Origin of the sequence: Pseudomonas sp. S30, assembly GCF_016518545.1 — a bacterium.
In the GTDB taxonomy this organism is placed as follows: domain Bacteria; phylum Pseudomonadota; class Gammaproteobacteria; order Pseudomonadales; family Pseudomonadaceae; genus Aquipseudomonas.
Genome location: NZ_JACVTO010000007.1, coordinates 169,111 through 225,425, shown reverse-complemented (window position 1 = coordinate 225,425; position 56,315 = coordinate 169,111). Strand labels below are relative to the sequence as shown.

The 56,315-nt window shown below is 65.0% G+C and carries 51 protein-coding genes (2 of these 51 only partly in view); 25 read left to right on the top strand and 26 right to left on the bottom strand.

Annotated elements, in window-relative coordinates:
• The 4 genes in view from IAE34_RS10755 to fni are tightly spaced (each overlapping or abutting the next) and all read right to left on the bottom strand, a layout consistent with a single transcriptional unit that may run on beyond the window.
• Positions 1-65: the 5' portion of a phytoene desaturase gene (locus tag IAE34_RS10755; RefSeq protein WP_200138924.1), read on the bottom strand. Its footprint begins 1,426 nt before the window's first position; 65 of the gene's 1,491 nt are visible here — the first part of the coding sequence; the start codon lies at positions 63-65; the stop codon falls past the left edge of the window.
• A complete protein-coding gene (gene crtY, locus IAE34_RS10750; protein WP_200138923.1) occupies positions 62-1,228 on the bottom strand; it encodes a lycopene beta-cyclase CrtY in 1,167 nt (388 codons plus the stop codon). The genes IAE34_RS10755 and crtY overlap by 4 nt, the downstream gene beginning before the upstream one ends.
• The gene (locus IAE34_RS10745) at positions 1,213-2,499 is read right to left on the bottom strand and encodes a glycosyltransferase (protein WP_200138922.1); all 1,287 of its coding nucleotides are present in this window, start codon (positions 2,497-2,499) and stop codon (positions 1,213-1,215) included. The genes crtY and IAE34_RS10745 overlap by 16 nt, the downstream gene beginning before the upstream one ends.
• A complete protein-coding gene (gene fni / locus IAE34_RS10740; RefSeq protein ID WP_200138921.1) occupies positions 2,496-3,539 on the bottom strand; it encodes a type 2 isopentenyl-diphosphate Delta-isomerase in 1,044 nt (347 codons plus the stop codon). The genes IAE34_RS10745 and fni overlap by 4 nt, the downstream gene beginning before the upstream one ends.
• Positions 3,540-3,715: 176 nt before the next feature.
• Here fni and IAE34_RS10735 point away from each other — a divergent pair, with 176 nt between their 5' ends.
• A complete protein-coding gene (locus tag IAE34_RS10735) occupies positions 3,716-4,681 on the top strand; it encodes a polyprenyl synthetase family protein (RefSeq protein WP_233631068.1) in 966 nt (321 codons plus the stop codon).
• Positions 4,678-4,905: a hypothetical protein gene (locus IAE34_RS10730; protein ID WP_200138920.1), complete on the top strand. Its 228-nt coding sequence runs from the start codon at positions 4,678-4,680 to the stop codon at positions 4,903-4,905. The genes IAE34_RS10735 and IAE34_RS10730 overlap by 4 nt, the downstream gene beginning before the upstream one ends.
• 45 nt (positions 4,906-4,950) lie before the next feature.
• Here IAE34_RS10730 and IAE34_RS10725 read toward each other — a convergent pair whose 3' ends face one another.
• From IAE34_RS10725 to ligD, 5 genes are read right to left on the bottom strand one after another with little or no spacing between them, the layout of a single operon-like run.
• The gene (locus tag IAE34_RS10725; RefSeq protein WP_200138919.1) at positions 4,951-5,607 is read right to left on the bottom strand and encodes a glycosyltransferase; all 657 of its coding nucleotides are present in this window, start codon (positions 5,605-5,607) and stop codon (positions 4,951-4,953) included.
• Positions 5,604-6,203: a class I SAM-dependent methyltransferase gene (locus tag IAE34_RS10720; protein ID WP_200138918.1), complete on the bottom strand. Its 600-nt coding sequence runs from the start codon at positions 6,201-6,203 to the stop codon at positions 5,604-5,606. The genes IAE34_RS10725 and IAE34_RS10720 overlap by 4 nt, the downstream gene beginning before the upstream one ends.
• A 13-nt stretch (positions 6,204-6,216) precedes the next feature.
• Positions 6,217-6,972, bottom strand: coding sequence for a PIG-L deacetylase family protein (locus tag IAE34_RS10715; RefSeq protein WP_200138917.1), 756 nt, complete (start codon positions 6,970-6,972; stop codon positions 6,217-6,219).
• On the bottom strand, positions 6,969-8,003 hold the full coding sequence (locus IAE34_RS10710; RefSeq protein ID WP_200138916.1) for an acyl-CoA dehydrogenase: 1,035 nt from the start codon (positions 8,001-8,003) through the stop codon (positions 6,969-6,971). Before IAE34_RS10710 ends, IAE34_RS10715 begins: the two co-directional genes overlap by 4 nt.
• Positions 8,000-10,510: a DNA ligase D gene (ligD, locus tag IAE34_RS10705; RefSeq protein ID WP_200138915.1), complete on the bottom strand. Its 2,511-nt coding sequence runs from the start codon at positions 10,508-10,510 to the stop codon at positions 8,000-8,002. Before ligD ends, IAE34_RS10710 begins: the two co-directional genes overlap by 4 nt.
• Positions 10,511-10,678: 168 nt before the next feature.
• On the opposite strand from ligD, the gene IAE34_RS10700 reads away from it, so the two are divergent.
• Both IAE34_RS10700 and IAE34_RS10695 read left to right on the top strand, forming a co-directional pair.
• Positions 10,679-11,146: a phosphotransferase system, HPr-related protein gene (locus tag IAE34_RS10700; protein WP_200138914.1), complete on the top strand. Its 468-nt coding sequence runs from the start codon at positions 10,679-10,681 to the stop codon at positions 11,144-11,146.
• Positions 11,139-11,369 (top strand): metallothionein, encoded by a 231-nt coding sequence (locus IAE34_RS10695; RefSeq protein WP_200138913.1) that lies wholly within the window; start codon positions 11,139-11,141, stop codon positions 11,367-11,369. Before IAE34_RS10700 ends, IAE34_RS10695 begins: the two co-directional genes overlap by 8 nt.
• Before the next feature lie 45 nt (positions 11,370-11,414).
• Here the strand turns inward: IAE34_RS10695 and IAE34_RS10690 are convergent, their stop codons facing one another.
• The 4 genes from IAE34_RS10690 to IAE34_RS10675 form a co-directional block, all read right to left on the bottom strand.
• Positions 11,415-12,377, bottom strand: a complete 963-nt coding sequence (locus IAE34_RS10690) for a lysylphosphatidylglycerol synthase domain-containing protein (protein ID WP_200138912.1) — start codon at positions 12,375-12,377, stop codon at positions 11,415-11,417.
• Positions 12,377-13,582, bottom strand: a complete 1,206-nt coding sequence (gene clsB, locus IAE34_RS10685; RefSeq protein WP_200138911.1) for a cardiolipin synthase ClsB — start codon at positions 13,580-13,582, stop codon at positions 12,377-12,379. Before clsB ends, IAE34_RS10690 begins: the two co-directional genes overlap by 1 nt.
• Positions 13,579-14,295, bottom strand: a complete 717-nt coding sequence (locus tag IAE34_RS10680; protein ID WP_200138947.1) for an endonuclease/exonuclease/phosphatase family protein — start codon at positions 14,293-14,295, stop codon at positions 13,579-13,581. Before IAE34_RS10680 ends, clsB begins: the two co-directional genes overlap by 4 nt.
• Positions 14,296-14,360: 65 nt before the next feature.
• The gene (locus IAE34_RS10675; protein WP_200138910.1) at positions 14,361-15,278 is read right to left on the bottom strand and encodes a DUF72 domain-containing protein; all 918 of its coding nucleotides are present in this window, start codon (positions 15,276-15,278) and stop codon (positions 14,361-14,363) included.
• Positions 15,279-15,469: 191 nt separating this feature from the next.
• Here IAE34_RS10675 and IAE34_RS10670 point away from each other — a divergent pair, with 191 nt between their 5' ends.
• Positions 15,470-16,021, top strand: coding sequence for an ATP-dependent Clp protease proteolytic subunit (locus IAE34_RS10670; RefSeq protein ID WP_200138909.1), 552 nt, complete (start codon positions 15,470-15,472; stop codon positions 16,019-16,021).
• An 8-nt stretch (positions 16,022-16,029) separates the two neighbouring features.
• Here the strand turns inward: IAE34_RS10670 and IAE34_RS10665 are convergent, their stop codons facing one another.
• Positions 16,030-20,172: a CheR family methyltransferase gene (locus IAE34_RS10665; protein ID WP_200138908.1), complete on the bottom strand. Its 4,143-nt coding sequence runs from the start codon at positions 20,170-20,172 to the stop codon at positions 16,030-16,032.
• A gap of 349 nt (positions 20,173-20,521) precedes the next feature.
• Here IAE34_RS10665 and IAE34_RS10660 point away from each other — a divergent pair, with 349 nt between their 5' ends.
• The 3 genes from IAE34_RS10660 (at position 20,522) to IAE34_RS10650 (ending at position 22,441) form a co-directional block, all read left to right on the top strand.
• Positions 20,522-20,731 carry a general stress protein gene (locus tag IAE34_RS10660; RefSeq protein WP_200138907.1) on the top strand — a complete coding sequence of 70 codons (210 nt, stop codon included), beginning with the start codon at positions 20,522-20,524 and terminating at the stop codon, positions 20,729-20,731.
• An 86-nt stretch (positions 20,732-20,817) separates the two neighbouring features.
• A complete protein-coding gene (locus IAE34_RS10655; RefSeq protein ID WP_200138906.1) occupies positions 20,818-22,035 on the top strand; it encodes a zinc-dependent alcohol dehydrogenase in 1,218 nt (405 codons plus the stop codon).
• Between the two features lie 100 nt (positions 22,036-22,135).
• Complete coding sequence (locus IAE34_RS10650) at positions 22,136-22,441, top strand: DUF6555 family protein (RefSeq protein ID WP_233631067.1); 306 nt, start codon at positions 22,136-22,138, stop codon at positions 22,439-22,441.
• A 23-nt stretch (positions 22,442-22,464) separates the two neighbouring features.
• Here IAE34_RS10650 and IAE34_RS10645 read toward each other — a convergent pair whose 3' ends face one another.
• The gene (locus IAE34_RS10645) at positions 22,465-23,472 is read right to left on the bottom strand and encodes an aldo/keto reductase (protein ID WP_200138905.1); all 1,008 of its coding nucleotides are present in this window, start codon (positions 23,470-23,472) and stop codon (positions 22,465-22,467) included.
• A gap of 165 nt (positions 23,473-23,637) precedes the next feature.
• Here IAE34_RS10645 and IAE34_RS10640 point away from each other — a divergent pair, with 165 nt between their 5' ends.
• Complete coding sequence (locus IAE34_RS10640; protein ID WP_200138904.1) at positions 23,638-24,111, top strand: YbjN domain-containing protein; 474 nt, start codon at positions 23,638-23,640, stop codon at positions 24,109-24,111.
• A gap of 14 nt (positions 24,112-24,125) precedes the next feature.
• On the opposite strand, the gene alkB is transcribed toward IAE34_RS10640, so the two are convergent.
• Positions 24,126-24,770 carry a DNA oxidative demethylase AlkB gene (gene alkB / locus IAE34_RS10635; RefSeq protein WP_200138903.1) on the bottom strand — a complete coding sequence of 215 codons (645 nt, stop codon included), beginning with the start codon at positions 24,768-24,770 and terminating at the stop codon, positions 24,126-24,128.
• A gap of 273 nt (positions 24,771-25,043) precedes the next feature.
• On the opposite strand from alkB, the gene IAE34_RS10630 reads away from it, so the two are divergent.
• Positions 25,044-25,652 (top strand): SCO family protein, encoded by a 609-nt coding sequence (locus tag IAE34_RS10630; RefSeq protein ID WP_200138902.1) that lies wholly within the window; start codon positions 25,044-25,046, stop codon positions 25,650-25,652.
• Complete coding sequence (locus IAE34_RS10625) at positions 25,653-26,135, top strand: copper chaperone PCu(A)C (protein WP_200138901.1); 483 nt, start codon at positions 25,653-25,655, stop codon at positions 26,133-26,135.
• 54 nt (positions 26,136-26,189) lie between these two features.
• On the opposite strand, the gene IAE34_RS10620 is transcribed toward IAE34_RS10625, so the two are convergent.
• The 4 genes from IAE34_RS10620 to IAE34_RS10605 all read right to left on the bottom strand — a co-directional run bounded on the left by IAE34_RS10620 (position 26,190) and on the right by IAE34_RS10605 (position 28,322).
• Complete coding sequence (locus IAE34_RS10620; protein ID WP_200138900.1) at positions 26,190-26,417, bottom strand: hypothetical protein; 228 nt, start codon at positions 26,415-26,417, stop codon at positions 26,190-26,192.
• Between the two features lie 62 nt (positions 26,418-26,479).
• Entirely contained in the window at positions 26,480-27,313 is an 834-nt protein-coding gene (locus tag IAE34_RS10615) for an AraC family transcriptional regulator (RefSeq protein ID WP_200138899.1), read from the bottom strand.
• Positions 27,310-27,624, bottom strand: coding sequence for an AzlD domain-containing protein (locus tag IAE34_RS10610; RefSeq protein ID WP_200138898.1), 315 nt, complete (start codon positions 27,622-27,624; stop codon positions 27,310-27,312). Before IAE34_RS10610 ends, IAE34_RS10615 begins: the two co-directional genes overlap by 4 nt.
• Positions 27,621-28,322 (bottom strand): AzlC family ABC transporter permease, encoded by a 702-nt coding sequence (locus IAE34_RS10605; RefSeq protein WP_233631066.1) that lies wholly within the window; start codon positions 28,320-28,322, stop codon positions 27,621-27,623. Before IAE34_RS10605 ends, IAE34_RS10610 begins: the two co-directional genes overlap by 4 nt.
• 154 nt (positions 28,323-28,476) lie before the next feature.
• On the opposite strand from IAE34_RS10605, the gene IAE34_RS10600 reads away from it, so the two are divergent.
• The 3 genes from IAE34_RS10600 to IAE34_RS10590 all read left to right on the top strand — a co-directional run bounded on the left by IAE34_RS10600 (position 28,477) and on the right by IAE34_RS10590 (position 31,510).
• Positions 28,477-29,340: an SMP-30/gluconolactonase/LRE family protein gene (locus tag IAE34_RS10600; protein WP_200138896.1), complete on the top strand. Its 864-nt coding sequence runs from the start codon at positions 28,477-28,479 to the stop codon at positions 29,338-29,340.
• Between the two features lie 121 nt (positions 29,341-29,461).
• Positions 29,462-30,214 (top strand): class I SAM-dependent methyltransferase, encoded by a 753-nt coding sequence (locus IAE34_RS10595; RefSeq protein WP_200138895.1) that lies wholly within the window; start codon positions 29,462-29,464, stop codon positions 30,212-30,214.
• A gap of 81 nt (positions 30,215-30,295) precedes the next feature.
• Positions 30,296-31,510, top strand: coding sequence for a YeeE/YedE family protein (locus IAE34_RS10590; RefSeq protein ID WP_200138894.1), 1,215 nt, complete (start codon positions 30,296-30,298; stop codon positions 31,508-31,510).
• Positions 31,511-31,649: 139 nt separating this feature from the next.
• Here IAE34_RS10590 and IAE34_RS10585 read toward each other — a convergent pair whose 3' ends face one another.
• Positions 31,650-31,979, bottom strand: coding sequence for a hypothetical protein (locus tag IAE34_RS10585; protein WP_200138893.1), 330 nt, complete (start codon positions 31,977-31,979; stop codon positions 31,650-31,652).
• A 236-nt stretch (positions 31,980-32,215) separates the two neighbouring features.
• Between IAE34_RS10585 and IAE34_RS10580 the strand changes: the two genes are divergently transcribed.
• Complete coding sequence (locus IAE34_RS10580; protein WP_200138892.1) at positions 32,216-32,968, top strand: FadR/GntR family transcriptional regulator; 753 nt, start codon at positions 32,216-32,218, stop codon at positions 32,966-32,968.
• A gap of 127 nt (positions 32,969-33,095) precedes the next feature.
• Entirely contained in the window at positions 33,096-34,049 is a 954-nt protein-coding gene (locus tag IAE34_RS10575; RefSeq protein WP_200138891.1) for a pyridoxamine 5'-phosphate oxidase family protein, read from the top strand.
• A gap of 22 nt (positions 34,050-34,071) precedes the next feature.
• Here IAE34_RS10575 and IAE34_RS10570 read toward each other — a convergent pair whose 3' ends face one another.
• From IAE34_RS10570 to IAE34_RS10550, 5 genes are all read right to left on the bottom strand, one after another.
• On the bottom strand, positions 34,072-35,652 hold the full coding sequence (locus IAE34_RS10570; protein ID WP_200138890.1) for an aldehyde dehydrogenase (NADP(+)): 1,581 nt from the start codon (positions 35,650-35,652) through the stop codon (positions 34,072-34,074).
• A 45-nt stretch (positions 35,653-35,697) separates the two neighbouring features.
• Entirely contained in the window at positions 35,698-37,251 is a 1,554-nt protein-coding gene (gene garD, locus IAE34_RS10565) for a galactarate dehydratase (RefSeq protein ID WP_200138889.1), read from the bottom strand.
• 76 nt (positions 37,252-37,327) lie between these two features.
• A complete protein-coding gene (locus IAE34_RS10560; protein WP_200138888.1) occupies positions 37,328-38,683 on the bottom strand; it encodes an MFS transporter in 1,356 nt (451 codons plus the stop codon).
• A gap of 95 nt (positions 38,684-38,778) precedes the next feature.
• Positions 38,779-39,696 (bottom strand): 5-dehydro-4-deoxyglucarate dehydratase, encoded by a 918-nt coding sequence (gene kdgD, locus IAE34_RS10555; protein WP_200138887.1) that lies wholly within the window; start codon positions 39,694-39,696, stop codon positions 38,779-38,781.
• Positions 39,697-40,042: 346 nt separating this feature from the next.
• A complete protein-coding gene (locus tag IAE34_RS10550) occupies positions 40,043-40,852 on the bottom strand; it encodes a gamma-glutamyl-gamma-aminobutyrate hydrolase family protein (protein WP_200138886.1) in 810 nt (269 codons plus the stop codon).
• A 408-nt stretch (positions 40,853-41,260) separates the two neighbouring features.
• On the opposite strand from IAE34_RS10550, the gene IAE34_RS10545 reads away from it, so the two are divergent.
• From IAE34_RS10545 to IAE34_RS10505, 9 genes are all read left to right on the top strand, one after another.
• Positions 41,261-42,286: an Ldh family oxidoreductase gene (locus tag IAE34_RS10545; protein WP_200138885.1), complete on the top strand. Its 1,026-nt coding sequence runs from the start codon at positions 41,261-41,263 to the stop codon at positions 42,284-42,286.
• A 167-nt stretch (positions 42,287-42,453) separates the two neighbouring features.
• Complete coding sequence (locus IAE34_RS10540) at positions 42,454-43,647, top strand: amino acid aminotransferase (RefSeq protein ID WP_200138884.1); 1,194 nt, start codon at positions 42,454-42,456, stop codon at positions 43,645-43,647.
• Between the two features lie 207 nt (positions 43,648-43,854).
• Positions 43,855-45,135, top strand: coding sequence for a serine/threonine transporter (locus IAE34_RS10535; RefSeq protein WP_200138883.1), 1,281 nt, complete (start codon positions 43,855-43,857; stop codon positions 45,133-45,135).
• Between the two features lie 105 nt (positions 45,136-45,240).
• Complete coding sequence (gene tpx, locus IAE34_RS10530; protein WP_200138882.1) at positions 45,241-45,741, top strand: thiol peroxidase; 501 nt, start codon at positions 45,241-45,243, stop codon at positions 45,739-45,741.
• Between the two features lie 223 nt (positions 45,742-45,964).
• Positions 45,965-47,236 carry an MdtA/MuxA family multidrug efflux RND transporter periplasmic adaptor subunit gene (locus IAE34_RS10525; RefSeq protein ID WP_200138881.1) on the top strand — a complete coding sequence of 424 codons (1,272 nt, stop codon included), beginning with the start codon at positions 45,965-45,967 and terminating at the stop codon, positions 47,234-47,236.
• A complete protein-coding gene (locus IAE34_RS10520) occupies positions 47,233-50,328 on the top strand; it encodes an MdtB/MuxB family multidrug efflux RND transporter permease subunit (RefSeq protein WP_200138880.1) in 3,096 nt (1,031 codons plus the stop codon). Before IAE34_RS10525 ends, IAE34_RS10520 begins: the two co-directional genes overlap by 4 nt.
• A gap of 67 nt (positions 50,329-50,395) precedes the next feature.
• Positions 50,396-53,506: an efflux RND transporter permease subunit gene (locus tag IAE34_RS10515; protein WP_200138879.1), complete on the top strand. Its 3,111-nt coding sequence runs from the start codon at positions 50,396-50,398 to the stop codon at positions 53,504-53,506.
• The gene (locus tag IAE34_RS10510) at positions 53,503-54,993 is read left to right on the top strand and encodes an efflux transporter outer membrane subunit (RefSeq protein ID WP_200138878.1); all 1,491 of its coding nucleotides are present in this window, start codon (positions 53,503-53,505) and stop codon (positions 54,991-54,993) included. The genes IAE34_RS10515 and IAE34_RS10510 overlap by 4 nt, the downstream gene beginning before the upstream one ends.
• A gap of 150 nt (positions 54,994-55,143) precedes the next feature.
• A protein-coding gene (locus IAE34_RS10505; protein WP_200138877.1) for an NEL-type E3 ubiquitin ligase domain-containing protein crosses the window boundary here: on the top strand, positions 55,144-56,315 show its 5' end (the start). Its footprint extends 3,607 nt past the window's final position; 1,172 of the gene's 4,779 nt are visible here — the first part of the coding sequence; it begins with the start codon at positions 55,144-55,146; its stop codon lies off the right edge, out of view.

Sequence of the window (56,315 nt, the reverse complement as noted above, 5' to 3'; positions counted from 1 at the left end):
CGGATCGCCAGGGCCAGGCCGCCGAGGCCTGCGCCAATTACCACTGCCGATTTACCTGGGGTCATGGATTGTCCTTGAAATGCCGGGGAGAATGGCGCAATGCGGCCCTGATGGCTGCGGCGACCGGAACGGGTGGTTTGCCACTGAGAATGCGTAGTTGATCGCGCCAGGTGCTGCGGCCTGCGTAGAACCGCGCGATCAAGGGTTCGGACAGGCCGTGGAAGCGTTGCAGCACCCCCCAGCGATCCTGCGCACGGCCAGCCAGGAACAGCATGCGATTGAGCAGCCGGTAGAATCTTTGTCGTCGCCCGTGGGCGCGCAGGTAGGCGCCGAGGGCTTTGGCCAGTTGCTCGCTGTTTTCCAGCGGCTGGGTCGCCAGCCAGTAGGCCAGGCGCACGGCGTCCGGTAGCGAATAGCCCGTGGTGCTGTGGAACAGGCCGGCGCGCAGGCCGGCACAGGGCTGCCCGTTGGCCTCGCGCAATACCCCCTCGACGTCTTCGGCCAGGGTGATGGGCAGTACGCCCTGTTCCTCGCGCAGGCATGCGGCGATCGACCAACCCTGTGCGCGCACGTACTCGGCGATGTGGCCACGCAGGGTGTCGGCATCCGGCGGTGCGCCGTCGACGTAGTGGGTGTCTTCGATCAGTACCGTGTCGTCGCTGAAGGGGAGCAGATAGACGAAGCGGTAGCCTTCACCCTGAATGACCCGCGCGTCCATCAGCACGGGCAGCTGCAAGCCGTGGGGATGCTGCAGGCGCAGCACCTGGCCGAGAAACGCCTGGTGTCCGAGCACCCGGTGAGCGCTGGGTCTGGCACCGCGTCCGTCGATGACCACCCGGCCTTGCAGGCGCTCACCACTGGCCAGTTGCACGTGATCCGGGTGAACGCTGGCCACCTCGCAGGCCGTACGCAATCGCGCGCCGAGCGCCGGCGCGATGACCTCGGCGAAGCGGTCGCTGTCCAGGCTCGCATAACCACAGGCGAACGTGCGCGAAAGCGCTGGGAAATGCACGCGGTAGGCGGGCCAGCGCTTGACCACCAAGGGTTCGATCCAGCGCTGCTGGGCCAGGCTGAGGTCGGCATCGTGGAACGACCAGGTATGGTTGCCCCCCAGCCGGTCGGCCTGTTCCAGGCAAAGGATGTTCAATTCCGGACGCACCTGGCTCAATCGCCAGGCGATCAGCCCATTGGCCAGGCCGCCGCCGGCCAGGATCAGGTCGTAGTGCATGGGGCTGCTCCAGAAACGGTCGGCAGGTGGCCTGCCAGGGCTTGATCGATCAGCTGGGCGCCGCGCTGGGCGCCATCCACCCCGTCCAGGCTCTCGGCCAGTCGCGCGAAGCGGCCCGGCGCGGGTTGAAGCAACTGGGCCAGTGCTGCGCCGATGCGTCGAGCGCTGGCGCGCTTGGGCAGGGTCAGGCCCAGTCGGTGGTGTTCCACCCGAGCGGCGATGCCTGGCTGGTCGAAGGCGATCGGCAGGACCAGTTGCGCAGTGCCGGCCATGGCCGCATCGAGCACGGTATTCAGGCCGCCATGACTGATCACCACATCGGCCCGCTGGACGGCCCAGCGCTGTGGCGCGAAGGCCGTGACGAAGGTGGCGCCGCAGGCACGCAGCCGCGCTTGCTGCCTGGCATCCAGGCCCCCGCAGTGGGCCAGCAGCAGTTGCACGTCCAGCGCCCGACAGGCCTTGGCAATACGCTGGAAAAGGCCGAAGCGGTGGCCCTGCAAGGTGCCGAGGCTGGCGAACACCAATGGACGTGCATCGGTGATCGGCCAGTCACCGGGCGGCTGCGTGCCGGGCTCGCGCAGTGGCCCCAGCGCATGGAAGTGCAGCGGCAGATGTCGGCGCGCAAAGTCCAGGCCAGGCGGAGTCTGGCTCAGTTGCAGCAGGGGCGAGAGAAACTCATGCAGCCGGCTGCGCGGCAGCAGGCCGTGGCGGGTGCAGGCCTGGGTCAATACCTGGGCCAGAGGCCGCATCAGCCAGTCGTGCACCTTTTCGCTGCCCGCCTGCACGCGCAGGCTGCGTGCATCCAGGCCGGGCGCGAAGGGGAGCACCGGCAGTGGCAGCCCCACCTCGCGGTTGACCGGCAGCGCGCAGGCCACGGAAATGAACGGCAGACCCAGCGCCTCGGCGATCAGCCCACCGGCGGGCGACATCTGATCGCAGATCACCGCGTCGATGCGCTGCTCGCGCAGGGCCGCAGGCAGCGTCTGGCAAAGCAACGCGGTATTGTCGGCCAGCTGGCGGATCAGTCGATACAGGTGCCAGGGATTGCCGGTACGGCCGGCCAGGCGCAAGGCCTCGCGCACATCCCGCTCACCTTCCGGCAGCGCACCGAGGGCGACGAAGCCCAGGCGCGCATCGTCGAGCCAGTGCACCGCGCCGTGCTGTTGCATGAACGTGACCCGATGGCCCCGTTCGATCAAGGCCCCCGCCAGCGCTTGCAGGGCACTGAAGTGGCTGGGGTAGGTGGGGGCGATGACGGCGAAATGGCTCATGCCGGCACTGGCGCCTGGCCCAGCAGGCGGGCACTGCGCAACTGTGCGAGGTTGGCCGAGCCGGTGCAGAAGCAGGCAATGCGCAGTTGGCGAATCAGCACCTCGAAATGCTCGATCACGGCCTCGGTCGATCGGGTGGCCGCCTCCAGCACACCGGCGGCTTGTCCCACCAGGTCGGCGCCAAGACGAAGCGCCTTGGCGGCATCGACACCATCACGAATGCCCCCTGAAGCGATCAGCCCCACCCTTGGCAACGCCCGTCGCACGCTGAGCACCGCCTGGGCGGTAGGCGTACCCCATTCGGCGAACGCCAGGGCCACGGCACGGTCGGCCGCGGTGGCGGCCCGTGCCCCCTCCACGGCGGCCCAACTGGTGCCGCCAGCACCGGCGACATCGATCATTCGCACCCCAGCCTCCACCAGCTGGCGCGCCACTGTGGGTGAGATACCGCTGCCGACCTCTTTGGCGATCAGGGGTACCGGTAGCACGCCGGCGAGCGCTTCGATTCGCCCCAGCACCCCGCGCCAGTTCCGGTCGCCTTCGGCCTGCACGGCCTCCTGCAAGGGGTTCAGATGCACGATCAAGGCGTCGGCCTCCAGTGTGTCCACAGCGCGTCGAGCCAGTTCCAGCCCGTCCGCCTCGCGCAGTTGCGCTGCGCCCAGGTTCGCCAGCAGGGCGATATCCGGCGCCAGCCGACGCAGCTCGGCGGTCAGGCCCTGATCGCTGGCGCTGCGCAGGCTCACGCGCTGGGAGCCGACGCCCATGGCGATGCCCAGTGCTTGCGCGGCTTGCGCCAGATGCCGGTTGATCGCTTCGGCGCGGGCGGCGCCGCCTGTCATGGAACTGATCAGCAGGGGGGCCTGCAGGCGCTTGCCCAGCAGCTGGCTGCCCAGGTCGATGGTGTCCAGGTCCAGTTCGGGCAACGCACAGTGCTCGAAGCGCACTGCCGACCAACCGCCGCCGTCACCGGTGACCGGTGCCGAGGCGAGGACGATGTCCAGATGGTCGTTCTTGCGTTGACTGAGCATGTTTTCGGTCATGCCGGCTCCCTAGCATGGAATCATCTGTGCACACGTGAGGTCTGTGCTGATGCGAGCTATACAACACAGAGGGCTTTGTACAGCTAAGCTGAAAAACAGCACAGCATCAGGCAACGGCACCTGCCAGTCGTTCCTTTTCACTGCGGCCTGCGCGCCGCCTGCACCCAGAGGCCGGAATGACGACCATGACCTGCGCGGCGGCGCTGACCGACACCGATTTCGCCGAGCACCTCGCGCAGCTGCGCGGCGCGCTCGAAACGCGTCTGGAGCAACTGCTGCCGGGGCTCGGCCAGGAGCGCGACCTGCTGACCCAGGGCATGCGTCACTGCACCCTGGCGCCCGGCAAGCGCTTGCGCCCGCTGTTGCTCATCCTGCTCGCCGAAGACCTTGGCGCTTGTGCTCAGGCGGCCCTGCAAGCCGGCTGTGCAATCGAGATGGTGCATGCGGCCTCGCTGGTGCTCGATGATCTGCCTTGCATGGACGACGCTGCACAGAGACGCGGCCGGCCTGCCTTGCATCGAGCCTTCGGTGAGGACGTCGCGATTCTCGCCGCGATCGCCTTGCTGTCGCGCGCCTTCGGCCTGTTGTCGACGCTGGAAACTCTCTCACCAAGAACCCGCAACGCGCTGGTGGCCACGCTGTCGGAAACCATCGGCGTGCAGGGGCTGGTCAAGGGCCAGTTGCAGGACTTGCGTGAAGGAACGGCTGCGCGAAGCGCCGAACAGATTGCCCAGACCAATCAGCTCAAGACAGGTGTGCTGTTCGGCGCCATCGTCGAGATGGCCTGCCGCATGGCGGTAGCGCCCCCCGAGGTGAGCCGCGCCCTGCATGTGTTCGCCGAGGAACTCGGGCAGGCCTTCCAGTTGCTGGACGACCTCAAGGATGGTGACCTCGACACTGGCAAGGACAGCCACAAGGACCAGGGTAAATCCACGCTCTATGCGCTGTGCGGCGAGAAGGGCGCGCGCCAGCGTCTGGAGGCCCACCTGGCCAGCGCTCATCAGTGTCTGGTTCAGGCGGGAGTCGGCGAGGGGCGCATCGCCTCGCTGCTGCACGCCTTCTTTCGCGAAAGCCGGTCGAACCTTGCAGGCGCAGCGGGTTCTGTTGAACATCAGTCTATGAACTCTGGAGGCATGCAATGAACACCCAGGATCCCCGTCAGGCTCAGGACAAGGTGCCAGACCCCGTTTCTTCCGAACGCGCCCAGAAAGGCGAGCGCAACGAAGGCCCCACGCTGGAGCGTCCCGAGCGCGCCACCGAGGCCGTCGACAAGGTGATCACGCCGACCGAGGTCAAGGAATTGGAGAACGACACTCGGCAAATCAACGAGCGCCTGCGTACCGTCGAGAACAAGTTGCACCGCTGAAGCCTTGCACGGGCCTGGCGCACAGGCCCGTGCTCAGGCGATATGTCACGACGCCGCCAATTGCGCGAGGTAGTCACCGAAGCCCTCGCGCGCCCGGCTGTCCCGGCGGCTGCTGGTCGCCACGCTGTTGCGCGCTGTCCAGGCGATGTGCGCGCCACTGGCTTGCAGCGCATTCACCAACTGGACATCTTCGTGGGCAGGCAATGGCTGGAATCCTCCGACCTGGCGGTAAGCCTGCGCGCAGATGCCAAGATTGGCGCCATGGATGTGCCGATGGCCTTCGCGGGCGTCGTACCGGCTGCGGTAGAGGCGCCGCAGGGCGGCGTCTTGCCACGGCTCCCACCGGTCCACATGCACGGTGCCGCAAACGGCATCGGCGCCACACTGCAGCTGCCACAACAGCCAGTGCACCGGCACGCGGCTGTCGGCATCGGTGCACGCCAACCAATCGGCGCCAAGGGCGAGCATGGCTTCGGCGCCGGCGCGCCTTGCGCTGCCTACGTTGCCGGCGTCCAGGCTGAGGGTGGCCACGCCATGGCGTGCGGCGATCCGGGCGCTGCTGTCGGCGCAACGGTCCAGCACCACCAGAATCTGCACCTCCTGCCCGGTGGCACGCGCAGCATCGGCCGCGGCCCTCACCGACTTCAGGCAGCGGCCCAGCCGCCGCGCCTCATTGTGTGCAGGAATGACGATGGCGATCATACGCACCTCTCGTCGAGATCCACCACGCTGGGTTGGCATGACCAGTACTCAAGCAGAAAATCCGCCTCTTCGTGGCGGAACACTGGATACAGCGGCAGATGGTCGGCGAGTAGCGCATGCACCTCGCGGCCATCCTGGGGGCAGCCGGCGATAGGATGGCGCCAGTGGCAGGCAAGCAGCCCCCCGTCATAGGTCAGGCTGGCCACCGCCCGATCCAGCACTTGCCGCCAATCCTCGGCGTCCAGGTAATAACCCACCTCGCTGAGCACGATCAGGTCGAAGCTACCGCCGGGCCAATCTCCGGGCAGGCGTGCCTGATCGACACTGGCATGGGGCGAATCGCTCAGACGCGCCCTGGTCAGCTCGACGGCAGTGCGGTCGACGTCCTGGCACAGCAGGGCCGCACAGCGCTCGGCGAGCAGGACACTGAGCTCGCCATTGGCACAGGCCGGCTCGAATACCCGTTCGTAGCACTGGCGCGGCAGGCTGGCCATGACCAGGTCGCGTTTGCGTTTCTCGTACCAGCGGGTTCGAAAGGCCCACGGATCGTCGTTGTGGGCGTACAGGTCGGCGAAATATTGCGCATCGAGGCTCATGTCGATTCCTTTCTTATAGAAATAGCAGTTCGAACGGTTGCAACAGACATTCGAGAAACTGGGCAGACAGCACCGGCGCCCGCCCGGCATCGGCCTCCAGCTGGCTGGTGTGGGTGGCGATGGCCTGACGCTTGCGGGCCAGGCTGCTGTCGTCCAGTTGCAGGCGCCGTGCGCGCTGCCACGGCACCCGGGCATCATCGATCGCGGCCCAGTGCCAGGCCCATATCGGCACTTCGGCCAGATCCGCCCCCCTTGCCTGCGCTGCCTGGGCACAGGCGCGGCCCACTGCTTCGTGATCGCAATGGCCATCGTGGCGCCATGGGCACATCAGCAGGTCACCGGGCTGCAACAACTGGCTGAGGTGATTGACCAGAAACGGCTCGTCCCGGGGCAATGCGCCGTCCTTGAGGTTCAGCCGACGCCAATCCAGCTCGCGCAGGTTCAGGTCGAGCTGCTGCAGCGCGTGCTGACTCTCCAGCGGACGCTGATGGCGCAGTCGGCGTTCGCTCCACTGATCGGAGCCCGGATGGCTGCCTTCGCCGTCGGTGGCGGAGATCAGCACCAGGTCCTGCTCTCGGCCCCTGAACTGGCTGAGCAGGCCCCCTGCCATGAGAATCTCGTCGTCCGGGTGCGGCGCCACCAACACCAGGCGTCGTCCGGGCGGGCATAACTGCCCGGGCGTGATCCAGGGTGCACGGGCCAGATGGGCCGACTTCTGCCACTCGCTCCAGGGCGTGCCCTGGCTGGCCCGAATAAGGTCTTCGCTCATAACTGCCAGTCTCCTGCCGGGCTGCGCGCCCGCTGTTGTCCTAGGGCCGCCAGGTCACGCTCCGCGTGGCTCTGGCGCAGATACACCGGAAGATCGGCGCTTAGCCGGGCGAAGTGGCCCGTGCGGCAGAAGGGCGTGGCGCCCAGCGCTCGGCCGACCTGCCGCAGTACGTGCTCCGCCGCGTGTTCAACCTGGGCGCGGGCGCGCCGCACCGCGAAGCTCGCATCGGCCTGGGGATGCTGGTCGATCCAGGCGGCGCACTCGCGCAGTGCCGCGCGTGCGCCGATCAGCGCGGCATCGACGCTGCCCAGGTGAGCATCGGCATGAGGGTCGTCGCGGGGTGTACCACAATGGCGGTGCAGATAGTCGGCCAGGGCCTGCGCGGCGCCGTACCAGCAGGCGGCGATGCCGCCGCCGCCCTGCCAGAAGCCGGGGCGAGCCAGATATTGGTCAGGCTCGCCAACTGCGATGCCGGGACAGTCATCGAATGCCAGGGTGATGCTGGCCGTGGAGGCCATCCCGACCGCCTGCCAGTCGGTATCGATGACGCGCTGGCGAGAGTGACCCAGCTCGATGGCGACCAGTTGCCCCCGTCCATCCTCACGCCACGCTGTGATCAGCGCCCGATCGATCTGCAATGCCCCCGAGCACCAGGCCTTGAGGCCTTGCAGGCGAACTGTCCGGCCCTCCTGGGCGGTGATCCGCGCCCGCGCGGCGGGCGGTTCGGCAGCCCACACACCCCACAGACCCTCTGCCCCAAGAGCGGCGGCGTCACACTCGGCCAGGATGGCCAGCGCATCCGTATGGCCTTCGTACAGCTTGGCCAAGGCCAGGTCGCAGCCCGCCACCTGCGCCAGCGCCCGCCAGCGCTGCAGGGTCTGGCCCTGGCCTGGCAGGGGAAGACCATCATGACCGCCGGCCTGGAGCGCACGCAGCGTATATTCCAAGGCATGGTCGATATTTCTTGCCTGACTGCGGTCGCTGAAGGCCCGCAACAGAGGGCCGATGTCCGGTGAAGTCGACGCGTTCATCCCGAGGTCTCCAGACCGAGCTGCCGCCGCATGCGTGCCGTGATCGACTGCCGAGTCCTGGACATCGTGGCCCATGGGTCCTCCAGGTCGGCTAGGCGGCGGGGCAGGGTGTCGATGGTCCATTGGTCGGCGCCCTTGATCTGGGTGAGTTCCTCGCGCCAGATCGGTACCGACACCGGCAGGCCGGGGCGTGCGCGCAGCGTATAGGCGGCTGCCGTGGTCGCCCCCTGCGCATTGCGCAGGTAGTCGATGAAGATGCGGCCCACTCGATTTTTCGGCCCCGAGACCGCAGACAAGCGATCGGGAAACAGGTCCGCCATGTGTTGCACGAGCGCCTGAGTGAAGGCCTTCACCTCGTCCCAACCGGCCCGACGCACGAGGGGCACCACCAGGTGGATGCCTTTGCCACCGCTGGTCTTGAGAAACACCTTCAGACCCAACTCGTCGAGCAGGGTCAAGGTGAGCTGGGTGGCCTCCACCATGGCTTTCCAGGGCAATGCCGGATCAGGGTCCAGGTCGAGCACGAAGCGGTCGGGCCGCTCGAAGTCGACGCTGGTCGCGTTCCAGGTGTGCAGTTCGAGGGTGTTCATCTGCACCGCGCCGAGCAGGCTGTCGGCGCGATCGAGCACCATGGCGGCCTGGCCTGCCTGCGCCTTGTCGAAGGTTCGCACGTGGGGCAGGTGCAACTGCCCGGCGTGCTTCTGGAAGAACAGCTCGCCTGCCAGGCCTTCGGGTGCCCGCACCAAAGCGACTGGGCGGTGCTTGAGCTGCGGCAACAGCCAAGAGGACACCTGGGCGTAGTACTCCACCACCTGGCGCTTGGTGGCGCCGCTCGTAGCGTCTATGACACGATCAGGATGGGTCACGCGCAGCTCACCGAGGTCTTCGGGATCGGCATGGCGCCGCTTGGTTGCAGACGTGGGCATGGGCTGCTCCAGGTTGATGGCACTGGCAGGCTTGTCGTCACGCAATCCGTGGAACACGGCGTGACGCACGATACCGTCGCGGGTCATCTGGGCGTAGGCGATTTCTGCCAGTAGTTGGGGTGCCAGCCAGTGCACGCCGCGCGCCTCGGCACCGGTGGGAGGATGGGGCAGGGCAGAGGTCTTCCTCGCCAGGGGCCGCATACGTGCATGCAGACTGTTCAAAGTGCTGGCGGTGAATCCCGTACCCACCTTTCCGGCATAGCGCAATTGACCACCGTCGACATCGTGCAGGGCCAGCAGGAGCGCACCGAAACCACTGCGCGTGCCTTTCGGATCGGTATAGCCGACCACCACGAATTCCTGGCGCCGTGTGCACCTGAGCTTGATCCAGTCATCACTGCGCCGCCCACTGTAGGTACTGTCTACACGTTTGCCGATCAAGCCCTCCATGCCCAGGCGACAGGCGCTGTCGAGCAGGTCCTGGGGCGACTGGTCGAAATCGGCGGAGTAGCGTAACAAGGGGGATTGGCCATGATCGAGCAACTTGCGCAGCGTCTCGCGGCGCTGATGCAGGGGGCGCTGGCGCAGGTCCTGGCCCCCGAGAAAGGGCAGGTCGAACAGGTAATAAACAATAGCTCGATCGTCCTCGCTCTCGAACGCGTTCTGCAAAGCCTGAAAATCCGCGATGTCGTGCTCGCCGTTGACCACCACTTCGCCATCGAGCCAGGCGCTGTCGAGCTTCAGGGCGCGCAGGGCCTCGACCAGGCGTGGCATCTTGGCGCTCCAGTCATGGCCATTGCGGGTGAACAGACGCACCTGCTTGCCTTGAATGCGTCCCAGGATGCGATAGCCGTCGAACTTGACCTCGTAGCACCATTGTCCGGCGGGTGGGGTATCTACCAGCGTGGCCAGCTGCGGTTGGAGGGTGGGCGGAAGTGCTGAGCGCTTGGCCCGCGATGGCTTGGCAGCCTTGGTCGGGTGCGATTCGACATCCTCACTGGCGGCACTGGCCTGCCGATTCAGAGTACGTTCGCTCAGCACGCTGTCGGGCCGGGCCTGCACGATGCTGTATTCGCCCTCATCACGGGCCTGATCGTCCTTGGACTTGACGAGCATCCATTGCTCCTTCTTGCCCGCCAAGTGCGTGCGGAACAGGTTCCATACACCGTCGAGCTTCTCGCCTTGCAAGCGGAACCGCAGCTTGCCTTGCTCGTAGCCGGCACGCGCATCGCCTTCAGGCTCCCAGAGGCCACGGTCCCAGACGATCACCTCGCCCGCACCGTAATGACCCTCGGGGATATGGCCCTCGAAGTCGGCATAGTCCAGGGGATGATCCTCCACATGTACGGCCAGGCGCTTCACCCGGGGATCCAGAGATGGCCCTTTGGGAATCGCCCAGCTCTTGAGCGTGCCGTCGAGCTCCAGACGGAAGTCGTAGTGCAGGTGACTGGCATCATGTTTCTGGATGCAGAAGCGCAGACCCTGACCTGCACGGCCACGTCCGTGTGTGCCCTGAGGCTCGGGAGTGCCATGGAAATCACGCTTGCGCTGATACTCCTGCAACGGCTTGGATCTAGCCATGGCGAGCTCCGGAAGATTCGCGGGTCAGTCCTAGGTGGAGGCACTGGGCCCCCGCGGAGTTCAATAAACCCTTTGCCTGGCGGTGCGTGCAGCAGGCTCGATGAAAATCTGAATTTTCCCCGATCCGGCACAGTCGACCAGATGAACGCACCGCATTGGAGAGCCGCTATGGCCCGAGCAGATGACGAGAAGTACTGGCCTCAGGAAATCGATGACACCGAGGACCGCATGGGCAGCATCCGTGAGCTGGATTTCAGCGAGCGGCTGGATGAGCGCCGTGACCGTGTAGGCGACGAACGCCCGGAGGCCGAGGCCGAGCAGGAGTTCCCAGCCGAGCGTGTGGCCGAGGGCGGCATGACCGGCGGCGAAGCGCTCACCGAGAGCCTGCACGAAGACAACGTGACCCTCGACGATCTGAGCCCCGATACCCTCTTCGACCAGACCGGCGCCCGCGACCCTCACGAACCCGGAGGCGACGGAGGGCCGGCGGACATGGCGCTGCGAGAGGTGGACGAGGACGAAATCTGCGGCGGCAATGGCCTTGACGAAGCTGAACTGGCCCGGTCGGCACCCCTGGATGGCCAGCCCTGGACCGATGATGTCGTCCCTGACGATGGAGAATCACGCCATGAATGAACAACGTTGCGCCTGTAATCACTGCTCCTGCACGGTCGACGCCAGCGCGTTTTCCCATAACGGCAAGGCGTATTGCAGCGAAGCGTGCGCCAGTGGCCATCCCCACGGCGAGCACTGCCGGATGAGCGACTGCCAGTGCGGCGAGGCGACCCAGCCCAACGAGAAAAGTGTGGATAACGCGCTGGACGAAACCTATCCGGCAAGCGATCCCATTTCACCGTGATCGCTTGGTCTTATCGTATCAGGGGCCGCGACGCGGCCCTTTTCATTACCCGGCGTTACTAGGCGCTGCAGAGGTTTTTGCACGCAGAGCCTTGGCGCGCTTCTCCAGCACGAGGTAGACGACGATCGCCACGACCAGCGGGATCAAGTAGTACAGGGTACGATAGCCCAACAAGGCCGCCACCAGGGTACCCTGGCTCAACTGTCCCTGCAGCAGGGCCAGGAACACGGTTTCCAGCACGCCTAGCCCGGCCGGAATGTGCGCGACGACCCCAGCGATGCAACTGATGAGCAATACCCCCAGGATCGAGGGGTAGAACAGGTCGTGGGGCAGCAGCAGATAGATGAGCGCCGCCATCAGTGCCCAATTGCTCGCGCCGAGCACCAGCTGACAGACGGCCAGACGCCAGCTGGGCAAGGTGATCTCATGGCCGCGAATCTGCCAGGTGCGACGCTTGGCGAACGCGCAGGCCAGCAGATAGAGCAGGGCCACCGCCACCATCGCCACGCCGATCGATTGCAAGCCACTGGCGCCTACCGTCCAGCTCTCGGGCAGCTTGACCAGGCCCAGGGCGAACACGCTGCCGGCCAGCAGCAGATACCCCATCCAGTTGGTCAGCAGACCCAGCGTGAGGATGCGGGTGATCGTCGCCGTGTCCAGGCCCAGGCGCCCGTACAGCCGGTAGCGCAACGCCACGCCACCCACCCAGGTGGTGAAGTTGAGGTTGAAGGCGTAGCAGACGAATGCCACCGGCAGCACCTGCCGCACAGGCAGTCGATGCCCGGTATAGGCGCGGCCGAGCAGATCGTAGCTGGCGAAGACCAGGTAGCTGGCGAGGGCGATCAGCATGCCCAGGGCCAGGGTCCCGGGGGTGTAGGCCAGCAGGGACTGGCGTACTTCCTGCCAGTCCAGGTTGCGCGCCAGGGTGTACAGCAGTACGGGGATGAGAATGACGAAGGCCAGGGTCAGCAGCCGTTTGCCCCAAACCTTCCAGGACGAGTTGGCCATCAGGCACTCCCCTCGCGCAAATCGCCCTGTTCCTGCATGGCCGGCTGCAACGACTTCAGACGTTGACGATGCGCCGGCAGCAGCCCGGCGATGCGCGGGAACCAGCGGGTCAGGTGAAAGCCCAGGAAGATCAATGGCGCGCGCCACCAGTAACCCCGAATCATCCGCTGCAAGGTCACCGCCTTGCACTGCTCACCCGCCAGAGTGCTCAGGTGCTGGTGCAAGTGCTGGTTGAACGCCCGGTCGCGAATCATCAGGTTGGCTTCCAGGTTCAGCGACAGGCTCAACGGGTCCAGATTGCTGGACCCTACCGTCGACCAGTCGTCGTCCACCAGCGCCACCTTTCCGTGTAACGGGCGACGGCAGTATTCATGGATGCGCACATCGTCGCGCAGCAGATAGTTGTACAGCAGGCGCGACGCCGCACGGACCCAGCGCATGTCGGGCTCGCCCTGGAGTATCAGGGTCACCTCGACGCCGCGCCGGGCGGCGTTGCGCAATTCGCGCAACAGGCGATAGCCCGGGAAGAAATAGGCGTTGGCCACCACGATGCGGTGCTGCGCCTTTCTAAACATCTGCAGGTACTGCTCTTCGATGTCGGTCCGGTGGCGGATATTGTCCCGCTCCACCAGCATGGCCTGGGCCGCACCGGTGGGCGTGGTCACGGGTGCGAGGGTGTCGGCACGGTCGAGCACAGGGGCCATCAGTCGGCGGCTGGATCGGTGCACCTGGGCGACCACCGGGCCGGTGACTTCTACGGCATAGTCCTGCTTGGCCATCGGTCCGAAATCGCCCAGGTGGTCGGCGCTGTAGTTGATGCCCCCGATGAACGCGCGCTCTGCGTCGACCACCACGATCTTGCGGTGCAGCCGGCGGAACAGGTTGGTGCGCATGCCCACCAGCATGGGCTTGGGATCGAAAGCATGAAAATGCACCCCGGCATCGACCATCGACGACACGAAGTCCCGCGGCAGTTCGCCTGCACCATAGCCATCGGCCACTACTTCGACCCGCACCCCGCGCTGGGCGGCGTCGATCAGGACCTGGCGCAGCTGCTGACCGACCTTGTCGTCATAGATGATGAAGGTCTCCAGAAGAATCTCCGTACGCGCCGCCGCCATGGCTTCGAACACGCGCGGGTAGTACTGCTCGCCGTTGATCAGCAGCTCGACGTGGTTGCCGTCGACCCAGGATGGTTGTTTCACAGGTTCACCTCCGCTGCGAGCGGTGCGTGGTCGGAGAGGTGCGACCAGGGATAATTGGAAAGAACTTGCGCCTGACTGGGCATGGCGTTACGCAGGTAGATGCGGTCCAGGCGCACCAGCGGCCAGCGCGCCGGGAAGCTGCGCGCCGGGGTGCCGAAGCGCTCGGCGAAGGCTTCGACCAGGTGCTCGCCGAGCACGGCATCGGCCTTCAGCCGCCAGTCGTTGAAGTCGCCCGCCACGATGACGGGGGCCGATGATGGCAGGCTGTCGAGTAGCTCCAGCAACAGCGCCACCTGTCGTTGGCGATGCACCTCCCGCAGCCCCAGGTGCACGCAGATCGCATGCACCTGGTCGTGGCCAGGCACGTCGAGACAGCAGTGCAGCAGCCCGCGCTCCTCGGTGCCGCGAATCGACACATCGAGGTTGCGGTGATCGACGATCGGGAATTTCGACAGCAGGGCATTGCCATGGTCGCCATGGGGATAAACCGCATTGCGCCCGTAGGCGAACTGCGGCCACATGCTGTCGGCCAGAAACTCGTATTGCGGTGAAGTCGGCCAACCTGGGTGCTGCTGGGCATGGGCCTGGTGACTGCCATGCACCTCCTGGAGAAACACCAGGTCGGCGCCGGCGGCGCGCACCGCTTCACGCAGCTCCGGCAGAATGAACCGCCGATTGAACGGAGTGAAGCCCTTGTGCACGTTCAGCGTCATCACCTTCAGGCGATGAACGGCGGGCAGTGACTCGCCCGCCAGGCGGGGCTTCGTCAGGGGGCCGTTCACAGGCGCTCCTCCGGTTCCACGCCGGGCTCGGTGACCAGATCGCCGTCCAGCCCCAGCTTGCTCAGCATGCGCCGGGCATCGAAAGGCGCATGGACCTTTTGGTCGTTGTCGAAATAGCAGTACACATCGCGACTGGCGCGCTTTGGCGGCGACGAGCGCAGTACCCGGCAGGCGTCTTCGGGCTGGCTGCCAGCGCTCCACGCCTGGATACGCAGACGCCAGTGACGCAATGCCTTGGCGGTGTAGCCACTGCTGTAGAGCTCTATGTCGCCATGCAGGCGCATGTAGACGAAATCGGCGGTCAGTTCCTCGACACAGGGCCACTTGCCAGCGCTGTCGGCCACTACCAAGGCGACCTTGTGCTTGCGCAGCAACTTGATGAAGCTCTCGCACAGAAAGCTTTCGTGGCGGATCTCCACGGCATGGCGCAGCGCGACGTTGCCTTTGATCGCGGTGCCGCCATTGTCCTGGTAGCGCTCGCTGCAGCCTCGGGCGCAGTCGCGCGCTGCCTTGCGGTCGCGTGGCAGGGACTGGAGAAAATGGCTGAAGCGCGCTTCGTCGAACTTGAGCGAGGGTGGGAACTGCCAGAGAAAAGGCCCGAGCTTGTCGCCCAGCAACAGGGGCCCGGAGGCGAAGAAGTTGGCCAATGCCTCATCGATGTCCTTGAGCCGGCGGACATGGGTGATGTAGCGCGGCGCCTTGACCGAGAACACGAATCCTTCAGGGGTCTGCTCGCGCCATTGCAGGTAGCGCTCCGGCGTTTGCAAGGCATAGAACGAGCCGTTGATTTCGATCGTGTTCACGGCCCGCGCGGCGAACGCCAGCTCATCGTCCTGCCGCAGGCCGCTGGGGTAGAAGTCCTTGCGCCACGGAGCGTAGCGCCAGCCGGAAATGCCGATGCGGATATCGCTCACGAGCTCTCCTTGGAATCGATCGGTACCCCAATCCGACTGGGCGTGGGGGCTCAGGGTTCCGAACGGATGACTCAGCCCCGAGCCATCGCTTCATGCACCTTGGCAGAGTCTGTCGAGGGGAACTTTGCCCGGTCGAGCGATTCCACCAGAGACCGGACGTCCAGCCCGTCTGGCTCACTCTGGAGGTGTTCATGGCCCGTCACATCATTCACTTCACCGGCCCGATCAATTCCTCGACCTGCGGCAACCTCATCAATACCTGTTCCAAGGCCGTCCAGCAGGGCGCCGAAACCTTGCAGATCAACGTCGCGACCATGGGCGGGGAGTGCAGCTACGGCTTCACCCTGTACAATTTCCTGCTGGCGCAACCGGTGCCGGTGCACACTCACAATCTGGGCACGGTCGAGTCCATGGGCAACATCCTGTTCCTGGCAGGCGAGCATCGAACGGCCTGCCGCTACAGCAAGTTTCTGTTCCACCCGTTTCACTGGACCTTGCACGGCTCGGTGGACCACGCGCGGATGGCCGAGTATGCCATGAGCCTGGACTACGACCTGCGGCTATACGCCGAGATCGTCGCCGAGCGCACCCACGGCGCTGCGGAGCGACTGGACATCAGCCGCTACCTGATGGCCTATCCACGGATCCTCGGCCCGAACGAGGCGCTGGCCAGCGGCATGGTCCATGCCATCGATGAGTCGCCGCTTGCAGGCGACGTGGTGCAATGGAGCGTGCATGCCTGAGATGGCCCTCAGTAGGGTACCGAGCCGCTCAGGGATTCGATGGCCTCGATCAGCTCGTCATAGCCCACCGGCTTGTTCAGGTGCCGGTCGAAGCCCGACTGCCGCGACTTGTGCTGGTCGGCGCTGGCGCCATAGCCGGTGAGTGCGATGGCCGGGGTACTGCGCAGGTGCTCCAGATTGCGCAGGGCCTTGATCAGGGCGTGGCCGTCCATACCCGGCATGCCGATATCGGACAGCACGATGTCATAGCGACCCTCGCCAGCGGCCTCCAGCGCCTGGCGCGGATCGCTGTAGGCATGCACCACGGCGCTTTCCATCTCCAGCAACTGCTGCATCACTTCCAGTACTTCCGGCGAGTCGTCCACCAGCAGCACACAGATGCCGCTCAGGCGTCCGTCGAGCTCTCGCGGTGCGTCGTCCGTGTCGTCGCGCTGGGGTACGGCACCCAGTGGCAGGCGTACGGTGAACACGCAGCCCATGCCCAGGCCCGGCGATCCGGCACGCACGCTGCCGCCATGGGCTTCGACCAGTTGACGCACCAGCGAAAGGCCGATACCCAGCCCCTCGCGGCCATGGTTGGCCACCTGCGGAGCCGCCTGGCTGAACAGGTCGAAGATCTTCTCCAGGCTGTCTTCGCGCAACCCGACGCCTTGGTCGATGACCTGCAACTGCGCCTGATCGCCCTCGCGACTGAGCACCAGGCGGATCTCGCTGCCGTTGGGGCTGAATTTCAGTGCATTGTTCAGCAGGTTCCAGATGATCTGTTCCAGGCGCGTGGTATCGCCCTCGATGTACAGTGGCTGGCCATCGGCAGGCACGCTCAGGTGGACGTTGCTGCTGTACTGCTCGCTGAGCACCACGGCATGGATGCCCAGCAGCAGGGCGGTGAGATCGACCGACTCGGTGCGCAGCTTGAGCTTGCCGGTGCGAATGCGCGCGACGTCCAGCAGGTCGTCGATGATCCGTGCCTGGCTGGACACCGCCTCGCAGATGGTCGCCACGGCCTTGCTCGCCGTGCCGAGGTTGCGCACCGTCGGCAGGCGCCGCAGGATCTCGGCATTGAGCTGGATGAGATTGAGCGGGTGCTTGAGCTCGTGGGACATGACGGCGAAGAACTCGTCCTTCATGTGACTGGAAGTCTGCGACTCGGCCAGTTGCTTGCTCTGTTCATCGTGCAGGCGCTTGTGGCCGGTGAGGTCGCGGGCGATCTTGACATAGCCGCGCAGGCTGCTGCCCTTGAGCAGCGAAACCTCGCCGCTGCAATAGAAGCGGCTGCCGTCCTTGCGCACATGCCAGCGCTCGTCCTGCCCGCGCCCGTTGACCCGAGCACCGCGCAGCTCGCGATCGGGAACGCCGCCCTGACGATCTTCCTCGGTGAAGATCAGGTCGTAGTGACGGCCCAGCACCTCGTCCTTGGCGTAGCCGAAGATCAGCGCCGCCCCGGTGTTCCAGTCGCTGATCAGGCCATGCTCGTCGAGCAGGATGATGGCGAAGTCATGGGTGCTTTCGGCCACCAGGCGCATGCGTTCCTCGCCCAGGCGCAGGCGCTCTTCGGTGGCGCGGCTCTTGCTGATGTCGATGAAGGTCAGCACCGCGCCGTCGATCTTCTGTTCGCTTGAGCGGTAGGCCAGCAGGCGGGTGAAGTACCAGTGCTGGTCCTGACCACTGATCTCGCGCTCGATGCTGGCCCCACCCAGTGCGACGGTGCGCGCGTCATCGGCCAGTTCCGGGTAGTTGAGGCGGTGGGTGATGTCCAGCAGCGAGCGCCCGGTGTCCACCGGCAGCATGTTGAAGATGTCGGTGGCACGCGGCGTGAACCAGCGAATGTGCAGGTTGGGGTCGACGAACACCGTGGCGATGTCGGTGGAGGCGATCAGGTTGCTCAGGTAGTCGTTGACCTTGTCGGTCTCCTCGACCTTGTTCTTGAGCTCGTAGTTGACCGTCAGCAGCTCTTCGTTGATCGACTGCAACTCCTCCTTGCTGGTTTCCAGCTCCTCGCTGGCCGAGCGCAACTCCTCGTTGATCGCCTGCATTTCCTCGTTCGAGGCGGTCAGTTCCTCGCTGGAGATTTCCGACTGTTCGATGGTTTCCTGCAATTGCAGGCGCGTGCGCTGCAGTTCGCGCTCCAGGTTGGTCAGCACCATGCTCTCGGTCTGGCGGATACCGCCACCCAGGGGCAGGGACGGATCCGGCCGGCGTTCCTCGAACACCACCAGCAGGCACTCGCTGGCACTGGGCTCGTCCTTGTGCGGATGGACCATGATCTCCACTTGCAGCTGCTGCTCGCCTTCGCCCACTTCCACCGGCCGCGACGTCACCGCCTGGGAGCCCTGGCGCGCCTGGAACAGGGTACTGCGCAGGGCCAGGCGCAGGCTCGGCAGCACCAGATTGATCAGGTTGCGACTCGGCTCGCCGCCGGCCAGTTGCAGGAAACGCCCGGCGCCATCGCTCATGTGCAGGATGTTGCCATCTCCGTCGACGATCAGGCTGGGCGGTGAGCAGCGAGCGAGGGCGCGGTGGTGCACCTCGGCGTAGGACGGCTTGCGGCCGGTGTGGGTCTTGCTAGGCGCGCCAGGAGTGGCGGGCGGCAGGTCGGCTCCGGTGAGCTGACGGCCGGACCGGCGCAGACCGGTGGCGACCTCGCGGGCACGGAAGATGCGATTGCGCTTGTCGACGGGCGCGAACAGATCCCCAGCCAGGTCTGCCGATTCGGAGGAGCCCAGGAACAGGTAGCCACCCGGACGCAAGGCGAAATGGAACATTTGCAGGATGTCGCGCTGCACTTCCCGATCCAGATAAATCAGCAGGTTGCGGCACACCACCAGGTCGATCTGCGAAAACGGGGGATCGGACAGCAGGTTGTGCCGGGCGAACAGCACTTGCTCGCGCACTTCCTTGCGCACCCGGTAGTGCTGGTCTTCCTTGGTGAAGAACTGGCGCAACCGCGCTGGCGGGACGTCGGTGACGATCGCCTCGCAGTAGTTGCCTGCGCGGGCGTGAACGATGGCTCGCGAATCCAGGTCGGTGGCGAACACCTGAACCTTGGCGCTGCGCTTTTCAAGCGCCAGTTGTTCGCTCACCAGCATGGCCAGGCTGTAGGCTTCCTCGCCCGTGGAGCAGCCTGCCGACCACACGCGGATCTCGGCCGGTCCGTCGCCGCTCTCGCCGTCGCTGACCAATTCGGGCAGCACGTGGCGCTCGAGCGCCTCGAAGGCTTCACGGTCGCGGAAGAAGTTGGTCACGCCGATCAGCATGTCCGCCAGCAGTTCATTGGACTCCTCCGGGTGCTGCTCCAGGTAGCGGTAGTAACCGGGCAGGTCGGTCTGCGCGGTGACATGCAGACGCCGCTCGATGCGGCGCAGCACGGTGGCGCGCTTGTAGTGCTGGAAATCATGGCCGGTGTTGCTGCGCAGCAGCAGCAGGATTTCCTCGAGCAGCGGTTCGGCGCGCTGGGCGCTGCCCTCGCGCGTGCCCAGCGGCGGCGGCATGTTCTGCTCGTCGACTTCAGGCAGGCGGACCTGCCTGGCCTGCAACCAGATCTCCATCAGTTTTTGCGCCATGTCCGCTGCCGGCATGACGAAGTCCACCAGGCCGGTAGCGATGGCGGCACGGGGCATGCCATCGTGCAGTGCGTCGTCGGGCGTCTGCACCAGGGTCACACCGCCCTGTTCCTTGATCCGCGATAGACCCACTGCGCCGTCGGCACCGGTGCCGGACAGCACGACGCAGAATGCATGGTCCTTGTGCACATCGGCCAGGTCGCGGAAGAACAGGTCGATGGCCACGTGGTCACCGCGGCGGCGGTTGGCCGGGCTGACCCGCAGGTAGCCATCGTTGGTGGACAGGCGGTTGGCCGGGGAAATCACGTAGACATGATTGCGCTCTATGGGCACCGGCGCGGTCACCTGCTGCACGGGCATGCGCGTCACGCCCTGGATGATATGGTCGGCGACGCTCTGGTGATCGGGCGATAGGTGCAGCACCACCACGAAGGCCATGCCGCAATCGGCCGGCATCTGCTCGAAGAAGGTACAAATGGCCTCGATGCCGCCTGCCGAAGCGCCGATCCCCACCACGGGGAAATCCAGATGGCTGGGTGTCAGGTCGGGATTCACCGGTGCGGCGGTGGGCTCTTGAGAGGACGACTTCATGTCACGACCTTGTGCGGGGCGAGAGGACCGGCCTGTGGATGCGCCAGTGGGCTGGGGTGGGCCAGTATAAGCCTGTGAGCCGGGGGTAGCGAGGGGAGATGGACTGTGCCGCCGTCGTCAAGGCTTGGCGTTGGACCTGCCAGCAAGTGTTAAGTGCGGGACCTGGCGAAACTATAGGCAGGCGGGCGGATATTGGCGCACAAGCCTCCAGTTCGGGTGCCTTTGGCGCCGCCGGTCGGGCATGCGCCGACCTCGGGGAGCACGTGAGATTCACTGGGTTCAAACACAAGGCCTGCGGCGCATTGCCATGGGCGAACCCAGCCACAGGATCCCTAACAGGAGCAATGACATGGCCAGCGAACAGGACCGTCCCAGCAAGCGCGGCGGCACCAAGGAAACCAATTCCGGCAACTTCGCCAACGACCCCGAGCGCGCCTCACGGGCAGGGCAGAAGGGCGGACAGAATTCCGGCGGCAACTTCGCCAACGACCCTGGTCGCGCCTCCGAGGCCGGCCGGCGCGGCGGGCAGAACAGCCGAGGCGGCGGACGCACCGCGTGACGGCTAGGCTGTAACGAAGGCCCGGCCGCAGGCGGTCGGGCTCTGGTGCGGTGCAGCGGGCACTGCGCAGCCCTGGAGACACGATCATGCGTGCACTGACCTATCATGGCGCCGGTGATGTGCGAGTGGATACGGTAGCCGAACCTATTCTGCGTGACAGCGACGACATTCTCTTGCGCGTGACCGCCACCGCCATCTGCGGCTCGGACCTGCACCTTTACCGCGGCAAGATTCCCATGGTTGACAGCGGCGACATTCTCGGCCACGAGTTCATGGGCATCGTCGAAGAAGTCGGGTCTGAGGTGACTGCCGTGAAACCGGGCGACAGGGTAGTGATTCCCTTCGTGATTGCCTGCGGCGGTTGCTTCTTCTGCCAGCATGCGCTGTTCGCCGCGTGCGAGACCACCAACTCCGGCCGTGGTACGATTTTGAACAAGAAAGCCATACCTCCTGGAGCAGCGCTGTTCGGCTACAGCCATTTGTATGGCGGGATTGCGGGTGGGCAGGCCGAGTACGTGCGGGTACCCAAGGGTAACGTCGGTCCGTTCAAGGTGCCCGGTCATCTCAGCGATGACAAGGTGCTCTTTCTCTCCGACATTCTGCCAACCGCCTGGCAGGCAGTGGTCAACGCCGATGTGGGTCAAGGCGATTCCCTGGCCATCTATGGCGCAGGGCCGGTGGGTCTGCTCTGCGCGGCCTGCGCGCGCATGCGTGGCGTGGAAACGATCTTCATGGTGGATAACTGCGCCTACCGCCTGGACTACGCCCGCGGCGCGTATGGCGTTGTTCCCATCGACTTCTCCCAGGACGACGACCCGGCCGACAGCATCATTCGCCAGACTCGCGGCATGCGCGGCGTGGATGCAGTGATCGATGCGGTCGGCTTCGAGGCCAAGGGCAGCACCACCGAGTCGGTGCTCACGGCTCTGAAAATCGAGGGCAGCAGCGGCAAGGCCCTGCGCCAGAGCATCGCTGCGGTGCGTCGCGGCGGGGTGGTGAGCGTGCCCGGCGTGTATGCTGGCTTCGTCCACGGTTTTCTGTTCGGTGACGCGTTCGACAAGGGCTTGACCTTCAAGATGGGTCAGACCCACGTCCATCGCTACCTGCCCGAGTTGCTCGAGCATATCGAGGCCGGGCGGCTGAATCCCGAGGCCATCGTCACCCATCGCCTGGCACTGGAAGAGGCCGCTCGCGGCTATGAACTGTTCGACGAGATGCAGGAACGCTGCCGCAAGGTGATTCTGCTGCCTGGTGCGATGTCCGAGCCAGCCACTGAATCGGCGCGACCTGGTCTGCTCAGGTAGCTTCCACAGGCTGTTCATCAACTTGTTCGACAATCTTTTGAATCTTCGTGGAGTGCCCGGATCAATCAAGAGTCATCCATGGAAAGAAGGAGGCCCAGAAATGCCAGCTCCACAGTTGTACATCATCGAATACAAGCAGCATGGCCAGCTGCGCAGCTTCATCATTCGATCGGAGCGGATGGACAATGCCGAGGCCTGGCATTGGGCCAGTTGCGATGCCGGTGTCGGCATCATCCCGAAGTTCGGGCGCGAAAAGATCAAGAAGGTCAGCCGTCCCATGGCAGAGCGCTACGGGATCACCGAGGTGAACTGGCGCCTTTCCGGCAGCGGCGCGGGCCGTGGCCCCGTCGCCAGCCAACCACGCACCGAGTCTTCCACTGGAGACGAGATGCGTGTGTTGGTGTGAGCTGCTGCAAGGGTCGCCCCGCCTCAGCGGGGGTGGCGCCCGCTGACGAAATGCGCCATGTCGTTGAATCCTGGAGTCGAAGCATGCCCCGGGGTGACCAGTGAGTCGATGAACGCCTCGTCCTCCTGGGTGATCTGCACCTCCAGAGCTCCTACGTAGGTCTGCCACTGTGCCTCGGTACGCGGGCCCACGATGGCGGAGCTGATCAGCTGGTTGTTGAGTACCCAGGCGATGGCGAACTCTACCATGCCAACGCCTTTATCCTTGGCATGGGCCTGGATTTTCTGGGCGATGTCCAGTGATTCCTGGCGCCATTCCACCTCCATGATCCGTTTGTCCTGGCGAGCCGCGCGGCTGCCTTGCTCAGGTGCGGCGCCAGGTGCGTATTTGCCACTGAGTACACCACGCGCCAACGGGCTGAAGGGCACCACCCCCAGTCCGTGATAGGCCGCTGCGGTGAGCTGCTCGGGCTCGGCCTGGCGATTGACGATGTTGTACAACGGCTGGCTGACCACCGGAGGTGCCACCCCGAGGCGCTGTGCCACGTTGCAGATTTCGGCGATGCGCCAGCCGCGGAAATTGGAAACGCCCCAGTAGCGGATCTTGCCCTGGGCGATCATCTCGCCAAGTGCACGTACCGTTTCTTCCAGCGGCACCTGGTGGTCTTCGCGGTGCAGGTAGTAAATGTCCAGGTAATCGGTGTCGAGCCGGGTCAGACTCGCATGCAGGGCATTGAACAAGTGCTTGCGTGACAGGCCGCTACGGTTGGGCAGGCCATCTGCCGGTCCGTATCCGCCCTTGGAGGCCACCACCCAGGCCTGTCGGTGACGGGCGACGGCACCGCCGACGATTTCCTCGGAGCGGCCGGCGTTATAGACATCGGCGGTGTCGATGAAATTGATGCCCTGGTCCCACGCCTGGTCGATGATTCGACGCGCAGTCTGGGCATCGGTCTGTTCGCCGAACATCATGCTGCCCAGGGTCAGGGCGGATACGTTCAGGCCACAGCGGCCAAGAGGGCGATAGCGCATGGTGAGAGCTCCTTGCATCGGGAATGGATCGTTCCGTTTTACACAGAACTCGTCGGCTTTTAAAGGCCGAGCCAGCGGCCGTGGGTGGGGTGCGGCTCTGGCCATTCGAGCCGCGTGTGCTACTACTTGATAGCGACCCGTGGCTGATTACAAGGAAGGCTGTGCATGACTGATGTTCCCCTGATCGACACCGTGAGCGCCGACTCGCTGACCGACTTGCTGCAGGATGCCGGTTGCCGGGTCAACCGCAGCGAGCAGAATGGCGTGGTGCAGTTGCTCAGTGCCAGCCAGGGCGTGGGCTACGGCGTGCGGTTCGGCAATCGCGCGCCGGGCAAAGACGGCGAGTTCCTCGACTTCACCTTCAGCTGCGCCCTGCGCATCCAGGGCGAGTTGCCGCTCGGATTGGCCGAGCGCTGGAACGCCACCCGGCGTTTCGCTCGCCTGTCGGTGCAGGGAGAGTACCTGGTGATGGAAATGGACGTGGTGGTCGCCGACGGGGTCAGCCAGAAACACCTGCTGGGCAGCTTGCTGTTGTGGGACCGTGTGCTGCAGGAATTCATCGTCTACCTGCGCGACTACAGTCGCCACAATGCTGAGCAACCTTCACAGGCGCCGGTCGAGGGCGCGACGGCCTCCTGAACGTGCCCGCGCAATCAGCCTGCCTTGCGCAGGGTAAGGTTGATCCGCCGCTCGCCCAGCCGCGAGTGGCTGCCGGGCTTGATCGGCAATACGCCATGGAACCGCAGCCGATCTTCACCGCCCCATACCAGTACGTCGCCATGGACCAGCGGCACATGGAGCGGGCGCTCGCTGCGCTGCTGCCCGCCGAACAGGAAAATGGCCGGCAGACCCAGGGAAATGGACACGATCGGTTGCGCGAAATCCCGCTCGTCGCGGTCCTGATGCAGTGTCAGTCGGGTACCCGGCAGGTAGTGGTTGATCAGGCAGGCGTCGGCGCAGAAACCGTCGAACCCGGCGGCGGTGGCCGCAGTCGATGCCAGCTCGGACAAGACCTGTGGCAGCGCCGGCCAGGGCTGGCCATTGAGCGGATCGACCGGCGTATAGCGATAGCCGCGTGCATCGCTGATCCAGCCCAAGGCGCCACAGTTGCTCAGCGCCACGGCCATGGGCAGTCCGCCGGGTGTCTGCATGTGCCGAAACGGTGAGGCACGCAGCACCGGGCGCAGGGCATCGAGCAAGGGCTCGACCTGACTCAGCGCGAAGCCGGGCAGCAGCACCGTGTGGGTCGCCAGACGTTGCGGCTGCGGGCCGAAAAGATCGAGGTCGGATTGAATCATGCTGCTCGCACCAGAGAGACGGCGGTCAGTGTACCCCGCTGTCGAGATTCGCCCCAGGCCGCCCGGCGGATGAATCCGCCTGCTCTCAGAGGCTCTAGCAACAAAGTGTTACTCTTTCAAGCCCTGCGACAACAGGCCGCAGCCCGGAAACCGGGGGTTGCAGGCCGATCGCGCCGACCTCGGCTGGTGGCGCATCGGGGGTCGTGCCAGAATGCCGCGGTTTTCGACCGGCCCTGCCCGAGGGCCGGCACCTTCCCTGTAAAGGATGGTTTCATGACTGATCTGCTGACTCGGCGCGCTGTCGTCGCCGGGATGGGTGTACTGGGTCTGGGCCTGCTGGCCGGTTGCAGTCCGGCCCGAGGCCTGGACTTCAAGTACGGAAAGAACATGAGCAACGAAATCCTTGGGCGCAAGTTCAAGCTCAAGGATACCCAGGGCAATGAGCGCACGCTGTCGAGCTTCTACGGCTCGATGCCGATGATCTTCTTCGGTTTTACCCAGTGCCCGGCAGTGTGCCCGACTGCGCTGGCCCGCGCGGCGCAGATCCGCCAGCTCCTCAAGGGGCGCGATCGCGACCTGTTCCAGGTGGTGTTCATCACGCTGGACCCCGAGCGCGATACTCCCCAGGTGCTCGATGCCTACACCAAGGCATTCGATCCTTCGTTCATCGCCCTCACCGGGACTCCCGAAGAAATCGACGACGTCGCCCGGGAATTCAAAGTGTTCTACGAGAAGATTCCTACCGGCGATACCTACACCATTTCTCACTCGTCCACCAGCTACGTCTACGACACCCGTGGCACCTTGCGCCTGAGCCTTGGCCACTCCCTGAATGCCCAGGAATGCGCCGAAGACCTGCGCACCTTGATGGAGATCTGCTGAATGTCTATGCGAACCCTCTGCCGCGGCCTGGCCGCGCTCGCTGTGATGGGCATGACCCTGCCTGCCTTGGCACAGACCACCGTAAGTGACGCCTGGGTGCGCGCCAGTGTGCCTCATCAGCAGTCCACTGGTGCCTTCATGACCCTGACCGCCACCACCGATAGCACGCTGATCGGCGTGGCGTCCCCGGTGGCAGGCCTGGTGCAGGTGCACGAGATGACCACGAACGGCGACGTGATGGGCATGCGCGAAGTCAAGTCCGTGGCCTTGCCTGCTAACAAACCGGTGACCCTGGACCCCAACGGCTATCACGTGATGCTCATGGGCCTCAAGGAACAGGTGAAGGAAGGGCAGCAGGTACCGCTGACCCTCACCGTCGAAGACGCCCAAGGCCAACGCCAGACGCTCCAGGTCCAGGCCCCGGTGAAGGCGCTGACCGCCGACATGAGCGGCGGTCACGAGCACATGCACATGACCCACTGACCGCGCCCCACCCAGCCAGTCGCGGGGAGCGCGGCGTGCCGTGCCAGGCAGGCTTCAGCTGCGAAAGCGTGGCAGCGGTCGGTCGACCTTCAGTGACGTCAGCGTACGTCGCACTTGGGCCTCATCAGCCTCCAGGGCCTTGAGGCTCGCGCGGATCTTGCCGGCCGCAGGCACGTCGCCTTGGCGATCGATCCAGTCGGCGATCTGCTTGCAGGCACTGCTCAGGCAGGCCTGACGCTGATTCATCAGGGTGATGAGGGTGGTGAGTTCGCGTTCAGACATGACAGCATCCTCCTTTCGGCCCATTGAGTGTAGCAAGGCTGCCAGCGGATGCTCGGGTGCGATCAGCAAGGCACGCACGCCAGGCGGTAGGCGCCGGGCGTCACTCCGTAGGCCTGCTTGAATTGCCGGTTCAAATGGCTCTGGTCGGCAAAGCCCAGGGTCGATGCCACCTGCAGCGGGGCCAGCCCGGTACGCAGCAGCTCACGCGCACGCACCAACCGGCGCTGCTTGAGCCAGGCGTGGGGCGGCAGGCCGGTCGCCTGTCGGAAGACTCGGGCGAAATGAAAAGGCGACAGATTGACGGCTGCTGCCAGCACTTCGAGCGAGGGCGGCTCGGCCAGGCGACTCTGCAGCAGCTCGCGCGCGCGGGCCACTGCCAGCGGCTCGTGCCCGGGCGCGGCGGGCTCGGCACCGCGACCGTGGCGCTGGACCAGCCCCAGCACCGTTTCGCGCCAGGCGGTCTGCTGTTCCAAGGCACTGGCCCGTGCCTCGGACAGCCGATGCAGGCGACTCAAGGCAGCCGCCAGCAGTGGATCCTGAACCACGCTCTGGGCAAAGCGCGGCATGCCACTGCGCCCGAGCTCCAGCTCATCGAGCACGCCCGCGACCCGGCTCGAGTCTGGATAGAACGCGCGATAGCGCCAGCCCGCCTCGTGCGCCTTGGCGCCGGTGTGCAGCTCGTCGGGGTTGATCAGCACCACGCTGCCCACCGGTGCCAGGTGGTCGCTGCCACGGTGCCAGAAGCACTGGGCACCGGACTCGATCACGGTGAACACGTAGCCTTCATGCACATGGGGAGCGAAACGCTGCTGCACGTAGCGCGCATGCAACATTTCGACATCGCCCAGCGCCGGTGCCTGCCACAGGTGGATCTGTTCGAGCAGTGGCCTGGTCATGTCAGCCAACTGCGCAGGAGGAAGAAGATCAGCATGCTTGCCAGCATGCTCGGCAGCACACGGCCGGTCAACAGTACCAGCGCGATGGCCGACAGTGCGCCCAGCAGGTAGGGATTGAGCGGATGCAGGTCCAGGTGCTGGTCCGGCAGGAAGACGATCGGCCCGCAGATCGCGGTGAGCATTCCCGGCACGGCGAAACCCAGGAACTGCCGGAGGTTGGCGCCCAGGCGCAGCGGCAGGCGTGGCTCCAGAAACACATAGCGGTTGAGGAAGACCAGCAGCCCCATGGCGACGATCAACCACCAGATCATGACCGACCCCCCCATAGCTTCTGGCAGACGGACCCGGCCGCCATGCCCAGCACGCCGGCCAGCACCAGTGCCGCTTCCCAGTGCCAGGCGCTGAACAGCACCGAGCACGACAACGAAACGGCTACGCAGACCAGGGTCGGCCAGTCACGTACCCGTGGCGCGATCAGCGCCACGAACGTGGCGACGATGGAGAAGTCCAGACCGAGCCGGTCCAGGTGCGGGATGCTCTTGCCCAGCACGATCCCCAGCAGGGTGAACAGGTTCCAGGCCACGTAGAACGTCAACCCCACGCCCAGGGCGTACCAGCGGTCGAACTGCTGGCGGTCGTGATGGCTCACCAACGCAAAAAGCTCGTCGGTCAGCAGAAAGCCCAGGCCCAGCCGCCAGCGTGCCGGCAGCCCCGACACCAGCGGACGCAGTGACAGCCCGTACAGCAGATGCTGGGAGGTGAGCAGCAGGGTGGTCAGCAGGATCGACAGCAACCCGGCGCCGCTCTTGAGCATGCCGATCGCTACCAGTTGTGCGGCGCCCGCGAAGACGATGGCCGACAGGCCCTGGCCCTGCCAGCCGCTGAGATCGGCCTCGATGGCCATGGAGCCGGCCAGCAGGCCCCAGGGCGCCACGGCCAGCGACAAGGGCAGGATGGCAAGGCCGCCCTGGATGAAGGCGTGACGAGCGGGTGAGGGCGGACTGGACATGACGACTCGAACCTGGGCTTGGAGAGCCAGCATGCCAGAGCGGGTACTCGCAAGGCTTGAACGATCTTGCTGGTTCAGGGGTACAGCGGGTGCGTGACGACATTTTTTTCACATCGCCTTGCTAGGATCGCCCGCCAGCCTACAGGAGCGATCCATGATCCACGTGTTCCGCCACCGCGCAGTAAAGCTTTCCCTGACGGCAGCCGCAGCTGTCGTCGTGAGCGCCCTGGGTTTCTTCGCCTGGCAGAGCTTCTACCCCGTGCAGGCCGCAGCCGGTTGGCAGGTGCAGGTGCTACATGGCGATATTCCCAAGGCCGCTTCGCTGTTGCCGCTGGCCGACGGCAGCCTGGTGGTGAGCAGCGAGCTGGACGACGGCCTGGGCAGTATCCTGAAGATCAGCCCGCAGGGTTCGCGCGAGGTGCTCATCGACGGCCTGTCCAAGCCTGATGGCATTGCGGCCGTGGACGGCGGCTGGGTGTTCAGCCAGGAGGGCGGCGTGGCGCCTGTCATGTTGTCACGCGATGGTCAGACCACCTCATTGTTCGAAGGCGAGAGCGTGCAGGGCCTGTGGAACGAGGGCGATCACCTGTACGCCATCGAGGACCGCAAGGGTGAGGGTCGCCTGATGCGCTACGATTGGAAGAGCGGTCAGGTGCAGGTGCTGCGCTCGGCGCTCGACGAAAGCGAAGGCCTGACCCGCTGCGCCGGTGGGCGGCTGCTGTACACCGAGAAGGCGACGGGGCGCATCCGCGCATTGAGCGAAAACGGCGAAGATCCAGTGGTGTACGACGACCTTCGCCACCCCACGTTCCTGTTCTGCGACCAGCGCGGCTTGTGGATCAGCGAAGACTCCACGCACCGTGCCCGTCTGGTCCGAATCGACACGGATGGCCAGCGTCACACGGTGCTGTCATTCCTCAAGGCGCCGCAGTCGATCGTGCCAGACGGCAAGGGCGGATATCTGCTGGCCGAGGGTGGCCGCAACCGGGTCCTGCGTTTGTCGCCATCCGGTCTCTGAGCTTTCGGCCAGCGCCTCGAACGGTCCTGCCGCGTGGCCCCGTGGCAGCGCCCTCAGGCCTCGGCGCTTGTGCATCGCACCCAAGCCCCGCCACACTAGGCGCCCGGATCAGGAGCAGGGCATGGCACTTTCCACCACGGACTTCACTGCGCGACTGCTGCTCGATGCCGGCCTGGGGCCTGGCATGCGGGTCCTGGAGGTGGGGTGCGGCACAGGTGAGGTGAGTGCGCTGCTGGCCGAATTGGTCGAGCATGATGGCGCGGTTGTGGCGGTCGACCAGTCGCCGTCGGCGTTGACGCAGGCTCGCCTGCGCCCCAGCGATCCGAACTGCGCCAGGATCGATTTCGTGGAGGGCGACCTGCACCGTCTGCCCGCTTCGCTCGGGCTTTTCGATGCCATCGTCGGTCGCCGTGTACTGATGTATCAGCCCGATCCGGTGCGGGTTCTGCGCGGGTTGGCCAAGCTGTTACTGCCGGGCGGCGTCCTGGTGTTCCAGGAGCATGACAGCAGCCTCACGCCCGCCAGCCTCGAGCCCTTTGCATTGCATCGCCGCGCCCAGCGCTGGCTGCAACGCTTGCTCGCGCATGAAGGGGCGGACCTGCACATCGGTTTCAATCTGCACCGGATCTGCACCGACGCCGGGCTGCAGGTGCAGTCCCTGCGCGCCGAGTGCCTGGTGCAGACCCCGACCAGCCCTTACCCATTGGCGGCGATCGTGCGCGATTGCCTGCCCAGAATCATCGAGCACGGCATCGCCACGGCGCGCCAGGTGGGCATAGAGACGTTGCAGGCGCGCCTGGATGCCGAGCGCAGTCGGTCCTCGGGCATTTACATCGGCGACACGGCTTTCGGTATCTGGGCCAGCAAACGCTGAGATGAGGCGCCGTGCTGGCTGCCACTGCACCCGGCTCGGCGCTATACTCGCGGCCCGTCCGACTGTTATCCGAGTATTTCAATGGGTTTTTCCGCTACCGCCATGCCCCAGCCGCGCCGTCTGGGTGCGCCGCTCCTGGCCCTGATCCTGCTGCTGGCGGGGGGCTGGTTCCTCGAGGTCCAGGCCGGCCTCAGGCAGATGCTGCTGCTGTTGCTGGGGGCCGCACTCGGCTTGACGCTCTATCACGCCGCCTTCGGTTTCACGTCGGCGTGGCGAGTGTTCATCAATGACCGTCGCGGTGCCGGCCTGCGGGCGCAGATGGTGATGCTGGCGCTGGCCGTTGTGCTGTTCTTCCCTGCGTTGTCCGCCGGCAGCCTGTTCGGCAATCCGGTCAGTGGACTGGTCGCCCCGGCAGGGGTCTCGGTGGTGTTCGGTGCCTTCATCTTCGGCATCGGCATGCAACTGGGCGGTGGCTGCGCCTCGGGCACGCTGTTCACGGTGGGCGGCGGCAACGCGCGCATGCTGGTGACCTTGCTGTTCTTCATCGTCGGGTCGGTCACGGCCACCCACCATGCCGACTGGTGGTTCGCGCTGCCTGCGTTTCCAGCCACCTCGATCGTCCACGCGTGGGGCGTGGTCCCTGCGCTGGTCGCCAGTCTCGGGTTGTTCGCGGTGATCGCGGCCATCACCGTGATCCTGGAGCGTCGTCGCCATGGTGCGCTGCAAGCACCGCTCGACACTCAGCGGCAGGTCTCCAAGCGCTTCGTGCGTGGCCCGTGGCCGCTGCTGTGGGGCGCCGTCGCCCTGGCGCTGCTCAATTATGCCACCCTGGCGCTGGCGGGGCGGCCCTGGGGCATTACGTCCGCTTTCGCGCTGTGGGGCGCCAAGACGTTGAGCGCACTGGGCGTGGAGGTCAGCCAGTGGGTGTTCTGGCAGGCGCCGGCCAACGCCAAGGCGCTGGCATCGCCGCTGTGGCAGGACATCACCACGGTGATGGACATCGGCATCGTGCTCGGTGCCTTGCTGGCCGCGGGGCTCGCAGGGCGTTTCGCTCCCAGCCTGAAGATTCCACTGCCTTCTCTGATTGCCGCCGTGATCGGTGGACTGCTTCTAGGCTATGGCTCACGCCTGGCTTACGGATGCAACATCGGCGCCTATTTCAGCGGCATCGCGTCCGGAAGCCTGCACGGCTGGCTGTGGCTGGTGGCGGCGTACCTGGGCAACGTGGTGGGCGTGCGGCTACGCCCAGTATTCTTCGCCGGCGAGCGGCGCGCCGACACCTTAACGGGTTGCTGAACCCGGCTCGGCGATGAACCCAACTTAAGAAACTCCATGAAGTATTTCTATAATTTTTCTTAAGTAAGTGTCTCAAGCCATTGTTTATAATGAAAATTATTAACGGCTCGCTGTGCTCAAGTACTTCGCGCGCCGCACTTCAGCGCTGTGCCACCGCATGCTGCACACATTGCTCATAGTAGGTCTGCTGTATGGCTTTGGGGGGCAGGCGCGACTGGCTGTTGTAGGTCTGCTCGGTGATGCCCATCGCGGTCATGCGCATCCACGGCTTGGCGAACTTGCGCACCTGCAGCTTCTTGCGGCTCGCATACAACGTGGTCCCCGAAAGCTTGGACTGCTGAGCCTGTGCAGCGATCTGCGCTCCCCACTGGCACACGCCTCGTTGGTGCTGGCTGAGCGGCCTGGCCTGCGCGTCCACTGCGCCGAGGGTGAGTGCACAGCTGGCTAGACCTGCTAGAAATACTCGCATATTGCTGTCCTAAGCGATTGACTGAAAAGGGAGTTTGCCTAGGATTTCACAGTCTTGGGGCCAGCAGTTTGCCGTCAGCCGACGGACTGTAGCGCCTGCTGCCAGCGCCCACCGGTTGCCCATCGGTCCTTGAGCCGTGTAGCGGGCAGGCCAGAGCCACACGAGTACAGGGAGATGTGATCGTACAACCGCTTGGGCTATCATGGCGGCTGTATCATCACGGCGAATCTCAGGGCATGACAGAGCAGCACGTACAGCCGCGCACGCGGCGAAAACCCCGCAGTCTGGCCCAGGAACTGGTCACAGTGCTCACCGAGCGCATCCGCAGTGGCCAGTTGAAGCGCGGCGACAAGCTGCCCACCGAATCGCAGATCATGCTCGAAGAAGGCGTGAGCCGTACGGTGGTGCGTGAGGCGATCTCGCGGTTGCAGGCGGCTGGTCAGGTCGAGACCCGGCACGGCATCGGCACATTCGTGCTCGACGCGCCCAGTGCCAGCGGCTTTCGTATCGACCCTGCCACCGTCGTCACCCTGAGGGAGGTTCTGGCGGTGCTGGAGTTGCGCATCGCGCTGGAAATCGAAGCGGCTGGCCTGGCGGCAGAACGGCGCACCGACGAGCAGTTGCGCGGCATGCGCACGGCACTTGACGAGCTCAACGAGGGTGCCGCCCAGGCGTGCGATGCGGTGTCGGCCGACTTCCAGTTTCACCTGCGCATCGCCCAGGCCAGCGGCAATCACTACTTCGCTGACATCCTCGCCCACCTGGGCACCAGCATCATTCCTCGTACCCGGCTCAATTCCGCGCGCCTGGCTCACGATGACCAGGCCCACTACCTGAGTCGCCTGAGCCATGAGCACGAAGCGATCTACGAGGCCATTGCCCGCGGCGATGGCGAGGGGGCGAAACTTGCCATGCGCCTGCACCTGAGCAACAGCCGCGAGCGCCTGCGCCAAGCGCATGCGGCGGGTGAGGCGCAGCAGGCTCGCTAGCCCGGCATCAGACGGTACAAGGGCGGAATTGCGACCGGCGAAACGATCAATTGCCGGGATCGGCCATTCCCGCTAACCGTCCTGCACGGCAGCATGACAGCCCCAGCCACTCATCTGCGGGGCCGTCATGACCACTATTTCCGAACCTTCTCTGCTATGCCCATGGCACGCAGGTGAACGCGCGCTGCAACGCAGCGTCGGCGCCCTCGAGCGCATGGTGAGCATCGGCAGGACGCAGCTCTCGCGCAATGCCATGCCCGACCAGCACCGCAGATTCTACGCGCAGTTGCCCTTCGTGGTCCTGGGCAGCGTCGACCGCTCGGGCGATCCGTGGGCGACGCTGCGAGTGGGTGAACCCGGCTTCATGCAGGCGCCCGAGCCACGCCGACTGGTTCTCAGGTTGCCATGCGAGCCGGCCGACCCGGCGCAAGAGGGCCTGCAAGAGGGAGAAGGCATCGGTCTATTGGGTATCGAACTGCACACACGCCGGCGCAACCGGCTCAACGGCACGATCCGCGACATGAGCGCCACCGGCTTTGCCATCGAACCGAACCAGTGCTACGGCAACTGCCCTCGCTACATCCATCGCCGCACGTGCGAACCCTGGCCCCGCTCGCCGGGCACACCGATTCACTCCACGACCTTGAGCCCACAGGATCACAGCCTGATCGTCGACGCCGACACCTTCTACGTAGCCTCCTATGTGGAGAGCGAGGGCACGCGCCAGGTGGATGTCTCGCACCGCGGTGGCGAGCCCGGATTCGTCCAGGTCGACCCCTGCGGCCGGCTGACCATTCCGGATTTCAATGGCAACGCGTTCTTCAACACCCTGGGCAACCTGCTGATCAACCCCCGCGCCGGCCTGCTGTTCGTGGACAGGGCGCAGGGAGACCTGTTGCAGATGAGCGGCCGCACCGAGGTGCTGCTCGACGATCCGCAGATCGCCGGTTTCGTCGGCGCCGAGCGACTATGGCGGTTCTACCCTGAACGCCTGGTTCGCCGCCCGGGTGCGCTGTCCCTGCGCTGGATCGATGAGGCTGACGGCCTGTCGCCCCATGTCCAGCGCACCGCTAACCGATAGCGCGCCGGGATTGCCTTAAAGCCTACAGCGCGCCGTGATGCCACTGGCCGTCGACCAGACGCCGCAGCCCCAACGGATTGGCGTCCTGCAACGCCTGCGGCAACAGCGCCTGGGGATAGTTCTGGTAGCACACCGGTCGCAGGAAACGGTCGATGGCCAGGGTGCCGACCGAGGTGCCGCGAGCGTCGGAGGTGGCCGGGTAGGGCCCGCCATGCACCATCGCGTCACACACCTCCACCCCTGTGGGATAGCCGTTGACCAGGATCCGGCCGACCTTTTCTTCCAGCAGGGGCACCAGCCAGGCGTAGGCTTCAAGGTCCTGGGGCTCGCCGATCAGCGTCGCGGTGAGCTGACCGCGCAGGCCCAGCAGGGCAGCGCTCAGTTCGGCATCGTCGGCAACTTCGACCGCCACGGTGGTCGGACCGAAGACTTCCTCCTGCAACGCGCTGTCGGACTCGATCAGCAGACGCGCGTCGGCTTTGAACAGCTGCGCGCGCGCCTCAGCGCCTTGCTGAGGCTCGCCTGCCAGATGCTCGACACCGGCATGGGCGTGCAGGTGCGTCAGCCCGTTTTCATAGCTGCGCAGGCCACCGGCATTAAGCAGGGTCTGGCCCGGCTGCTGCTGCAAGTGCTGGCCCAGTTGCGCAAGCAGCTGGTCGAAGGCGCCGCCGCGCAGGCCGATGACCAGCCCAGGATTGGTGCAGAATTGTCCTGCGCCCAGGCAGACCGATCCGGCCAGCTCGCGGGCGATGGTTTCACCGCGCTTGGCCAATGCGCCGGGTAGCAGGATCACCGGGTTGATGCTGGACATTTCGGCGAACACCGGAATCGGCTGCGGCCGTTCGGCAGCCATCCGGCACAGGGCGTCACCGCCTTTGAGCGAGCCGGTGAACCCTACCGCCTGGATCGCCGGATGCTTGACCAGCCATTCGCCTACGCCTGCGCCAAACACCATGTTGAACACGCCCTTGGGCATGCCGGTGCGTTCTGCCGCGCGGACGATGGCGCAGGCCACCTGGTCGGCCGTCGCCATATGACCACTGTGAGCCTTGAACACCACGGGGCAACCCGCCGCCAGCGCCGCTGCGGTATCGCCACCGGCGGTGGAAAAGGCCAGCGGGAAATTGCTCGCGCCGAACACGGCGACCGGGCCTACGCCGATGCGCATCTGTCGCAGGTCGGTACGCGGCAGCGGCTGACGCTGGGGCAGCGCCTGGTCGATGCGCGCGCCGAGGAAGTCACCGCGGCGCAGGACCTGGGCGAACAGACGCATCTGGCCGCTGGTACGCCCTCGCTCACCTTGTATGCGTGCGGCCGGCAGTGCGGTTTCCTGGCACACGATGGCGACGAAGCTGTCGTCCAATTCATCGAGTTCATCGGCGATGGCGTCGAGGAATTCGGCCCGTCGGGCCGGGGCGAGCTGTCGAAACTCGGCAAATGCCGCTGCGGCGGCGCGCGCCGCCTGATCCACTTCGGTCTCGCTGGCCTGGGTGAAACGATAGGGCAGTGCCTGCCCGGTGCTGGCGTCCAGGCTGTGCAAGGTCTGCTGGCCGGTGGCGCTGCGCTGGCCGGCGATGAAGTTGTGGCCAAGGATCTCAGGCATGGAATGCTCCGTAGGCAAGGATAAGAGTAGGAGTGGCAGGCGACCTCAGGTGATCGGTGCCGGATTGAACAGGGTGATGTCGTTGTGCAGTTTGTGACGTTCGGCCCAGGTGTGCTGGCGCCCGCTGGCCACGTCCAGATAGAAGTGGAACAGCTCCCAGCCCAGCGCTTCGATACTCGAACGCCCGGTGGCGATACGTCCGGCGTCGATGTCGATGAGGTCGGGCCAGCGCTGGGCCAGTTCGCTGCGGGTGCACACCTTCACCACCGGGGCCATGGCCAGCCCGTAGGGCGTCCCGCGTCCGGTGGTGAACACGTGCAGGTTCATGCCGGCAGCCAGTTGCAGGGTGCCGCAGACGAAGTCGCTGGCGGGCGTGGCGCAGAAGATCAGGCCCTTGCGGGTCACTCGTTCGCCCGGTCCGATCACGCCCTGGATCGCGCCGCTGCCGGACTTGACGATCGATCCCAGGGATTTTTCGACGATGTTGGACAAGCCGCCTTTCTTGTTGCCCGGCGTGGTGTTGGCACTGCGGTCGGCCGCGCCCTGTTGCAGATAGCGGTCGTACCAGTCCATTTCGCGCACCAGGGCCTCGGCCACTTCCGGCGTTTCGGCACGTGAAGTGAGCATGTAGATCGCGTCGCGAACCTCGGTCACCTCCGAGAACAGCACGGTGGCGCCAGCGCGTACCAGCAGGTCGGCGGCGAAGCCCAGGGCCGGATTGGCCGTGATGCCGGAAAAAGCGTCGCTGCCCCCACACTGCATGCCCAGTATCAATTCGCTCGCCGGCACCGTTTCACGGCGCCGCCGGTCGAGCTTCTGCAAGCGACTCTCGGCCAGTTGCATGATCTGCTCGATCATCTCCCCGAACCCCAACGAGGCATCCTGCAGGCGATACAGCCAGGGCTCGCTGAGGTCTACCGACGGATCGCCCTGATGCATCACCTGCTCGGCTTGCAATTTCTCGCAGCCCAGGCCGATGACCAGCGCTTCGCCACCCAGGTTCGGGTTGCGCGCCAGGTTGCGCACGGTGCGGATGGGGATGTAGGCGTCGCGCGCATTGATGGCCACACCGCAGCCGTAGCTGTGGGTGAGGGCGACCACGTCATCGACGTTGGGGTAGCGCGGCAGCAGTTCTTCGCGGATGCGCTTGACCGCATGCTCCAACACACCGGTGACGCATTGCACGGTGGTGGTGATGCCCAGGATGTTGCGGGTGCCGACCGTGCCGTCGGCGTTGCGGTAGCCTTCGAAGCTGTATCCCTCTAGAGGGGGCAGGGCGGCGGGGACGGCATCGCAGCGCGGCAGGCTGTCCAGCTCCGGTGCTGCCGGCATGGAAAGCTGGCTCTCCTGCACCCAACTGCCCTGCTGCAGGTCCTGCACGGCGTAACCGATGATCTGTCCATAGCGCCGCACGGCCTCGCCCTGGCGGATGTGCTCGGTCGCGACCTTGTGGCTCTGTGGCACGTGCTCGGTCAGGGTCAGGCCGTCGGCGAAGCGCGTGCCTTCGCCCAGGCCGCCGTCGTTGACCACAACGACCACGTTGTCCAGGGAATGCAGACGGATGTAGCGGGGCGACTCGGAATGTTCGATCAACTGCATGGTCAGGCCCTTGTTGTCATTGTCTCAGGCTGCTCTTGGCAGCCGATGCCTGGTCAGGGCATCGGCTCGGGTCGGGTCAGTGGCGAGTGGTCGCCAGCGTCGCCTGGGGTACCGGGTTGGGAGCGGTCGGCTCACGCAACTCGATACGCTTGATCGGACCGACGATCACCAGGTAACTGAAGACGGCCACCAGTGCGTTGGCACCGACATACACCAGCGCCCATTTGAACGAGCCGGTGGCGCTGATGATGTAGCCGATCACGATCGGGGTGGTGATCGACGCGATGTTGCCAAAGGTGTTGAACAGTCCGCCAGACAAGCCGGCGATCTGCTTGGGTGAGGTGTCGGCGACCACGGCCCAGCCCAGTGCGCCGATGCCCTTGCCGAAGAACGCCAGGGTCATGAAGCCCACGACCATCCATTCGGCTTCTACATAGTTGCAGAACACCATGGTGGTGGAGAGCATCAGGCCACACACGATCGGCAGCTTGCGCGAGAAGGTCAGCGAGTTGCCGCGCCGCAACAGCCAGTCGGACAGTACCCCGCCGAGTACGCCACCGATGAAACCGCAGATCGCCGGCAGCGAGGCGATGAAGCCTGCCTTGAGGATGGTCATGCCGCGCTCCTGGACCAGGTACACCGGGAACCAGGTCAGGAAGAAGTAGGTGATGGCATTGATACAGTACTGGCCCAGGTAGACGCCCAGCAGCATGCGACTGGTGAGCAACTGCTTGATGTAGCCCCACTTGGGCCCATCGTTGCCGCGCTTCTGGTCCATGTCCACCAGACCACCGTTGACTTCGATGTGCTCGAGCTCGGCCGCGCTGATGCGCGGGTGCTGGCGTGGATTGTAGATGGTCTTGAGCCAGACCAGCGAGAACAGGATGCCCAGCGCGCCCATGACCACGAACACGTGCTCCCAGCCGAAGCTGAACACGATCCAGCCCATCAGTGGCGCGAACAAGGCCGTGGCGAAGTACTGCGCCGAGTTGAAGATGGCCGACGCCGTGCCGCGCTCGGCGGTCGGGAACCAGGCCGCGACGATGCGCGCATTGCCCGGGAAGGAAGGCGCCTCGGCGAAGCCGACCAGAAAGCGCAGGGTGAACAGTGTCACCACGGCCCAGGCCACTGGCATTCCACCGACGAAGCCCTGCAGCAGGGTGAACAGCGACCAGGTGAAGATGCTGAAGGCGTAGACATTCTTCGAGCCGAAGCGATCGAGCAACCAGCCGCCGGGGATTTGGCCGGCCACGTAGGCCCAGCCGAAGGCGGAGAAGATGTAGCCGAGGGTGACGGCGTCGATACCCAGGTCTTTCTGCAGGCTGGAGCCGGCGATGGCGATGGTAGCGCGGTCGGCATAGTTGATCGTGGTCACCAGGAACAGCATGAACAGGATCAGGTAGCGCACATGCGTCTTTTTAGTCGCTTGCATGCGAGTGTACTCCCACTAGTTATTGTTGTGCGGGGCGTTCGAATTGTAGGCCGGAGCGGGTCTCGCTCCGGCGCGGCCTTGGCAGAGGCCTGGCGTCACACGTGTTGTGGACCCATCTTGTCCATCAGCGCGGCGAGCGCCTGGTATTCCTCGTCGGTCAGGTCGGTGAGCGGGGTGCGCACGGGGCCGGCGTCGTACCCTGCGATGCGTGCGCCGGCCTTGACGATGCTCACCGCGTAGCCGGCCTTGCGGTTGCGGATGTCCAGGTACGGCAGGAAGAAGTCGTCGATCAATTTGCCGACGGTGGCATGGTCTTCGCGGGCGATGGCGTTGTAGAAGTCCATGGCGGTCTTGGGTACGAAGTTGAACACCGCCGATGAGTACACGGGGACGCCCAGCGCCTTGTACGCGGCAGCATAGACCTCGGCCGTAGGCAGGCCACCCAGGTAACTGAAGCGATCGCCCAGGCGGCGGCGGATCGACACCATCAGTTCGATGTCGCCCAGACCGTCCTTGTAGCCGATCAGGTTGGGGCAGCGCTCGGCCAATTGCTCGAGTTGTGTGGCGTTTAGGCGGCAGACATTGCGGTTGTAGACCACCACACCGATGTTCACCGACTTGCACACCGCCTCTACATGGGCAGCGACACCGTCCTGGCTGGCTTCGGTCAGGTAGTGCGGCAGCAGCAGCAGACCCTTGGCGCCCAGGCGCTCGGCCTGCTGGGCATACTCGATGGCCTGACGGGTCGAGCCCCCCACACCGGCCAGGATAGGCACGGAATCGGCACAGGTGTCGACGGCGGTCTTGATCACCTGGCTGTATTCACTGGCAGCCAGGGAGAAGAATTCGCCGGTCCCGCCTGCGGCGAACAGCGCACTGGCGCCGTAGGGCGCCAGCCACTGCAGGCGTTTGGCATAGCCTGCTGGATTGAAATCGCCCTGGGCGTCGAAGTCCGTCACTGGAAAGGACAGCAGGCCGTGGGAAAGGATGGTCTTCAGTTCTTGTGGGTTCATTGTTGTGGGCATCCTGTGAGGCTTGGAGGAAGAGAGGAAACCAAGCTGAGAGGTAAGTTATCGTACAACTAGCTTGGTGAAAAGCCCTCTCATCCAAATTGTCTTCGCCCACAGGTAAGAAGATGTGCTTTCGAAAGGGGGTTGAGCCTATCGGGCAGATAGGTGAGGGATCAAAGTAGACGGCCAAACGACCGTAAAGTGGCAGTCACGCGACGCGTTATTGAAGGTCATCGTATCTCTTGAGGCGAGAACTCAGGATTGCAGGGCGCTCAAGCCAATGTGACTGCAAGCCTGGAGCGGTACGCGGGGCCGAGATTGCCTCGACCCCGCCTGTACGCCGACTTGTTCAGGCTTCACGCCGCCTGATGGCGTGCGCCTTGCGCACCTGGGCGCGGCAGGCATCACCGAACGCCCTGAATAGCTGGATCGAATCCGGGTTCTTCGCCGCTTGCCACTCAGGATGCCACTGCACTGCGAACAGGAAGGGCGAGATGCTCGGGCCGTGGATGGCTTCTACCAGGCCATCATCGGCGCGGGCGATAGGCTCCAGTCCTTCGCCCAGGTTGCGCAGCCCCTGGCCATGCAGGGAGTTGACGCGTATACGGCCGGTACCCAGGGCCTCACACAGCCACGTGCCTGGCTCGATGGTCACCGCGTGAGAGGCGGCGTACTGCACCTCCACTGGGTCATCCGGGTTTTCCCGGTGATCGTCGAAGCCTGGCTCGGCGTACACTTTCTGGTAAATGTCGCCGCCCAGTGCCACGTTGATTTCCTGCATGCCTCGGCAAATGCCGAAAATCGGCAGGCCTCGGGCAATGGCCAGTTGCACCAGCGGGATGTCGAACAGGTCACGGTTCTTGTCCTGGGCCTTGCCGGGCGTCTGGTTTTCCTGTCCGTACAATGCAGGGTCGATATTGCTGCCGGCACCGGTCAGGTAGACGCCGTCGGCCATGTTCAGATACGCCTCGAGGGCATCAGTGCCGCAGCACGTAGGCACCAGTACCGGCACGCAGTCGGAAAACTCGACCAGTGGCGCGATGTACTTGTGGGTCATGACCTGGTAGTCGTGGCCCTTGCGTTCCTGGGTGCCCATGGTCATCAGGACGACGGGTTTGCGCGGGCCGGCTTGCTTGTTGCCAATGTTGCTGTTGGACATATGTCACCTTGGGACAGGCGCTGCCTGTCGTTGTCATGCAGGCGCGTGGCGCAGGGCCTGGAAGCGCGGCCTGAGGCCCCGAGCACTGCCGGCATGGCCTGGAGGCCATCGTACCGGTCGGGACATGAACCGTAGCTTGCCAGAGCCGTTCGATATGTCAAACGACTGGCCCGGGGACTTCGGCAGGTCAGCTCCCGTCGGTGGCCATCCGTATCGGCTGCGCGCCTGTGGCGGCACGGGTTCGCGGGTACGGTTGGTCAATAATATTTAACGGTGCAGTTGGGTCATTGCGCCATTGCAATGATCCCGCATCGATGCTGCGCGATGATTGACAGGGGGCGCTCACGGGCGAACAGTGATTCGGGCCCCGCCCGTCGCTGTCACTTGCAACCTTTTAGGGAGTACCCGATGTCCTCGCCGTTGAAGGATCCTTTGATTCGCGTTCCATTCGCCAAGCTGCATGACCTCTTGTACCGAATATTCTCGCGCCACGGTTGCAGTGACACCGTCGCCGCCATCCTGGCGACCAACTGCACCAACGCCCAGCGCGACGGTGCTCACAGTCATGGGGTATTTCGTATCCCAGGCTATGTCTCGACCTTGGCCAGCGGTTGGGTCGACGGTCAGGCGGTCGCTCAGGTCAGCGACCGCGCAGCGGCGTTCGTGCAGGTCGATGCCCAGGGCGGATTCGCCCAGCCGGCGTTGGCAGCGGCCCGGGATCTGCTGGTGCACAAAGCGCGCAATGCCGGTATCGCCGTCCTGGCGATCCATAACTCCCACCATTTCGCCGCGTTGTGGCCGGATGTGGAGCCCTTCGCCGAAGAAGGCCTGATCGCCCTGAGCGTGGTCAACAGCATGACCTGCGTAGTGCCCCACGGCGCCCGTCGACCGCTGTTCGGCACCAACCCGATCGCCTTTGCCGCGCCCTGTGCTGGCCAGTCGCCGATCGTCTTCGACATGGCCACCAGCGCCATGGCCCACGGTGACGTGCAGATCGCGGCGCGCGAGGGTCGGGCTTTGCCAGACCAGGTGGGCGTGGATGCCGCCGGCGATCCGAGCGTGGACCCTCAGGCCATCCTCGACGGCGGCGCGTTGCTGCCGTTTGGCGGGCACAAGGGCTCGGCGTTGTCGATGATGGTCGAGTTGCTCGCCGCGGGGTTGACGGGCGGGCATTTCTCCTGGGAATTCGACTGGTCCGGGCATCCGGGTGCCAAGACGCCGTGGACCGGGCAGTTGATCATCGTCATCGATCCAGGCAAGGCAGAAGGTGATCGTTTCGCCCAGCGCAGCCGTGGCTTGCTGGAACAGATGCGGGCTGCGGGCGTGTCGCGCCTGCCCGGTGAGCGCCGATTCCGCGAGCGGGCGATCTCGGCCAGGGAAGGGGTGAGTGTCGGCGAGGCGCAGTGGCACTCGCTTGAGCGTCTGCTCGAGTAAGGCCAGGCGAGTCCTGAACTGCGCCGCGCAGCCGTCGCAGGGTTGCGCCCCGGCCGCATTGCATCCGGGCACACCCTGCTTGCGCATCCAGTGATGTTCCTGGCTCGCCTCAGCAGGTATGCTCGGGGGGTTCTTCCGACTGTCCCGATTCCAAGGAGCTGCACGCTGTGTTCAAACATGTCGATGCCTACGCCGGCGATCCGATTCTTTCGTTGATGGAAGCCTTCAAGGTCGACCCGCGCGCCGACAAGGTCAACCTGAGTATCGGCCTGTATTACGACGAAGCCGGCGTAGTGCCGCAGCTGCCCTCGGTGGGTGAGGTCGAGAAGCGCCTGGCCGGCAAGCCCCACGAAGCGTCGTTGTACCTGCCCATGGAGGGTCTGGCCGGCTATCGCCAGGCGATCCAGGCGCTGCTGTTCGGTGCCGATCATCCAGCCGTCACCGCTGGCCGCGTGGCCACCGTGCAGACCGTCGGCGGCTCGGGTGCGCTCAAGGTCGGCGCAGACTTCCTAAAGCGTTATTTTCCGCAGTCCGAGGTCTGGGTCAGCGATCCGACCTGGGACAACCACCGCGCCATTTTCGAAGGCGCCGGTTTCCAGGTGCATACCTACCCCTATTTCGACCAGGCTTCGCGCGGCCTGGATTTCCCCGGCATGCTGGCTGCCCTGCAGGCCCTGCCAGAGCACAGCATCGTGCTGCTGCACCCGTGCTGCCACAACCCCACGGGCGTCGACCTGGACCAGAGCCAGTGGCAGCAGGTGGTCGAGGTGGTCAAGGCGCGCGGGCTCATACCGTTCCTCGACATCGCCTACCAGGGCTTCGGCCAGGGGCTGGTAGAGGATGCCTACGCCATTCGCGAGATGGCCCGGGCCGGCGTGCCGTGCCTGGTGAGCAACTCGTTCTCCAAGATATTCTCGTTGTATGGCGAGCGGGTAGGGGGGCTGTCGGTGGTCTGCGACGACGCGTCGAGCGCCCAGCGCGTGCTCGGCCAGCTCAAGGCCACGGTACGGCGCAACTATTCCAGCCCGCCCAGCCATGGCGCGCTACTGGTGACCGGCGTGCTCAGCGATGCGGCACTCGACGCCCAGTGGCAGGCGGAAGTCGAGGCCATGCGCCAGCGCATCCTCGACATGCGCCACGGGTTGGTGGAGGCGCTGGCCACGCGGCTGCCTGGCCAGGATTTCCAGTTCCTGCTGCGCCAGCGCGGCATGTTCAGCTACACCGGCTTCAGCGCGGAGCAGGCGCGGCGCCTGCGCGACGAGTTCGGTGTGTACATCCTCGACAGCGGCCGTGTCTGCATGGCCGGGCTGCGTCCGGACAACCTGCAACGGGTCGCCGAAGCCTTCGCCGCCGTCCAGTAGGCGTGGATACGAGCCCTCGACAGGCGGATTCGTCCACCTTCCGAGGGCTTTTCCGACCCGGTACAGCGCCACCATCCCTGCGACAGGGCTTCGCAATAGTCCCCATTCAGTGCACAATCGCGCCCCTCTTTTGCGGTTGAGGTGGTGCGGACCCTGGGTTTGGCCATGCTCAGCCAGTTGCAATCTTGTGAGTGGAGTTGCACCCGGATGAATGAGCAGGCCCAAGGCGTCGAGCGACGCTTCGAATCGACTCAATCCGCTGCCCTGGGCAGTTGGTCGCGTCAGGACACTACCTGGATGCTGGGCCTGTTCGGCACGGCCATCGGCGCCGGAACCCTGTTCCTGCCGATCAACGCCGGGCTCGGCGGTTTCTGGCCGCTGCTGATCCTGGCGCTGCTGGCATTCCCCATGACCTACTATGCTCATCGCGCGCTGACCCGCTTCGTGCTGTCCGGCAGCAGGGACGGTGACATCACCGACGTGGTCGAGGAGCATTTCGGCGTGACGGCAGGCACCCTGATCACGATCCTGTACTTCTTCGCGATCTTCCCCATCCTGCTCATCTACAGCGTGGCGCTGACCAATACCGTCAGCAGCTTCATGGAGCACCAGTTGCACACGACGCCACCGCCGCGGGCGTTGTTGTCGTTCGTGCTGATCCTCGGCCTGCTGGCCATCGTGCGGTGCGGTGAACAGGCCACGGTCAAGGTCATGAGCCTGCTGGTCTACCCGTTCATCGTCGCCCTGGCGCTGCTGGCGCTGTACCTGGTGCCGCACTGGAATGGCGGCATCCTCGATACCGCGCAGCAACTGCCGGCTGGCTCGGCGCTGCTGCACACCTTGTGGTTGGCGATTCCGGTGATGGTGTTTTCCTTCAACCATTCGCCGATCATCTCGGCCTTCGCGGTCGATCAGAAGCGCCGCTATGGGGACCATGCCGACCAGCGCAGTGGGCAGATCCTGGCACGCGCCCACCTGCTGATGGTGGCCATGGTGCTGTTCTTCGTGTTCAGTTGCGTATTGACCCTCAGTAGCGCTCAGCTGGCCGAAGCCAAAGCGCAGAACCTGTCCATCCTCTCTTACCTGGCCAACCATTTCAGCAATCCGGCCATTGCCTTCGCTGCGCCCCTGATCGCCTTCGTTGCCATCGCCAAATCCTTCCTGGGCCACTACATCGGCGCCAACGAAGGTCTCAAGGGCATCATCGTCAGAACGGGCCTGCGGCCCGGTGCCAAGGCCCTCGACCGAATCGTCGCGGTGCTGATGCTGGTGGTGTGCTGGATCGTCGCCACCTTGAACCCAAGCATCCTGGGCATGATCGAGTCGCTGGGCGGTCCGATTCTGGCAGTGCTGCTGTTCCTGATGCCGATGTACGCCATCCGCCGCGTACCGTCGATGCGCAAGTACAGCGGTGCGGTATCGAACATCTTCGTCGTGGCGATCGGCCTGGTGGCATTGAGCTCGGTGGTATACGGCCTGCTGAGCTGAGCGGCGCCGAGCAGGGCGGGCTTGCAACGCTTGCCCGCTTGCAGCCTGCGTCCAAAAGCGCTTAACTCTGGATCCTTTTTCCAAACCTCATCAAGGAATAGCGCCATGGCTCAAGTCACTCTCAAAGGCAACCCGGTGCAGGTCAACGGCGAATTGCCCAAGGTCGGTGCCCAGGCGCCAGCCTTTTCCCTGGTCGGCGAAGGCCTGGCCGACAAGTCGCTCAAAGACTACGCTGGCAAGCGCAAGGTGCTGAACATCTTCCCGAGCGTCGATACACCGACCTGCGCCACTTCTGTGCGCAAGTTCAACGCCCAGGCCAACGAACTGCCCAACACCGTCGTGCTGTGCATCTCCGCCGACCTGCCGTTCGCCCAGGCGCGTTTCTGCGGCGCCGAAGGCCTGGAAAACGTCAAGAACCTGTCCACCCTGCGCGGCCGCGAATTCATCGAGAACTACGGCGTGGCCATTGCCGACGGCCCGCTTGCCGGCCTGACCGCGCGCGCCGTCGTGGTACTGGATGAGCAGGACAAAGTGCTGCACGCCGAACTGGTCAAGGAAATCGCCGAAGAGCCGAACTACGAGGCGGCACTGGCGGTGCTCAAGTAAGCATGCGCCTGCGCCGTGGCACAGCCCGCCACGGCCTCTGCGCAGACAGGCATGCCTGAACGACGGCCCGGAGCCCACTCCGGGCCGTTTTCATTTAAAGTTCATCGTTTTAGCTACGTCAGCCAATGGTAAATCCCAGGTAAAGGCGCTTTGCTAATCCAATGCCAGTGCTTATCGTTCAACGTCCCAGCTCGCCACTCTCTGAACAAGGTTCGTTCACCCTATGCAAGCTCCCGTATCCCGTTCCCCACGTCGCTGGCTGATCGGCCTGTTGCTCCTGTTGCTGGTGGCCTTGCTGGCCTGGTGGCTGTGGCCTGCCGCAGCACCCAAGCACAAGGAGCCGGCGGCGCACCTGACCAAGAGCGGGCGGCCGGGTTACGGCGCCTCCAGCGATCCGGTGCCGGTCCGCGTGGAACCGGTGCGCGTCGGCGATTTCCCGCTGTACTACAAGGCCCTGGGCACGGTCACGGCCACCAGTACGGTCAATGTACGCAGTCGGGTCGCCGGCGAGCTGGTGAAGATCCACTTCAAGGAAGGGCAACAGGTGAAGGCCGGCGACCTGCTCGCCGAGATCGATCCCCGCCCTTATCGCATCGCCTTGCAGCAGGCCGAGGGGACATTGGCGCAGAACCAGGCGCAGTTGCAGAACGCCCAGGTCGATCTGGCCCGCTACAAGGGCTTGTATGCCGAGGACAGCATCGCCAAGCAGACCCTGGATACCGCCCAGGCCCAGGTCGGGCAGTTCCAGGGCCTGGTCAAGACCAATCAGGCGGCGGTCAACGATGCACGGTTGAACCTGGAGTTCAGCCAGATTCGCGCGCCGATCAGCGGTCGCCTCGGGCTGCGCCAGCTCGACCTGGGCAACCTGGTGGCGGCCAACGACACCACGGCCCTGGTGGCGATCACCCAGACCCAGCCGATCAACGTCGCCTTCACCTTGCCGGAAACCGAATTGAGCACCGTGCTCGAGCGCTACCGCAGCGGTGCGCGGCTGACCGTGGAGGCCTGGGATCGGGGGGACACCCGGCTGCAGGCCACCGGTGTGCTGGGCAGTCTGGACAACCAGATCGACACCACCACCGGCACCCTCAAGTTCAAGGGCCTGTTCGAAAACAAGGACAGCGCGTTGTTCCCTAACCAGTTCGTCAACGTGCGCCTGCTGGCCGATACTCTCAAGCAGGTGGTGCTGGCCCCGGCCGCCGCCATCCAGTTCGGTAACGACGGTACGTTCGCCTATGTGATCGGTGCCGACGACAAGGTCATCGTGCGCAAGCTCAAGGTGGGCGCCAGCGACGGCGTCAACAGCGTGATCCTCGAAGGGCTCAAGGACGGCGAGCGCCTGGTGCTCGAAGGCACCGATCGCCTGCGTGAGGGCACCCAGGTCGAGATCGTCCAGGACAGCGCCCAGGTGCCCGCTACCCCTGGCTCGCACCTGCAGGGGCAGCCGAGCCAGGACGCCACCCAGTCCGGTGAGTCGAGCAAGGCGGGCGCATGAACATCTCGCGGCTGTTCATCCTGCGCCCGGTCGCCACCACGCTGAGTATGCTGGCCATCGTCCTGGCCGGCCTCATCGCCTACAAGCTGCTCCCGGTGGCAGCCTTGCCTCAGGTGGACTACCCGACCATCCGCGTCATGACCCTGTATCCCGGGGCCAGCCCGCAGGTGATGACCAGCGCGGTCACCGCGCCGCTGGAGCGTCAGTTCGGGCAGATGCCGGGCCTCAGCCAGATGGCCTCCACCAGCTCCGGTGGCGCCTCGGTACTGACCTTGCGCTTCAGCCTGGACATGAACATGGACGTCGCCGAGCAGCAGGTACAGGCCGCGATCAATGCCGCCAGCAACCTGCTGCCCAGCGACCTGCCAGCACCACCGGTGTACAACAAGGTCAACCCGGCCGATACCCCGGTGCTGACCCTGGCTATCAGCTCGCGCACCCTGCCGTTGCCCAAGCTCAACGACCTGGTCGACACCCGAGTGGCCCAGAAGGTCGCGCAGATCAGCGGTGTGGGCATGGTCAGCATCGCCGGTGGTCAGCGCCAGGCGGTACGGATCAAGGTCAACGTCGATGCGCTGGCCGCCAACGGCCTGAATCTGGACGATGTGCGCACACTGATCGGCGCCTCCAACGTCAACCAGCCCAAGGGCAATTTCGACGGCCCCACCCGGGTCTCGATGCTGGACGCCAACGACCAACTGCGCTCGCCCGAGGAATATGCCAATCTCATCCTCAAGTACAGCAATGGCGCGCCGTTGCGCCTGAAGGACGTGGCCGAGATCGTCGATGGCGCCGAGAACGAACGGCTGGCGGCCTGGGCCAACGAGAACCATGCGGTGCTGCTGAACATCCAGCGCCAGCCGGGGGCCAACGTCATCGATGTGGTCGACCGGATCAAGACGATGCTGCCGTCGATCACCGACAACCTGCCGGCCGGGCTCGAGGTGAGCGTGCTCACCGACCGTACCCAGACCATCCGTGCCGCGGTGCGCGACGTGCAGCACGAGTTGCTGTTCGCCATTGCCCTGGTGGTGATGGTCACCTTCCTGTTCCTGCGCCGCTTCAGCGCGACCCTCATCCCCTCGATCGCCGTGCCGTTGTCGCTGGTCGGCACCTTTGGCGTGATGTATCTGGCCGGTTTCTCCATCAATAACCTCACGCTGATGGCCCTGACCATCGCCACCGGTTTCGTGGTGGACGACGCCATCGTCATGCTGGAAAACATTTCCCGTCACATCGAAGAGGGCGAGACACCGCTGCAGGCGGCGCTCAAGGGCGCCCGGCAGATCGGCTTCACGTTGATTTCCCTGACCTTCTCCCTGATCGCGGTGCTGATCCCGCTGCTGTTCATGGCCGATGTGGTCGGTCGGCTGTTCCGCGAGTTCGCCATCACCCTGGCGGTGGCCATTCTCATTTCCCTGGTGGTGTCGCTCACCCTGACGCCGATGATGTGCGCACGCCTGCTCAAGCGCGAACCCAGCGAACAGGAGCAGGGCCGCTTCTATCGCGCCAGCGGCGCCTGGATCGACTGGCTGATCGAACGCTACAGCCATGGCCTGAAATGGGTGTTGCGCCATCAACCGCTGACGCTGCTGGTGGCCTTGGCGTCGCTGGCGCTGACCGTGATTCTCTATCTGGTGGTGCCCAAGGGCTTCTTCCCGGTGCAGGACACTGGTGTCATCCAGGGCATTTCCGAGGCCCCGCAATCGATCTCCTTCGCGGCCATGAGCGAGCGTCAGCAGGCCCTGAGCAAGGTGATTCTGCAGGACCCGGCGGTGCAGAGCCTGTCGTCCTACATCGGTGTGGATGGCGACAACGCCACCCTCAACAGCGGGCGTTTGCTGATCAACCTCAAGGCCCATGCCGAGCGCGATGTCACCGCCAGCCAGGTGATCGAACGCCTGCAACCGCAACTCGAGCGCCTGGTTGGCATCCGCCTGTTCATGCAACCGGTGCAGGACCTGAGCGTCGAGGATCGGGTCAGCCGCACCCAGTACCAGTTCAGCCTGTCATCGCCAGACCCCGAGATGCTCGCCGAATGGAGCGCCAAGCTGGTCCACGCCCTGCAGCAGCGCCCTGAGCTCACCGACGTGGCCAGCGACCTGCAGGACAAGGGCCTGCAGGTGTACCTGGCGATCGACCGTGACATGGCCAGCCGGCTGGGCATCACCGTCGCCCAGATCACCAACGCCCTGTACGATGCCTTCGGCCAGCGGCAGATCTCCACCATCTACACCCAGGCCAGCCAGTACCGGGTGGTGCTGCAGGCCCAGGCGGCTGCGAACATCGGCCCGCAGGCGCTGGAATCGATCCACGTCAAGGCCAGCGACGGGGGGCAGGTGCGCCTCTCGGCGCTGGCTCGCATCGAACAGCGCCAGGCGCAGTTGGCGATTTCCCATATCGGCCAGTTCCCGGCGGTGATGATGTCGTTCAACCTGGGGCAGGGTGTGTCCCTGGGCCAGGCGGTGCAGGCGATCGAACAGGTGCAGCAGCAGATCGGCATGCCGTTGGGTGTGCAGACGCGCTTCCAGGGCGCTGCCGAGGCCTTCCAGGCGTCGCTGTCGAGCACACTGTTGCTGATTCTCGCGGCCGTGGTGACCATGTACATCGTGCTCGGCGTGCTCTACGAGAGCTACGTGCACCCGGTGACCATTCTCTCCACCTTGCCTTCGGCAGCGGTCGGGGCCTTGCTGGCGCTGCTGCTCAGCGGCAACGATCTGGGCATGATCGCCATCATCGGCATCATTCTGTTGATCGGTATCGTCAAGAAGAACGCGATCATGATGATCGACTTCGCCCTGGAAGCCGAACGCAATCAGGGCATGAGCCCGCATGAGGCGATCTACCAGGCGGCGCTGCTGCGTTTCCGGCCGATCCTCATGACCACCCTGGCGGCCCTGTTCGGCGCTTTGCCGCTGATGCTCGCCACCGGGTCGGGTGCCGAGTTGCGCCAGCCGCTGGGCCTGGTGATGGTCGGCGGCCTGCTGGTCAGCCAGGTGCTGACGCTGTTCACCACGCCGGTCATCTACCTGTACTTCGACCGCTTGGCCCGCCGTTGGCGGCGTACCGACCCGGCGGAGGTCCAGGCATGATCGGCAGGCACTGCGCAGCGGCGATCGCCGAGGGTCACAGCTACAGGCCTGACGCCGGGAGGGGTCGATGAACCTGTCCGGTCCGTTCATTCGTCGCCCCGTGGCGACCCTGTTGCTGAGCCTGGCGATCATGCTGCTGGGCGGCGTCAGTTTCGGCCTGCTACCGGTCTCGCCCCTGCCGCAAATGGACTTTCCGGTCATCGTGGTCCAGGCCAGCCTGCCCGGGGCCAGCCCTGAAGTCATGGCCTCGACCGTGGCCACGCCGCTGGAACGCAAGCTGGGCAGCATCGCCGGGGTCAACGTCCTGACCAGCAATTCCAGTCAGGGCGCGACCCGCGTGATCATCGGCTTCGACCTGGGCCGCGACATCGACGGGGCGGCGCGCGAAGTGCAGGCGGCGATCAACGCCAGCCGCAACCTGCTGCCCAGCGGCATGCGCAGCATGCCCACCTACAAGAAGGTCAATCCGTCTCAGGCGCCGATCATGGTGCTGTCACTGACCTCCGACATCCTGTCCAAGGGACAACTCTACGACCTGGCCGACACCATCCTTTCCCAGAGCCTGTCGCAGGTCAACGGTGTCGGCGAAGTGCAGATCGGCGGCAGTTCGCTGCCGGCGGTGCGCATCGAACTCGAACCGCAATTGCTCAACCAGTATGGCCTGGCCCTGGACGACGTACGCACCGCAGTGGCCAACGCCAACCAGCGCCGGCCCATGGGCTTCGTCGAGGACGACCAGCGCAACTGGCAGGTGCGCGCCAACGATCAGTTGGAGAAAGCCGAGGACTACAAGCCCCTGGTGATTCGCCAGCAGAACGGCGCCATCCTGCGTCTGAGCGATGTCGCCAAGGTGAGCGACGGCGTCGAGAACCGCTACAACAGCGGCTTCTTCAACAACGATGCGGCCGTGCTGCTGGTCGTCAACCGTCAGGCCAACGCCAACATCATCCAGACCGTGCAGCAGATCAAGGATCAGCTGCCGGCGCTGCAATCGCTGCTGCCGGCCAGCGTCAAGCTCAACGTGGCCATGGACCGCTCGCCCGTGATTAAGGCCACGCTAAAGGAGGCCGAGCATACGCTGCTGATCGCCGTGGTGCTGGTGATCCTGGTGGTGTATCTGTTCCTGGGTAACCTGCGCGCTTCGCTGATCCCGAGCCTGGCAGTGCCGGTGTCGCTGGTAGGCACCTTCGCGGTCATGTACCTGTGCGGCTTTTCGCTGAACAACCTGTCGCTGATGGCGTTGATCCTGGCCACCGGGCTGGTGGTCGATGACGCCATCGTGGTGCTGGAGAATATCTCGCGGCACATCGAAAACGGCGTGAAACCCATGCGCGCGGCCTTCCTCGGGGCCAAGGAAGTCGGCTTCACCCTGCTGTCGATGAACGTCTCCCTGGTTGCAGTGTTCGTGTCGATCCTGTTCATGGGCGGCATCGTGCGCGGTTTGTTCAAGGAGTTCTCGATCACCCTGGCGGCGGCGATCATGGTCTCGCTGGTGGTGTCGCTGACCCTGACGCCCATGCTCTGTTCGCGCTGGCTCAAACCCCATGCCGCCGGGCAGCAGACCCGGCTGCAGCGCTGGAGCGACCGACTGCACCAGCGCATGGTCGCCCGCTACGATCGCAGCCTGGGCTGGGCCCTGCGCCATCGGCGGCTCACCCTCATCAGCCTGCTGGCGACCATCGCGCTGAACGTCGCGCTCTATATCATCGTGCCCAAGACCCTCATGCCGCAGCAGGACACCGGGCAGTTGCAGGGTTTCGTGCGGGGCGACGATGGCCTGTCGTTCAGCGTGATGCAACCGAAAATGGAAATCTACCGTCGCGCACTGCTGGCCGATCCTGCGGTGCAGAGCGTGGCCGGCTTCATCGGCGGCAACAGCGGCACCAACAACGCATTCGTGCTGGTGCGCCTGAAACCCATTGCCGAGCGCAAGGAAAACGCCCAGAAAGTCATCGAGCGGCTGCGCAAGGACCTGCCCAAGGTGCCCGGCGGGCGCTTGTTCCTGATGGCCGACCAGGACCTGCAGCTCGGTGGCGGGGGACGCGACCAGAGTACCTCGCAGTACCTTTACACCTTGCAGAGCGGCGATCTGGCGGCCTTGCGCGAGTGGTTCCCCAAGGTCGCGGCCGCCCTGCGCAAGCTGCCCGAGCTCACCGCCATCGATGCCCGTGACGGGGCCGGTACCCAGCAGGTGACGCTGGTGGTCGATCGCGACCAGGCCAAGCGCCTGGGCATCGACATGGACATGATCACCGCCGTGCTCAACAACGCCTACAGCCAGCGGCAGATCTCCACCATCTACGACAGCCTCAACCAGTACCAGGTGGTCATGGAGATCAATCCTCGCTACGCGTGGGATCCCAGCACCCTGGAACAGGTCCAGGTGATCACTGCCGACGGCGCCCGGGTGCCGCTGTCGACGGTCGCTCACTACGAGAACAGCCTGGCCAGCGACCGCGTGAGCCACGAGGATCAATTCGCCTCGGAAGACATTTCTTTCGACGTTGCGGCAGGCTATAGCGTCGACCAGGCGCTGGCCGCCGTGGAGCGCGAGGTGGCCAGGCTGGGCTTGCCCGAGTCGGTGATCGCCAAGCTGGGCGGCGACGCCGATGCCTTCGCCAAGACGGCCGAGGGCCAGCCGCTGATGATCCTCGGGGCGTTGCTGCTGGTGTACCTGGTCCTGGGTATCCTTTACGAGAGCTACATTCATCCGCTGACCATCCTCTCGACCTTGCCTTCGGCCGGCGTGGGCGCCTTGCTGACGCTCTACCTGACGGGTGGTGAGTTCAGCCTGATCTCGCTGCTGGGCCTGTTCCTGCTCATCGGCGTGGTGAAAAAGAATGCGATTCTGATGATCGATCTGGCCCTGCAACTGGAGCGCCACGAGGGTTTGACCCCTGAAGAGTCGATCCGCCGGGCCTGCCTGCTGCGTCTGCGACCGATCCTGATGACCACGCTTGCCGCGATGCTCGGCGCGCTGCCGCTGCTGCTGAGCCAGGCCGAAGGCGCAGAAATGCGCCAACCGCTGGGCCTGACCATCCTCGGTGGCCTGGTGTTCAGCCAGGTCCTGACCCTCTACACCACCCCTGTCGTCTACCTGTACCTGGACCGCGCGCGCCATCGTTTCAACCGCTGGCGCGGCGTGCGCACCGACGCCGCCCTGGATACTCCGCTATGAATTTTGCTCAGACTCCGCTGCACCGTGTCCTGCAACTGCTGACCTGGGGCCGCGGCTCGCGCCTGGTCGGCGCCGGCTTGTGCGTGGCGCTGCTCAGCGCCTGCACCCTGAGCCCCGACTATCACCGCCCGCAGATCAGTACCCCGGCGCAGTTCAAGCAGGCCGAGGGCTGGACCCCGGCCAAGCCCTCGGACGCCATCGCCCGCGGTGCCTGGTGGGAAATCTACGGCGACCGTCAGCTCGATACGCTGGTCGAGACCCTCAATCGCAGCAACCAGACCGTCGCTCAGTACGAGGCGCAGTACCGCCAGGCCCAGGCCTTGGTGCGCAGCAGCCGCGCATCGCTGTTTCCTTCGCTCGATCTCACCACCACCAAGACCCGCTCGGCACAAGGGGCGGGCAGCTCCAGCTCCAGCCTGTCCAACAACAGCAGCGGAATTCGTGACACCTACAACGCCCAGCTGGGCGTGAGCTGGGAGATCGACCTGTGGGGCAAGTTGCGCGATACCCTCGACGCCAATGAGTCCAGCGCCCAGGCGAGCCTGGCGGACATGGCTGCGATCCGCCTGAGCCAGCAGTCGGAACTGGTGCAGAACTATCTGCAATTACGGGTGATCGATCAGCAGAAACGCCTACTCCAGGCCACCGTCGCCGCCTACGAACGCTCGTTGCGCATGAACCAGAATCAGTACCGCGCCGGCGTTGCGGGTCCGGCCGCCGTGGCCCAGGCACGCACCCAGCTTAAGAGCACCCAGGCCGACCTGATCGATCTGGCCTGGCAGCGTGCCCAGTACGAGAACGCTATTGCGGTGCTCATGGGCAAGGCCCCGGCAGATTTCTCCCTGGCCGAGACCCAGAACGTACCAGCACTTCCGCAGATCCCCCTGAGCCTGCCGTCGCAACTGCTCGAACGCCGCCCGGACATCGCCTCGGCCGAGCGCAAGGTGATGGCCGCCAATTCCAACATCGGCGTCTCGCGTGCGGCCTATTTCCCGGACCTGACGCTGAGCATGAGTGGCGGCTATTCCAGCAGCAGCTTTCGCAACTGGATCGAATTGCCCAACCGCTACTGGTCGGTGGGTCCGCAACTGGCGATGACCTTGTTCGACGCCGGCAAGCGCAGCGCCGAGGTGGACCGCACCGTGGCCGTCTACGACCAGACCGTGGCTCAGTATCGCCAGACCGTGCTGGACGGGTTCAAGGAGGTGGAGAACTACCTGGTGCAGCTGAAGGTGTACGCCGACGAATCCGTGGTGCGCCAGGAGGCCCTGGACGCCGCCCGCGAGTCGCTGCGCCTGACCGAAAACCAGTACCGCGCCGGATTGATCGGCTACATCGATGTGGTCAGTGTCCAGGCCACCGCGCTGAGCAACGAACGTAGCGTGCTCAACCTGCTGCAAGGTCGCCTGGTGGCCAGCGTGCAACTGATCGCCGCCCTGGGCGGCGGCTGGGAGGCCGAGCCTGCGTTAGCCCAGGCTCAGGACTGAAAGAGGCCGCGGCCGCGACGGCGATGTCACCTCGTCGCGGCATCCTCTGATAGTTTCCGACGTCTTCGCGCGCGGGACGTGGCAATTATCTATCACCTGACACCATCAGCCGCTCCTTAGCCTCTGGGCTTTCCACAGGAGCATGCCATCTTGACCCACGCACTCACTACCGCAGCCTACCACCAGGACTGGGTCCTCGGCCGTCGCCTGCCTGCATGGTTGACCGCCGCCAGCCCTGAACAGATACGGGCGCTCCAGGACGCGATGAGCTTGAGCCTGTACTTTCAGCAACGAGCCAGGGCGTTTCTGGAGGGGTTGCAGGCGCCGGATGCCTTCGCGGCACCTTTGCTGGACGCCGCCCTGCGGCGGATCCTGGATGACCCGATCGATCTGGCCAGCCTGCGTTTCAGGACCGGGACCCGGGAAATAGTCATCACCTCCCAGCCCATCGGATCTCCGGTGACCAAGGCGGTCTACCGCGACATCCCTGCTCTCGAAGCGGCGATGCGCAACTTCACCGCCGAGCAGGCCGAGCCAGGCGGTCAGCTGGCTGGCAACCGGTTGCTCGTCCCCATGGCACCTGAAGCCCGCCTGCCGAGTGCAGCTCGATTCGCCCAACTGTGTCGCCAGCTCGATCTGGGCGGTCAATACCAGCGCCATCTGCAGCAGGTTTTGCTGCCAGTGGACAGTGGCGCCGAGACGGCAGACGGTCGACGCCAGCGGTTGTCGGTCCTGGCGCGTGCACACCGCTACGGCATGCTGGCCGATGCCCATGTAGCGCATCTCAAGGGCCATCTGGACGAATCCGAGCTGCAACTGGTGGTACAGGTCTGCGCGCTGAACCCAAAGCCTTCCCTGCAGGGACGTGCTGTGCAGGTCAAGGGCCTCGAGCTGCTGGGCTGCCGCCTGGAACGCATCGTGGTGTTGGACGTACGCGATGAAAGCTTGAGTCCGGTCTATACCTCCAGTCATCGCGTGCTGGTCCACATCCCAGGTGATCCGCACACCCCGTGGCGCGCCTTCGCCACCCTGCGCTATTTTGCCAACGACCTGGGCCGGCGACTGCGCACAGCACCCTACCAGCGCTTTTTCGGCCGATTCGTACGCAGACGCCATGCTTTTTCGTTCTTCGAGCAGGTGATCTCTGGCTACGAAGGTGTCAGCGACCTGGCCAACATTGCCTTGGACGAACACATGTATGCGCTACCCGAGCCAGTGTTCGATCACCTGGCCATGGCGCGTATCGAGCAGATCAAGGACGATGCCGCCATGATCGCCGTACCGGTGAGCGCGGTGGATGAGCAGGTCCAGCGTGAACACGA

Excerpts from the sequence above, each read along its gene's own strand:
- IAE34_RS10520 (WP_200138880.1), top strand. The coding sequence starts at position 47,233 with ATGAACATCTCGCGGCTGTTCATCCTGCGCCCGGTCGCCACCACGCTG.
- ligD (WP_200138915.1), bottom strand. The coding sequence starts at position 10,510 with ATGGCTAGATCCAAGCCGTTGCAGGAGTATCAGCGCAAGCGTGATTTC.
- IAE34_RS10585 (WP_200138893.1), bottom strand. The coding sequence starts at position 31,979 with ATGCGAGTATTTCTAGCAGGTCTAGCCAGCTGTGCACTCACCCTCGGC.
- garD (WP_200138889.1), bottom strand. The coding sequence starts at position 37,251 with ATGCAGTTGATCGAACATTCCGAGTCGCCCCGCTACATCCGTCTGCAT.
- alkB (WP_200138903.1), bottom strand. The coding sequence starts at position 24,770 with ATGATTCAATCCGACCTCGATCTTTTCGGCCCGCAGCCGCAACGTCTG.
- IAE34_RS10660 (WP_200138907.1), top strand. The coding sequence starts at position 20,522 with ATGGCCAGCGAACAGGACCGTCCCAGCAAGCGCGGCGGCACCAAGGAA.
- IAE34_RS10590 (WP_200138894.1), top strand. The coding sequence starts at position 30,296 with ATGGGTTTTTCCGCTACCGCCATGCCCCAGCCGCGCCGTCTGGGTGCG.
- IAE34_RS10735 (WP_233631068.1), top strand. The coding sequence starts at position 3,716 with ATGACGACCATGACCTGCGCGGCGGCGCTGACCGACACCGATTTCGCC.
- IAE34_RS10680 (WP_200138947.1), bottom strand. The coding sequence starts at position 14,295 with ATGACGCTGAACGTGCACAAGGGCTTCACTCCGTTCAATCGGCGGTTC.
- IAE34_RS10670 (WP_200138909.1), top strand. The coding sequence starts at position 15,470 with ATGGCCCGTCACATCATTCACTTCACCGGCCCGATCAATTCCTCGACC.
- IAE34_RS10595 (WP_200138895.1), top strand. The coding sequence starts at position 29,462 with ATGGCACTTTCCACCACGGACTTCACTGCGCGACTGCTGCTCGATGCC.
- IAE34_RS10720 (WP_200138918.1), bottom strand. The coding sequence starts at position 6,203 with ATGAGCCTCGATGCGCAATATTTCGCCGACCTGTACGCCCACAACGAC.
- IAE34_RS10700 (WP_200138914.1), top strand. The coding sequence starts at position 10,679 with ATGGCCCGAGCAGATGACGAGAAGTACTGGCCTCAGGAAATCGATGAC.
- IAE34_RS10580 (WP_200138892.1), top strand. The coding sequence starts at position 32,216 with ATGACAGAGCAGCACGTACAGCCGCGCACGCGGCGAAAACCCCGCAGT.
- IAE34_RS10690 (WP_200138912.1), bottom strand. The coding sequence starts at position 12,377 with ATGGCCAACTCGTCCTGGAAGGTTTGGGGCAAACGGCTGCTGACCCTG.
- IAE34_RS10615 (WP_200138899.1), bottom strand. The coding sequence starts at position 27,313 with ATGACCAGGCCACTGCTCGAACAGATCCACCTGTGGCAGGCACCGGCG.
- IAE34_RS10525 (WP_200138881.1), top strand. The coding sequence starts at position 45,965 with ATGCAAGCTCCCGTATCCCGTTCCCCACGTCGCTGGCTGATCGGCCTG.
- IAE34_RS10620 (WP_200138900.1), bottom strand. The coding sequence starts at position 26,417 with ATGTCTGAACGCGAACTCACCACCCTCATCACCCTGATGAATCAGCGT.
- IAE34_RS10550 (WP_200138886.1), bottom strand. The coding sequence starts at position 40,852 with ATGTCCAACAGCAACATTGGCAACAAGCAAGCCGGCCCGCGCAAACCC.
- IAE34_RS10695 (WP_200138913.1), top strand. The coding sequence starts at position 11,139 with ATGAATGAACAACGTTGCGCCTGTAATCACTGCTCCTGCACGGTCGAC.
- IAE34_RS10640 (WP_200138904.1), top strand. The coding sequence starts at position 23,638 with ATGACTGATGTTCCCCTGATCGACACCGTGAGCGCCGACTCGCTGACC.
- IAE34_RS10655 (WP_200138906.1), top strand. The coding sequence starts at position 20,818 with ATGCGTGCACTGACCTATCATGGCGCCGGTGATGTGCGAGTGGATACG.
- IAE34_RS10730 (WP_200138920.1), top strand. The coding sequence starts at position 4,678 with ATGAACACCCAGGATCCCCGTCAGGCTCAGGACAAGGTGCCAGACCCC.
- IAE34_RS10745 (WP_200138922.1), bottom strand. The coding sequence starts at position 2,499 with ATGAGCCATTTCGCCGTCATCGCCCCCACCTACCCCAGCCACTTCAGT.
- IAE34_RS10710 (WP_200138916.1), bottom strand. The coding sequence starts at position 8,003 with ATGAACGCGTCGACTTCACCGGACATCGGCCCTCTGTTGCGGGCCTTC.
- IAE34_RS10610 (WP_200138898.1), bottom strand. The coding sequence starts at position 27,624 with ATGATCTGGTGGTTGATCGTCGCCATGGGGCTGCTGGTCTTCCTCAAC.
- IAE34_RS10625 (WP_200138901.1), top strand. The coding sequence starts at position 25,653 with ATGTCTATGCGAACCCTCTGCCGCGGCCTGGCCGCGCTCGCTGTGATG.
- IAE34_RS10725 (WP_200138919.1), bottom strand. The coding sequence starts at position 5,607 with ATGATCGCCATCGTCATTCCTGCACACAATGAGGCGCGGCGGCTGGGC.
- IAE34_RS10645 (WP_200138905.1), bottom strand. The coding sequence starts at position 23,472 with ATGCGCTATCGCCCTCTTGGCCGCTGTGGCCTGAACGTATCCGCCCTG.
- IAE34_RS10575 (WP_200138891.1), top strand. The coding sequence starts at position 33,096 with ATGACCACTATTTCCGAACCTTCTCTGCTATGCCCATGGCACGCAGGT.
- IAE34_RS10600 (WP_200138896.1), top strand. The coding sequence starts at position 28,477 with ATGATCCACGTGTTCCGCCACCGCGCAGTAAAGCTTTCCCTGACGGCA.
- IAE34_RS10570 (WP_200138890.1), bottom strand. The coding sequence starts at position 35,652 with ATGCCTGAGATCCTTGGCCACAACTTCATCGCCGGCCAGCGCAGCGCC.
- IAE34_RS10630 (WP_200138902.1), top strand. The coding sequence starts at position 25,044 with ATGACTGATCTGCTGACTCGGCGCGCTGTCGTCGCCGGGATGGGTGTA.
- IAE34_RS10545 (WP_200138885.1), top strand. The coding sequence starts at position 41,261 with ATGTCCTCGCCGTTGAAGGATCCTTTGATTCGCGTTCCATTCGCCAAG.
- IAE34_RS10535 (WP_200138883.1), top strand. The coding sequence starts at position 43,855 with ATGAATGAGCAGGCCCAAGGCGTCGAGCGACGCTTCGAATCGACTCAA.
- IAE34_RS10715 (WP_200138917.1), bottom strand. The coding sequence starts at position 6,972 with ATGAGCGAAGACCTTATTCGGGCCAGCCAGGGCACGCCCTGGAGCGAG.
- IAE34_RS10515 (WP_200138879.1), top strand. The coding sequence starts at position 50,396 with ATGAACCTGTCCGGTCCGTTCATTCGTCGCCCCGTGGCGACCCTGTTG.
- fni (WP_200138921.1), bottom strand. The coding sequence starts at position 3,539 with ATGACCGAAAACATGCTCAGTCAACGCAAGAACGACCATCTGGACATC.
- IAE34_RS10605 (WP_233631066.1), bottom strand. The coding sequence starts at position 28,322 with ATGTCCAGTCCGCCCTCACCCGCTCGTCACGCCTTCATCCAGGGCGGC.
- IAE34_RS10560 (WP_200138888.1), bottom strand. The coding sequence starts at position 38,683 with ATGCAAGCGACTAAAAAGACGCATGTGCGCTACCTGATCCTGTTCATG.
- kdgD (WP_200138887.1), bottom strand. The coding sequence starts at position 39,696 with ATGAACCCACAAGAACTGAAGACCATCCTTTCCCACGGCCTGCTGTCC.
- crtY (WP_200138923.1), bottom strand. The coding sequence starts at position 1,228 with ATGCACTACGACCTGATCCTGGCCGGCGGCGGCCTGGCCAATGGGCTG.
- tpx (WP_200138882.1), top strand. The coding sequence starts at position 45,241 with ATGGCTCAAGTCACTCTCAAAGGCAACCCGGTGCAGGTCAACGGCGAA.
- IAE34_RS10650 (WP_233631067.1), top strand. The coding sequence starts at position 22,136 with ATGCCAGCTCCACAGTTGTACATCATCGAATACAAGCAGCATGGCCAG.
- IAE34_RS10665 (WP_200138908.1), bottom strand. The coding sequence starts at position 20,172 with ATGAAGTCGTCCTCTCAAGAGCCCACCGCCGCACCGGTGAATCCCGAC.
- IAE34_RS10510 (WP_200138878.1), top strand. The coding sequence starts at position 53,503 with ATGAATTTTGCTCAGACTCCGCTGCACCGTGTCCTGCAACTGCTGACC.